The sequence below is a fragment of the uncultured Desulfovibrio sp. genome, from assembly GCF_944324525.1.
Classification (GTDB): domain Bacteria; phylum Desulfobacterota; class Desulfovibrionia; order Desulfovibrionales; family Desulfovibrionaceae; genus Desulfovibrio.
This window is the reverse complement of record NZ_CALUWS010000002.1, coordinates 57672-114230: the sequence shown is the minus strand read 5'-3', so window position 1 is coordinate 114230 and position 56559 is coordinate 57672. Positions and strand designations below refer to the sequence as shown.

At 65.6% G+C, this 56559-nt stretch carries 48 protein-coding genes (2 of these 48 running past the window's edge); 20 read left to right on the top strand and 28 right to left on the bottom strand.

Annotated features, from left to right (window positions below):
• The 3 genes from Q0K12_RS01305 to Q0K12_RS01295 form a co-directional block, all read right to left on the bottom strand.
• On the bottom strand, positions 1–668 hold the 5' portion of the coding sequence (locus Q0K12_RS01305; protein ID WP_297259692.1) for a hypothetical protein. Its footprint begins 10 nt before the window's first position; 668 of the gene's 678 nt are visible here — the first part of the coding sequence; the start codon lies at positions 666–668; its stop codon lies beyond the left edge, outside the window.
• A 192-nt stretch (positions 669–860) separates the two neighbouring features.
• Positions 861–1160: a hypothetical protein gene (locus Q0K12_RS01300; protein WP_297259690.1), complete on the bottom strand. Its 300-nt coding sequence runs from the start codon at positions 1158–1160 to the stop codon at positions 861–863.
• Positions 1161–1207: 47 nt separating this feature from the next.
• A complete protein-coding gene (locus Q0K12_RS01295) occupies positions 1208–1576 on the bottom strand; it encodes a hypothetical protein (RefSeq protein WP_297259688.1) in 369 nt (122 codons plus the stop codon).
• 303 nt (positions 1577–1879) lie between these two features.
• On the opposite strand from Q0K12_RS01295, the gene topA reads away from it, so the two are divergent.
• From topA to Q0K12_RS01265, 6 genes are all read left to right on the top strand, one after another.
• The gene (gene topA / locus Q0K12_RS01290; RefSeq protein ID WP_297259686.1) at positions 1880–4120 is read left to right on the top strand and encodes a type I DNA topoisomerase; all 2241 of its coding nucleotides are present in this window, start codon (positions 1880–1882) and stop codon (positions 4118–4120) included.
• A complete protein-coding gene (locus Q0K12_RS01285; RefSeq protein ID WP_297259684.1) occupies positions 4113–5309 on the top strand; it encodes an XdhC/CoxI family protein in 1197 nt (398 codons plus the stop codon). The genes topA and Q0K12_RS01285 overlap by 8 nt, the downstream gene beginning before the upstream one ends.
• Before the next feature lie 62 nt (positions 5310–5371).
• Positions 5372–6004: a thioredoxin gene (locus tag Q0K12_RS01280; protein ID WP_297259682.1), complete on the top strand. Its 633-nt coding sequence runs from the start codon at positions 5372–5374 to the stop codon at positions 6002–6004.
• Positions 6005–6353: 349 nt separating this feature from the next.
• Positions 6354–7529, top strand: a complete 1176-nt coding sequence (locus tag Q0K12_RS01275; protein ID WP_297259681.1) for an efflux RND transporter periplasmic adaptor subunit — start codon at positions 6354–6356, stop codon at positions 7527–7529.
• Between the two features lie 11 nt (positions 7530–7540).
• The gene (locus Q0K12_RS01270; protein WP_297259679.1) at positions 7541–10738 is read left to right on the top strand and encodes a multidrug efflux RND transporter permease subunit; all 3198 of its coding nucleotides are present in this window, start codon (positions 7541–7543) and stop codon (positions 10736–10738) included.
• Complete coding sequence (locus Q0K12_RS01265) at positions 10735–12267, top strand: efflux transporter outer membrane subunit (protein ID WP_297259677.1); 1533 nt, start codon at positions 10735–10737, stop codon at positions 12265–12267. Before Q0K12_RS01270 ends, Q0K12_RS01265 begins: the two co-directional genes overlap by 4 nt.
• Before the next feature lie 141 nt (positions 12268–12408).
• Here the strand turns inward: Q0K12_RS01265 and Q0K12_RS01260 are convergent, their stop codons facing one another.
• From Q0K12_RS01260 to Q0K12_RS01200, 13 genes are all read right to left on the bottom strand, one after another.
• Positions 12409–14472, bottom strand: coding sequence for a hypothetical protein (locus Q0K12_RS01260; RefSeq protein ID WP_297259675.1), 2064 nt, complete (start codon positions 14470–14472; stop codon positions 12409–12411).
• 9 nt (positions 14473–14481) lie between these two features.
• A complete protein-coding gene (locus Q0K12_RS01255) occupies positions 14482–18063 on the bottom strand; it encodes an FAD-binding and (Fe-S)-binding domain-containing protein (protein WP_297259673.1) in 3582 nt (1193 codons plus the stop codon).
• 273 nt (positions 18064–18336) lie between these two features.
• Complete coding sequence (locus Q0K12_RS01250; RefSeq protein WP_297259671.1) at positions 18337–19887, bottom strand: Na+/H+ antiporter NhaC family protein; 1551 nt, start codon at positions 19885–19887, stop codon at positions 18337–18339.
• A gap of 26 nt (positions 19888–19913) precedes the next feature.
• Positions 19914–20336: a hypothetical protein gene (locus Q0K12_RS01245; RefSeq protein ID WP_297227868.1), complete on the bottom strand. Its 423-nt coding sequence runs from the start codon at positions 20334–20336 to the stop codon at positions 19914–19916.
• Positions 20333–20665, bottom strand: a complete 333-nt coding sequence (locus Q0K12_RS01240) for a hypothetical protein (RefSeq protein ID WP_297259669.1) — start codon at positions 20663–20665, stop codon at positions 20333–20335. Before Q0K12_RS01240 ends, Q0K12_RS01245 begins: the two co-directional genes overlap by 4 nt.
• Positions 20666–20947: 282 nt before the next feature.
• Positions 20948–21604 (bottom strand): flagellar basal body-associated FliL family protein, encoded by a 657-nt coding sequence (locus Q0K12_RS01235; protein ID WP_297259667.1) that lies wholly within the window; start codon positions 21602–21604, stop codon positions 20948–20950.
• Positions 21605–21736: 132 nt separating this feature from the next.
• Complete coding sequence (locus Q0K12_RS01230; RefSeq protein ID WP_297227862.1) at positions 21737–22117, bottom strand: chemotaxis response regulator CheY; 381 nt, start codon at positions 22115–22117, stop codon at positions 21737–21739.
• Positions 22118–22192: 75 nt separating this feature from the next.
• Entirely contained in the window at positions 22193–22975 is a 783-nt protein-coding gene (locus Q0K12_RS01225; protein ID WP_297259666.1) for a FliA/WhiG family RNA polymerase sigma factor, read from the bottom strand.
• A gap of 51 nt (positions 22976–23026) precedes the next feature.
• Positions 23027–23839, bottom strand: a complete 813-nt coding sequence (locus Q0K12_RS01220) for a MinD/ParA family protein (RefSeq protein ID WP_297259664.1) — start codon at positions 23837–23839, stop codon at positions 23027–23029.
• 2 nt (positions 23840–23841) lie between these two features.
• Positions 23842–24936 carry a flagellar biosynthesis protein FlhF gene (locus Q0K12_RS01215; protein ID WP_297259662.1) on the bottom strand — a complete coding sequence of 365 codons (1095 nt, stop codon included), beginning with the start codon at positions 24934–24936 and terminating at the stop codon, positions 23842–23844.
• Between the two features lie 427 nt (positions 24937–25363).
• Entirely contained in the window at positions 25364–27472 is a 2109-nt protein-coding gene (flhA, locus tag Q0K12_RS01210) for a flagellar biosynthesis protein FlhA (RefSeq protein WP_297259660.1), read from the bottom strand.
• Between the two features lie 72 nt (positions 27473–27544).
• Positions 27545–28618, bottom strand: a complete 1074-nt coding sequence (gene flhB / locus Q0K12_RS01205; RefSeq protein WP_297259659.1) for a flagellar biosynthesis protein FlhB — start codon at positions 28616–28618, stop codon at positions 27545–27547.
• Positions 28619–28676: 58 nt separating this feature from the next.
• Positions 28677–29180, bottom strand: a complete 504-nt coding sequence (locus tag Q0K12_RS01200) for an AbrB family transcriptional regulator (protein WP_297259657.1) — start codon at positions 29178–29180, stop codon at positions 28677–28679.
• A gap of 460 nt (positions 29181–29640) precedes the next feature.
• On the opposite strand from Q0K12_RS01200, the gene Q0K12_RS01195 reads away from it, so the two are divergent.
• The gene (locus Q0K12_RS01195; RefSeq protein ID WP_297259655.1) at positions 29641–30924 is read left to right on the top strand and encodes a sensor domain-containing diguanylate cyclase; all 1284 of its coding nucleotides are present in this window, start codon (positions 29641–29643) and stop codon (positions 30922–30924) included.
• 298 nt (positions 30925–31222) lie between these two features.
• On the opposite strand, the gene Q0K12_RS01190 is transcribed toward Q0K12_RS01195, so the two are convergent.
• The 6 genes from Q0K12_RS01190 to Q0K12_RS01165 all read right to left on the bottom strand — a co-directional run bounded on the left by Q0K12_RS01190 (position 31223) and on the right by Q0K12_RS01165 (position 36762).
• On the bottom strand, positions 31223–32113 hold the full coding sequence (locus Q0K12_RS01190; protein ID WP_297259653.1) for a prephenate dehydrogenase: 891 nt from the start codon (positions 32111–32113) through the stop codon (positions 31223–31225).
• Entirely contained in the window at positions 32110–33498 is a 1389-nt protein-coding gene (locus tag Q0K12_RS01185; protein WP_297259651.1) for a 3-phosphoshikimate 1-carboxyvinyltransferase, read from the bottom strand. Before Q0K12_RS01185 ends, Q0K12_RS01190 begins: the two co-directional genes overlap by 4 nt.
• On the bottom strand, positions 33491–34675 hold the full coding sequence (gene pheA, locus Q0K12_RS01180; RefSeq protein WP_297259648.1) for a prephenate dehydratase: 1185 nt from the start codon (positions 34673–34675) through the stop codon (positions 33491–33493). Before pheA ends, Q0K12_RS01185 begins: the two co-directional genes overlap by 8 nt.
• A gap of 1 nt (position 34676) precedes the next feature.
• Positions 34677–35660 (bottom strand): 3-dehydroquinate synthase II family protein, encoded by a 984-nt coding sequence (locus tag Q0K12_RS01175; RefSeq protein ID WP_297259646.1) that lies wholly within the window; start codon positions 35658–35660, stop codon positions 34677–34679.
• Between the two features lies 1 nt (position 35661).
• Complete coding sequence (locus Q0K12_RS01170; protein WP_297259644.1) at positions 35662–36459, bottom strand: 2-amino-3,7-dideoxy-D-threo-hept-6-ulosonate synthase; 798 nt, start codon at positions 36457–36459, stop codon at positions 35662–35664.
• 102 nt (positions 36460–36561) lie between these two features.
• Positions 36562–36762, bottom strand: a complete 201-nt coding sequence (locus Q0K12_RS01165) for a hypothetical protein (RefSeq protein ID WP_297259643.1) — start codon at positions 36760–36762, stop codon at positions 36562–36564.
• A 202-nt stretch (positions 36763–36964) separates the two neighbouring features.
• Here Q0K12_RS01165 and Q0K12_RS01160 point away from each other — a divergent pair, with 202 nt between their 5' ends.
• Complete coding sequence (locus Q0K12_RS01160) at positions 36965–37627, top strand: hypothetical protein (RefSeq protein WP_297259641.1); 663 nt, start codon at positions 36965–36967, stop codon at positions 37625–37627.
• Positions 37628–37788: 161 nt separating this feature from the next.
• Here the strand turns inward: Q0K12_RS01160 and queA are convergent, their stop codons facing one another.
• Positions 37789–38919 carry a tRNA preQ1(34) S-adenosylmethionine ribosyltransferase-isomerase QueA gene (queA, locus tag Q0K12_RS01155; protein ID WP_297259638.1) on the bottom strand — a complete coding sequence of 377 codons (1131 nt, stop codon included), beginning with the start codon at positions 38917–38919 and terminating at the stop codon, positions 37789–37791.
• Positions 38920–39041: 122 nt separating this feature from the next.
• Here queA and Q0K12_RS01150 point away from each other — a divergent pair, with 122 nt between their 5' ends.
• From Q0K12_RS01150 to Q0K12_RS01125, 6 genes are all read left to right on the top strand, one after another.
• Entirely contained in the window at positions 39042–39608 is a 567-nt protein-coding gene (locus tag Q0K12_RS01150) for a hypothetical protein (RefSeq protein WP_297259637.1), read from the top strand.
• A 2-nt stretch (positions 39609–39610) separates the two neighbouring features.
• Positions 39611–40840, top strand: a complete 1230-nt coding sequence (gene coaBC / locus Q0K12_RS01145; protein WP_297259749.1) for a bifunctional phosphopantothenoylcysteine decarboxylase/phosphopantothenate--cysteine ligase CoaBC — start codon at positions 39611–39613, stop codon at positions 40838–40840.
• Complete coding sequence (locus tag Q0K12_RS01140; RefSeq protein ID WP_297259635.1) at positions 40822–41658, top strand: hypothetical protein; 837 nt, start codon at positions 40822–40824, stop codon at positions 41656–41658. The genes coaBC and Q0K12_RS01140 overlap by 19 nt, the downstream gene beginning before the upstream one ends.
• A 2-nt stretch (positions 41659–41660) precedes the next feature.
• Positions 41661–42077, top strand: a complete 417-nt coding sequence (locus Q0K12_RS01135; protein ID WP_297259633.1) for a hypothetical protein — start codon at positions 41661–41663, stop codon at positions 42075–42077.
• The gene (locus Q0K12_RS01130; protein ID WP_297259631.1) at positions 42067–42666 is read left to right on the top strand and encodes a lysine exporter LysO family protein; all 600 of its coding nucleotides are present in this window, start codon (positions 42067–42069) and stop codon (positions 42664–42666) included. Before Q0K12_RS01135 ends, Q0K12_RS01130 begins: the two co-directional genes overlap by 11 nt.
• Positions 42667–42727: 61 nt before the next feature.
• Positions 42728–43414: a DVU0298 family protein gene (locus Q0K12_RS01125; protein WP_297259629.1), complete on the top strand. Its 687-nt coding sequence runs from the start codon at positions 42728–42730 to the stop codon at positions 43412–43414.
• A gap of 138 nt (positions 43415–43552) precedes the next feature.
• Here Q0K12_RS01125 and serS read toward each other — a convergent pair whose 3' ends face one another.
• Complete coding sequence (serS, locus tag Q0K12_RS01120; RefSeq protein WP_297259628.1) at positions 43553–44827, bottom strand: serine--tRNA ligase; 1275 nt, start codon at positions 44825–44827, stop codon at positions 43553–43555.
• Between the two features lie 302 nt (positions 44828–45129).
• Between serS and Q0K12_RS01115 the strand changes: the two genes are divergently transcribed.
• Genes Q0K12_RS01115 through Q0K12_RS01105 form a run of 3 tightly spaced genes read left to right on the top strand, consistent with a single transcriptional unit; the run spans position 45130 to position 48086 of the window.
• The gene (locus tag Q0K12_RS01115; RefSeq protein WP_297259626.1) at positions 45130–45717 is read left to right on the top strand and encodes a hypothetical protein; all 588 of its coding nucleotides are present in this window, start codon (positions 45130–45132) and stop codon (positions 45715–45717) included.
• 6 nt (positions 45718–45723) lie between these two features.
• Positions 45724–47742, top strand: coding sequence for a hypothetical protein (locus tag Q0K12_RS01110; protein WP_297259625.1), 2019 nt, complete (start codon positions 45724–45726; stop codon positions 47740–47742).
• Entirely contained in the window at positions 47742–48086 is a 345-nt protein-coding gene (locus tag Q0K12_RS01105) for a hypothetical protein (protein ID WP_297259623.1), read from the top strand. Before Q0K12_RS01110 ends, Q0K12_RS01105 begins: the two co-directional genes overlap by 1 nt.
• Before the next feature lie 271 nt (positions 48087–48357).
• On the opposite strand, the gene Q0K12_RS01100 is transcribed toward Q0K12_RS01105, so the two are convergent.
• Positions 48358–48801, bottom strand: a complete 444-nt coding sequence (locus Q0K12_RS01100) for a hypothetical protein (RefSeq protein ID WP_297259622.1) — start codon at positions 48799–48801, stop codon at positions 48358–48360.
• Between Q0K12_RS01100 and mutL the strand changes: the two genes are divergently transcribed.
• A complete protein-coding gene (gene mutL / locus Q0K12_RS01095) occupies positions 48781–50838 on the top strand; it encodes a DNA mismatch repair endonuclease MutL (protein ID WP_297259620.1) in 2058 nt (685 codons plus the stop codon). The two genes, Q0K12_RS01100 and mutL, sit on opposite strands and share 21 nt — an antisense overlap.
• Positions 50839–50981: 143 nt before the next feature.
• Here mutL and purE read toward each other — a convergent pair whose 3' ends face one another.
• From purE to Q0K12_RS01080, 3 genes are all read right to left on the bottom strand, one after another.
• Complete coding sequence (gene purE / locus Q0K12_RS01090; protein WP_297259619.1) at positions 50982–51482, bottom strand: 5-(carboxyamino)imidazole ribonucleotide mutase; 501 nt, start codon at positions 51480–51482, stop codon at positions 50982–50984.
• A 57-nt stretch (positions 51483–51539) separates the two neighbouring features.
• Positions 51540–52835 carry a phosphoribosylamine--glycine ligase gene (gene purD / locus Q0K12_RS01085; RefSeq protein WP_297259618.1) on the bottom strand — a complete coding sequence of 432 codons (1296 nt, stop codon included), beginning with the start codon at positions 52833–52835 and terminating at the stop codon, positions 51540–51542.
• A 143-nt stretch (positions 52836–52978) separates the two neighbouring features.
• A complete protein-coding gene (locus Q0K12_RS01080; RefSeq protein WP_297259616.1) occupies positions 52979–54637 on the bottom strand; it encodes a VCBS repeat-containing protein in 1659 nt (552 codons plus the stop codon).
• Between the two features lie 162 nt (positions 54638–54799).
• Between Q0K12_RS01080 and Q0K12_RS01075 the strand changes: the two genes are divergently transcribed.
• Positions 54800–56131: an RsmB/NOP family class I SAM-dependent RNA methyltransferase gene (locus Q0K12_RS01075; RefSeq protein ID WP_297259614.1), complete on the top strand. Its 1332-nt coding sequence runs from the start codon at positions 54800–54802 to the stop codon at positions 56129–56131.
• A 218-nt stretch (positions 56132–56349) separates the two neighbouring features.
• Positions 56350–56559: the 5' portion of a hypothetical protein gene (locus Q0K12_RS01070; RefSeq protein WP_297259613.1), read on the top strand. 48 nt of this gene lie beyond the right edge of the window; only the first 210 of its 258 coding nucleotides appear in the window; its start codon is at positions 56350–56352; its stop codon lies off the right edge, out of view.

Below are 56559 nucleotides of genomic sequence, written 5' to 3'. Positions count from 1 at the left end.
TGCGGCAGGGTGGTGATGGCCTTGCTGATGCGCCGCGCCAATTCGTGTTCAAGCATGCCTGTGGCTTCTTCGCGGGAGCTGGCGCCGCCGTTGCCGGTGCTGACGACGATCTCCTCCAGACTGTCCGGCGTCCCGTGCCAGGCCATGCCCACCCCGGCCCGTATGGCCCAGACGTCCTTTGACCAGCTGTTCGCGCTGATGCCGATCCCCGCCCCCAGGCCCAGGAGCGTGCCGGCCGCCACGGGGAAGACGATCCCCAGATCGGTGCTGCCCGCCACGATGAACACGCCGGCCGCCAGGATGCCGATAAGCAAGGTGGCGGCGGTCGTCTTCAGCCCGTCAAGCAGGCCGACGCCCGCCGGACCGAAAAGGAAGATCTCCTCCACATTCACGCGTACGGTCAGCGTGCCGGGGCCGGGGCTGTCGGCCTCCCGCAGATCCCCTGACCGGCTGATCTCCTTTCTGATGGCGGCGGCAAGGCCCTCGGTCGGGATGCCCTGCCCCGTCACTTCCAGATAGCAAGGCGTGCCCCTGCCCGCCGCCACCGACGGGAGCCTGCCGCTGTCCGGCAATTTGGCTCCGCAGCCCGGCAGGAACAGGCAGAGGCACAGGACAAACAGCGTGGCGAACGGACGCTGACCGGCATATTCCCGCAGAAGGACAAGCATACCCACTCCCTGTTTTCCGGACAGTGCACCGACGTGCGTCCGTCCCTCTGCCCCCCTGGGGCCTGTCGATAGGTATTTTACAAAATGTTTCAAATGGATAAATACTGTAACTCGCCTGTTCTTCGCTGGCTTTTGCCGCACGTTCGCCCCATGCCTCTCCCCCAAACAGTCAACGGATAGTGTTGCCTGCCTCTAAGGGGAAGCGGGCGTGCTCATAAGGGCCTCACGGATACGCTGCGCCAGGGCCTTTTCCAGGGCGGGAACGGCGTCCGTACGGGAGGAGACGCCGTCAGCGCCGGTGCTCACGACGACTTCTTCCAGCGTATCCGGTCTGCCGTGCCAGGCCATGCCCACCCCGGCCCGCATGGCCCATATCTCTTTTGCTTCCCTGCTGTCCTCGCTCATGACATAGCCCAGGGTCGCGCCTGTGGCGGCGCCCAGGACTCCCCCCGCAATGGCGCTCGGGGCGATGCAGAAACAAGCGGAGTTCATCAGGCCGTGGGCGGCCCCCACCACAGTCCCCAGTACGGCGCCCACCGTCAGGGCAACAGCCGTGGCCCCACGGTCGTCAAATAATTTTTGCGTGTCATTCCCGCGAGATAGATGTCACGCACATCCACGCGTACCGCCAGCGTGCCGGGGCCGGGGCCGTTTGCGGCCTCCACCCCGCCGGCGGTTCGGAACTGCTCCTTGATGGCGGCGGTCAGGCCGTCGACGCGCATCCCCTTTTTCTGGACTTCCTCCGTCGAGATTTCCAGAGTGAAGGGCGTATCCTTTGCGACCGTCACTGAGGGGATCGTGCCGCTGTCCGGAAGTTTGGCTCCGCAGCCCGACAGGAACAGGCTGCATGCCGTCAGCAGGACGATAAGATGGCGCAGACCGGCATATTTTCGTACTCGGACAGGCATGGGGAGTCCTTTGGGCGCTTTTGTGACTAATTAAATAAAAAACTGGTTTTTATGCATTGGCGTAAACGTTTTGTCCATCCGCCCCGGCGGCGCGGCCTGCCTGTTGCGCCATGCGGCAGAAAGAAGTAACCACAAATAGAAGTGGGGCAGACAGGAGCAGGATGGGGGAGCCGGTCGTACCGGCGTCAGTCTCCGAAAACGCGGCGGAAGCGTTCTCCAGCGCCGGCGGCATAAGCGCCGGACTCTTGACGCGGACGCATTTTGCCGTATTCTCGCCTGCGAAACTGGAGAGGGAGCATAGGGATGGGCAAAGAGCTGATCATCGTGGAATCGCCTGCCAAGGTGAAGACCATCAAGAAATTTCTGGGGCCGCAGTATATGGTGCTGGCCAGCGTGGGCCATGTGCGCGACCTGCCTTCCAGCTCGCTGGGTGTGGACGAGGCCAATGATTTCGCCCCCCAGTATCAGGTCATCGACAACAAGAAAAACGTGGTCAGCGAGTTGCGCACCGCCGCGGGCAAGGCCGACACCGTGTATCTTGCGCCCGACCCCGACCGGGAAGGCGAGGCCATCGCCTGGCATGTGGCCGAGCTCATCGGAGACAAGGCCAAGGACATCAAACGCATCCAGTTCAACGAGATCACGGCGCGGGCGGTCAAGGACGCGCTGGCGCATCCGCGCGCCCTCAACCGGGATCTTTTCGAGGCCCAGCAGGCGCGGCGGGTGCTTGACCGTCTGGTGGGCTACAAGATCTCGCCCCTGCTCTGGAAGACCATCAAGCGCGGTATCTCCGCCGGCCGGGTGCAGTCCGTGGCGCTCCGGCTCATCGTGGAGCGGGAGGACGAGCGCGACGCCTTCGTGCCGGAAGAATACTGGCAGTTCCGCGCCCATCTGCGCGGCGAGACCCCGCCGCCGTTCCGGGTGGACCTGCACAAGCTCAACGGCAAGAAGGCCGTCATCCCCCATGCCGAGGCCGCTCAGGCCCTGGAAGAGGCCCTGCGCGGGCAGCCCTGGCGGGTGGAGAGCGTGGAGCAGAAGGAGCGCGAGCGCGCCCCCCAGCCGCCCTTCATCACGTCCACCCTGCAGCAGGCGGCCAACCAGCGGCTCTCCTACACGGCCAAGCGCACCATGAACATCGCGCAGCGCCTGTACGAAGGCGTGGAGATGGAAGACGGCAGCATCACGGCCCTCATCACCTATATGCGTACGGACTCCACGCGCATCGCGGATGAGGCCCGTACGGCGGCGCACGACTTCATCGCCGCCACCTGGGGCAAGGACTATCTGCCGGCCAAGAGCCGCGTCTACAAAGCCAAGAGCGGCGCGCAGGATGCGCACGAAGCCATCCGCCCCGTGGACGTGAACATCACGCCGGACAGCCTCAAGGGGCATTTGCCGCCGGACCAGTACAATCTTTACCGGCTCATCTGGTCGCGTTTCGTGGCCTCGCAGATGGCCGGGGCGCGCTTCCACGACACCACGGCCCTCATCGCCTGCGGGCCGAGCCAGTGGCGCGCCAAGGGCGAGCGGCTGCTCTTCCCGGGTTTTCTGGCGGTCATGCCTCAGGGCAAGGACGAGGCGGACGGCGAGCTGCCCGCGCTGACGCCGGGGCAGGAACTGGCGCTGGACAAGCTGGAAAAGGAACAGAAGTTCACCCAGCCCCCGGCCCGCTACAGCGAAGCCAGCCTTGTGCGCGAACTGGAAGAGCGCGGCATCGGGCGGCCCTCCACTTACGCCAGCATCATTTCCACGCTGCAGGATCGTGAGTACGTCAGCCTGCAGGAGAGGCACTTCATCCCCACGGATCTGGGACGCATCGTCTGCAAGCAGCTCGTGGAGCACTTCGGACGGCTCATGGACGTGGGGTTCACGGCCAGCATGGAAGAAGGCCTCGACAAGGTGGCGGAAGGCAAGGAACAGTGGGTGGACCTGCTGCACCATTTCGCCGACGACTTCAATCCCACGCTGGCGGCGGCGGCCAAGAACATGCAGTCCGTCAAGGGCGGCATCCCCACGGATCTGACCTGTCCGGACTGCGGCAAGCCGCTGGTGATCAAGTTCGGCAAGGCCGGCCAGTTCCTGGCCTGCTCCGGCTATCCCGAGTGCCGGTACACCAGCAATTTCCAGCGCAACGCGGACGGCGGGCTGGAGATCGTCGCCCCGCAGAAACCCCAGCTGGAAAAGGTGGGCGAATGCCCGCGCTGCGGCAAGGATCTGGTGATCAAGCGCTCGCGCACGGGCAGTCGCTTCATCGCCTGCACGGGCTATCCCGACTGCGACTACGCCGCGCCCTTCTCCACGGGCGTGCTCTGCCCCCGCTGCGGCGAGGGGCGGCTCGTGGAAAAGAGCAGCAAGCGCGGCAAGATCTTTTATTCCTGCGATCAGTATCCCAAGTGCGATTTCGCCCTTTGGGACAGGCCCATACCCGAGGCCTGCCCCCGCTGCGGTTCTCCCTACCTTGTGGAAAAGAAGTCGCGCGACGGCGTGAAGATCATCTGCCCCGTCAAGGGATGCGGCTATGTGAAGGAGGATGACCATGCCTAAAAAGCAAAAGCCCGAAGACAGCAAGCGCCGTGACGGCAAGCGCGCCCCCGCGGCCGCTGGTGTTGTGACGCCGCCCCCGCCGCCTCGCATCACGCCGTTGAGCAGCCCGCTGGGGCTGGAGCAGCGCATTGCCGATCTGCTGGAGGCCGGGCAGCAGGCCGTCCTCATGACCGTAATCAACCGGGAAGGCTCCGCGCCGCGCGGCGCGGGGACGCGGGCGCTGCTGACCTCGCAGGGGCTGCTGGGCACAGTGGGCGGCGGCGCTCTGGAGGCCGCCGCGCTGGAGATGGCCCGCCAGTGTCTTGCCAGCGGCCTTTCCGCCTGCCACCAGTGCAGCATGGACGGCAGCGCCGACACGGACATGATCTGCGGCGGCAGCATGGAAGTGCTCTGCGAAAGTCTCTCCGCCTCACAGGCGCCGCTGTTCCGGCAGGCTCAGCGGGCGCTGGATCAGGGCATCGACGGCATCTGGTCGGTGGACGTCACGCGCGAAAACCTGCCGCGGCGCGTCCTCTATCTGGAGCGGCAGCCCGAGGCCCTGCCCGACGGCAGGTCGGAGAGCGTGCAGGTCATCCCCGCGGAGACGCCCAACATCATCATCGGTCTGGATCCGGCCCGGGCCCTGCTGGACAAGCGCAAGGGCAAGGCCGGGATGGTGGACGCCACGGTGGCCCGGATCTACATGGAGCCGCTGGATACGCCGCCCGTCCTCCTGCTGTGCGGCGGCGGGCACGTGTCGCTCGAGGTGGCCACGCTGGCGCATGCCTGCGGTTTCGTGGTGGACGTGGTGGACGACCGGGCGGAGTTCGCTTCGCCGGAGCGTTTCCCCATGGCGCGGCACTGCTTCGTCCTGCAGGCCTTTGCCAATCTTGTGCGTGCCTGCGGCATCGGCAGGCGGCATTATGTCGCCATCATGACGCGCGGACACAGCTTCGACCGCGAAGTGCTGGTGCAGGCGCTGGAAAGCCATGCCTTCTATATCGGCATGATCGGCAGCCGCTCCAAGAAGGACGGCGTGTACGCCGCCCTGCGCAAGGAAGGCGTGCCCGATGCGGAACTGGCCTGCGTGCGCTGTCCCATCGGCCTGCCCGTCGGGGCGGATTCGCCGCAGCAGATCGCCGTATCCGTGGTGGCCGAGCTGCTTGCCGCGCGCGCCGGGACGCTGCAGCGCCTGCGCATTGATGACTGACAGATGCCCGGCCGCAGGCCCCTACCGGGCGGCCCTCCCGTTTTTTTGCGAAGGAGTTTCCCGTGGTCCAACTCTTCATTGTTCTGCTCCTCTTGAGTGCCGTTGCCCTTATCTATATGGAAGCCCGGCGTCGTCTGCTGCTGCAGCGGCGGCTCATCGCCGCCATCAAGGCGGAGATCGCCGACGACACCCGCATGACGGCCCAGGTCGGCGTCTACTCCGGCGCGGATCAGAGCACGGTGGTCATCGGCGTTTCCGAGGAGATGGGCGGCTTCTACTACCGCGTCGTGCGCCAGCATGCCGAAGCCGGGCGCGGCAAGATCAACCTGTGTAACGTGACTTCCGTGGACATGATCATCGACGGCCAGATCCAGGACATCCACGAAGGCGGCTCCGACATGCCCACCAGCACCGCCAAGGCCACGGACCTTTCCTCCCGGCTGCTGAGCCAGTATCCGCCGGACAAGGTCAATGAGATGCAGCGCATCGAACTGCGCGTCGCCTATCTGAGCGAGAGCGGCGGCGAGCATTCGCTGGAGCTGAGCGCCCTGCGCCCCAGCATGACGCCCCGGCGTCGCAACCGTACCCAGATCCTCAAGAATGCGCTCTGGTGGTGCATCTTTATCCGCCTTGCCGCGCAGCATACCCGGCTTGCCGCCTCGGGTCTGTATGCCGGCGATGAGCATGACGGATAGGCCGAAAAATATTATCCAATAAAAACAAGTGGTTACGAGAAAAGCATACGCCTTTTCAACATATTGAAATAATTCACCTTTTTAGGGGTAAAAAAGATGCGACGGAAACGTCGCCTTTCTTGACACAAACGCCGAAAGTATGTTTTTCGACAGTTTGTTCTCCCTCATGCAGGCATGCCCTCTGCGTTTGCGGCGTCTGCCGCCGGGGAAAACCGGGCTGCGCGCGGCGGAAGATGACTGGCCATGTACGGGCCTTTCCGGCGTTCCGGCAGCCGCGTTTTCTGATTTTCGTGTCCGCCGTATGGCGGCAACCATTGCGAAGAGCGGGAATCCGCTTATGGAGTTTTGAATGCGTACGCGTAATATGTTTTCGGTGGCGCTTGCCCTTCTCGTGCTTGTTCAGCTTGCCGCCTGCCAGGGCGAAGAGGAGCAGGCGCGCCAGGGCGGCAAGGGGCCGCTTGTAAGCGTTTTTCATGTGGAGGCCAAGGATCGCCCCTGGCCCGCCCAGTATCAGGCGCAGGCTTCCGGTTCGCGCTCCGTGGAAGTGCGCGCCCGCGTGCAGGGCATCATCGAAAAGCGTCTCTATGATGAAGGGGCTTTCGTGAAGGAAGGGCAGCTGCTTTTCCAGATCGAGCGTGACCAGTATGAGGCGCAGGTGCAGCAGGCCCAGGCCCAGTACGACAGCGCGGCCCGCGAATGGCAGCGCATCCGTCCGCTGTACGAGAAGAACGCCGTCTCCCAGAAGGACCGCGACAACGCCCGCGCCGCCTATGACAGCGCCCGTGCCGCCCTGCGTGAAGCCAAGATCAATCTGGATTACTGTCAGGTGGTGTCGCCGGTCTCCGGCTACAGCTCCAAGGAGAATTACACCCCCGGCAACCTCGTGAGCAACAACTCCCTGCTCACCTATGTCGAGCAGACCGATCCCATGTACATCGACTTTTCCATCGCCGCGCCGGAGCGCATGCGCCGGCAGCAGCTGGCGGCGGAAGGCCGTTTGCGCTTCCCGGAAAAAAACATCTATAAGGCCCGTCTGCGTCTGCTGGACGGCAGCATGAGTCCGGTGGAAGGGGTCATCAACTTCATCGACAGCCGGGTGCAGCCCACTACCGGCGTCATCAAGGCGCGCGCCACCTTCGACAATTCCACGGGCTCCATCATGCCCGGGCAGTATGTGCGCATCTTCATGGAAGGCGATATCCTGGTCGATGCCGTGCTCATCCCGCAGAAGTCCCTGCTTATCACGCAGAAGGGGTCCTTCGTGCTTGCCGTGGGAGAAAACAATATCGTGAAGTCCGTGCCCGTGACGGTCAGCGAGACCATCGGGGACATGTACCTTGTGGACTCCGGTCTCAAGGGCGGCGAGGTCATCATCAGCGAGGGCCTCATCAAGGCCCGTCCCGGCCAGCCCGTCACCCCGCAGGAACAGGGCGCGCAGGGGCAGAAGGCCGGCGAGCAGAAAACCGCCGCCGGCGACGGCAAGGAGGCCGGCAAGGGCGACAACGCGGAAAAGGCCGCCCAGTAAGGTGATGCGCTATGGCTGCCTCCGCTAAACCCAATCTCTTTTTGCGCCGGCCGATCCTTTCGTCGGTCATCTCCATCGTCATCACGCTTGTGGGCGCGCTGGCCATGAAGGCGCTGCCCATCGCCCAGTATCCCGACCTTGTGCCCCCTACGGTCAACGTGTCCGTGTACTATCCCGGCGCGTCGGCGGAAACCATCGCCGCCACCGTGCTGGCTCCGCTGGAAGTGAACATCAACGGCGTGGAAAACATGCTCTACATGACGTCCACGGCGGCTTCCGGCTCCGGCTCCGGTTCGGTCGACGTCTACTTTTCGTTGGGCACCAATTCGGACATGGCGCTGGTCAACGTCAACAACAAGGTGAACCTTGCCCAGACGACCCTTCCGGAAAGCGTGCGTCTGCAAGGCGTGACCGTGACCAAGAGTTCGCCGGCCATGTTGCAGGTCATCGCCATGTATTCGCCCGACGGACGCTATGACGAAGTCTACCTGCATAACTATATGCAGGTGAACGTGGCTGACGAACTCAAGCGCGTGCCCGGCGTGGGCGACGTGTCCGTGTTCGGCCAGATGGACTATTCCATGCGCATCTGGATCCAGCCGGACAAGCTGGCCAAGTACAAGCTTACCGTCAGCGACGTGGCCGCCGCCATCCAGGAGCAGAACTCGCAGTTCTCCCCCGGTCGTCTCGGGGACCCGCCGCTGCCGCAGAATGCCGAACTTTCCTGGCAGATCGACACCAAGGGCCGTTTCAGCTCGCCCGAAGAATTCGGTGAGATCATCGTCCGCACCGGCGAGGACAGCGCCCTGCTGCGCCTCAAGGACGTGGCCCGCATCGAGATGGGCGGCAAGGACTACAGCGTCAGCATGGAAATGAACGGCATGAAGGCCCGCGGCATGGGCGTGTACCTACTGCCGGGCGCCAACGCCATCGCCACCGGCGACGCCGTGACGGCCCGCCTCAAGGAACTGGAAAAGGACTTCCCCGACGGCATCGCGTACAAGGTCATCGTGGACAATAACGACTTCGTGATGGAATCCATCAATGAGGTCATCCATACTCTGGTGGAAGCCATGATCCTCGTGTTCATCGTGGTGTTCGTCTTCCTCCAGAGCTGGCGGGCGACGCTCATCCCCTGCATCGCCGTGCCGGTCTCCATCATCGGTACCTTTGCGGGCATGTACGCCCTGGGCTACACCATCAACACCCTGACTCTGTTCGGCATGGTGCTGGCCATCGGTATCGTGGTGGACGACGCCATCGTCGTGCTGGAAAACGTGGAACGCATCATGTCCACGGAACATCTGCCGCCCAAGGAAGCCACGGCCAAGGCCATGAGCGAAGTGACGGCCCCGGTCATCGCCATCGTGCTGGTGCTCTGCGCGGTGTTCATCCCCGTGTCCTTCATGGGCGGTCTGGCCGGTCAGATGTACAAGCAGTTCGCCATCACCATCTCGGTGTCCGTGGTGCTCTCCGGCATCGTGGCGCTGACGCTGACCCCGGCGCTCTGCTCGCTGCTGCTCAAGCCTCATGCCCATGACCATCAGCCCGCCAAGCCCTTTGTGGTCTTCAACTATCTGTTCACCAAGACCACGCACAAGTATGTACGCATCGTGCGCTTCATCAAGGATTCCACGCTGCGGGCCTTCGTGCTCTTTGCGATCATGATCGCGGCCACGGTCTGGTTGTTCAAGGTCGTGCCGGGCGGCCTCGTGCCCAATGAGGACCAGGGCTACATCCTCGGCATGGCCATCCTCGACGACGGCGCGGTGCAGTCGCGTACGTCGGATGTGACGCGCCTCATTGCCGACAATCTGCTCAAGAATCCGGCGGTGGAGACCGTCATGTCCATCAACGGCCTGGACATCACCTCCATGTCCCCCAAGAGCAACTACGGCACGTTCTTTGCCACGCTCAAACCCTGGAGCCAGCGCCAGACGCCGGAAAGCAGCGCCGAGGCCATCAGCGCCAGCGTCATGGCCGTGACCATGATGCAGCCCGAGGCCGTGACCATCGGCTTCACGCCGCCGCCCATCAGCGGCATGTCCACTACGGGCGGTTTTGAATGCTATATCCAGATGCGCGGCGACGGCACGAGCCAGGATCTGGAAGCCATGGCCAACAAGTTCGTCACCGCGGCCATGGCCACGGACGAGAACGGCAACCGCCGCTATCCGGCCATCGGTTCGCTGCGCAGCCTCTTCTCCACCGGCGCGCCGCAGCTCTACGCCAATCTGGATCGCGACCGCTGCAAGGACATGGGCATCAGCATCAGCGATGTCTTCACGGCCATGAACGCCTCCTTCGGCGCCATGTACATCAACGACTTCAACTACCTCGGCCGTACCTTCCAGGTGCGCATGCAGGCCGAGGCCGATTACCGCCTCTTGCCCGAATCCCTGCATGACGTCTTCGTGCGGACGAGCAAGGGCGAGATGGTGCCGCTCTCGGCCGTCATGACATTGGAACGTCGTACCGCGCCCCAGACCATGGAGCGTTACAACGTGTTCCCGGCGGCCCACCTCATGGGGGATCCCGCCCCGGGCTATTCCTCCGGTCAGGCCCTGGCGGCCATGGATCAGGTGGCGGCCGAAGTGCTGGACAGCAACTACGCCCTGGGCTGGGTGGGTTCCGCCCTGCAGGAAATGCTGGCCAGCGCGGACACCACCATCATCTTCGTGCTGGCGCTGGTCATGGTCTTCCTGATCCTTGCCGCCCAGTACGAAAGCTGGTCGCTGCCGCTGGCCGTGCTCACCGCCGTTCCCTTCGGCGTGTTCGGCGCGCTGGTGGCGACCTGGCTGCGCGATCTGTCCAATGACGTGTACTTCCAGGTGGCGCTGGTCACCCTTGTGGGTCTGGCGGCCAAGAACGCCATCCTCATCGTGGAATTCGCCGTCGAGGCCTGGCGCGACGGGCGCAGTCTGGACGTTGCGGCCATGCACGCCGCCCGTCTGCGCTTCCGCCCCATCGTCATGACCTCGCTGGCCTTCATCCTTGGCTGCGTGCCGCTGGCCATCAGTTCCGGCGCGGGCGCCAACAGCCGTCATGCCATCGGCACCGCCGTGGTGGGCGGCATGCTGGCGGCCACCTGCCTTGCCACCCTGTTTATTCCGTTCTTCTTCCGGTTCATCATGTCCGTTTCCCTGCGCCTGCAGGGCAAGCGCGACCCCAATGAAGGGAAGGGACGCTTCGAGGAGGACGACATATGACCGTGTTTCCCCGTCTTCGGGCGCTGACCGCCTGCCTGGCGGCGCTGCTCGTGCTGGGGGGCTGCTCGCTGGCCCCCAAATACGAGCGTGAGACCTTCGACATGCCGAGCCAGTGGCGCAAGGTGAATCTGACGACCCAGCCGCTGTACACGGACTGGTGGAAGCGTTTCAACGATCCGGTGCTGACGGCTCTGGTGGAAGAAGCCCTGAAGAACAACCTTGACCTGGCCGAGGGCATGGCGCGCATCGAGTCCGCCGCGGCGCAGGCCGGGGTGGCGACTTCCGCCCTCTTCCCGCTGGTGACGGGCGATGCCGGCGCGGGCGCGCAGAGCAACTCCGAGCGCAGCCCCAACTACAGCAAACTGGCCGACCGGTCCTACACCACCTATCAGGGTTCGCTCAGCGCCGCCTGGGAGCTGGATTTCTGGGGGAAGTACCGCAATCAGCGCACCATGCTGACGGACGTGCTCATGAATACCTTGCTCAGCCACGAGGCCCTGCGTCTGTCCATCGCCGGACAGACGGCCCAGAGCTACTTTGCGCTGCTGGCGCTGGACATGCAGCTGGCTACGGCCAACCGTACGCTCAAGAGCCGCGAGGAATCCTTCGGCATCTACACGAGCCGTTACCAGCAGGGCGACATCACCGAACTGGACTGGCAGCGTGCCCGGGCGGAAGTGGAAACGGCCCGCTCGCAGCTGCACAGCGCCATGGTGGCCGTGGACTCGGCGGAAGCCAGTCTTGCCGTGCTGCTGGGCCGCTCCCCCCGCGAGATCATGGACGGCAGCATCCAGCGCGGCCGTACCATCGAGCATATGCCCTCGCCGCCGGTGCTGCCCGAGGGGCTGCCTTCCGAGCTGCTCATGCGGCGTCCCGACGTACGGGCCGCAGAGTTCCTGGTCATGGCCTATAACGCCAATATCGGCGTGGCGCGTGCCCAGTTCTTCCCGTCCATCTCCATCACCGGCGCTCTCGGCACGTTGAGCGCCTCCTTCGGCCACCTGTTCACCAACCCCGCAGGCACCTGGAATTACGGGGCCACGGCCAGCGTGCCGTTGCTGGACTTCGGGGCGAACTGGTATAACCTCAAGGATGCCGAGGCCCAGAAGAAGGCGGCCATCGCGACCTACCGCAAGACGGTGGGCGAGGCCTTCTCCGACATTCGCTCCGCCTATGTGGCCCAGCGTGAGGCCAACGCCATCGTGGAGAGCTATCAGACGCAGGTGAAGAGCTTGCGCCGCGCGGTGGACATCGCCCGCCTGCAGTACGACAACGGCTATTCCGACTATCTGACCGTGCTGGATGCCGAGCGTCAGCTGTTCAATGCCGAACTTTCGCTGGCCAATGCCCTGCGTGACCGCCTCTATGCGGTGGTGAGCATGTGCATGGCCCTGGGCGGCGGCTGGCAGGACCCCGGCGTGACGCCCGGGCCCGTGCTGGTGGACAGCGACAAGTTGGTGGAAGCCCAGCGTACCGCCGGGCAGAAGACGCCGGAAGCCGTGCCTGCGGCGGCGCGTCCGGCTTCTTAGGCGCTGACAGAAAAATGCACCTTGGAAGCGGGTCCTGCTCTGGCAGGGCCCGCTTTTTTCGTATCTGTGCAGGCGGGAGACGGATATGTCTTTTTAGAGCATTTCCAGTTTGAAACGCTTCGCGTTTCACATGGAAAATGCTCAGGGATAGATCAGGGCCGCCGGATCGCCGGGCAGGGCATACGTCTGTCCGTCAAGCGAGATGATGACGCCCGGCAGTCTGTCCATGTGCTGTGGGGCCATACCGAGGGGGACCGCATAGACGACGCGGCCTGTATCCCCGTCCAGCAGGGCGCGCACCAGCGGCATGCGGCTGGCGGCCAGGCGCAGCCATAGCCCTTGTTTCGTGCGTTGTTGCGGCTCTTGTGCGAGCAGTTCCCGCGCCAGTACGATCTGTGTCGGAATGGGCAGCATGCGCCGGGCGTCCACCGGGTTGAGTCGCCAGATCTCCAGCGAGAAGGCGACTTCCGACGGCAGGGGGGTGGCGCTGTCCAGCACCAGCCAGACCTGCGAGAAGGTGGCATTGGGATCCGCCGGACTGGCGGCCAGCCAGGCGTTGTCCAGCCCCCTGCGGCGCAGGGCGTCGGGCACGCGCAGGACGAGCGGCGACCCCGCCCGCACCGCCGCGATCTCCCCGCGGGAGAAGCGCCGCAGCGGTTCCGTCCATTCCTCCTGCCAGTGCGCATAGGCCATGCGGACGCTGCCCAGACCAAAGAACCAGGCCACCCAGGGGTTGGGCCAGTGCTGCGGGGAATGGCGCAGGCTTTCGCCGGCCAGGACGGGCGCGGCCGTTTCCGACAGGGCGCGCACGGCGACCTGCGGCAGATGGGGATCCGTCGTCAGGCGCGGGCTGCCGGGATAGTTGTACAGTCCGGCGAGGCCCAGACGCATGGGCGCGTCCAGCGGCGTATACGCCCTCCCCAGATCCCAGAGCCAGTTATAGCGATCCTGGATATTGTCGCCGCTGATGACCCAGTCCCCGGCGGCGGCGTGTTCGGCGGCGGCGCGCCAGTTGGGGGTCAGACACAGGGAAAGGAGCACGGCCGTCAGCAGCAGGCCCAGACGGCCGCCGTGCTGCAGCAGGCGCACATTCCAGCGTCCCAGCCACGGATAGAGGGCAAGCGTCAGGGTGGCGGCCCCGTAGATGGCCAGGACGGCGGACAGGCTTTCATTCGTCAGACTGAAGGCGTCGCCCGCCGCGTGCAGGGCCGTCATGCTCAGGGAGACGAGCAGAAAGCCCGTCAGGGAAAGGACGGTCAGCCAGCCGGGCCGCAGGGGCGGGATGTCCGGCGGCAGCGGCTGCCCGCCGATGCGGCCCTCGCCCTGCGCGTGGGGCAGGAGCAGCGCCAGCGTCAACACCGGCACGGCCCAGAAGGGGAAGCGAAGGCCCGCAAGGCTGCGCCACCAGTCCCGCTGGAAGTCCGGCCAGACTTCCGGCAGGGGATGGGCGGCCTGCGTGGCCCAGCGGCCTGGAGAGGCGAAAACGATGATGGTGCACGCCAGCGCGGCCAGCAGCACGCGGCCCAGCTCACGCCGTACGGGATGGCGGTGCAGCGCGGCCAGCAGCCAGGCCCCCAGCGACAGGGCGAGGACCGCATGCGCGGACATCTCCCCGAGGCCGACGGTGAGCGCGGCCAGCAGCATGGCCTGCCGGCAGCGCCGCTTGCGTGCGAAGGCGTCCGCCAGCCAGAGGCGGCAGATGGTCAGCAGGAAGCAGAGCCAGAGACCGCCCGGCAGGACAAGGGAAAGGTTCTGGGTCAGGCTGAAGAACTGATGCGCCTGCGGGTGGCAGGCGCACAATCCCAGCATGGCCAGCAGGCCGCAGAACAACCCCAGCCTGTGCGGGATGGCCGGCGCGGCCAGCCGGGCCAGTCCGTAGACGGCCAGCCCGTAGCTGCCCAGCGAGAGCAGACAGATGGCCCCGTTGAGCAGCAGGGACTCCGGGGCCCGTCCCAGAAAGGTCTGCAGGAAGTGCAGCCCGTAGCGCCCGCCGGCGTACAGCCACTGCCTGCCCATCTCGTAGAGCCCGCCGGGCAGGTCCAGGAAGCACATGGCGCGGCTCATGTGCTCGAAGTCCTCTCCCTGCGGGAAGACGAAGGCAAAGCCCCAGAAAAAGGGCAGCATGACCACCAGCGCCAGGAGGCAGCACAGGCGCGAGGGCCTGTACAGTTCCTCCGGGCGCAAGAGCACCGCCGGGCCTCGCATGGACGCTGCCTAACCTTTCACGACGCGCACATCGCCCCGGGTCTCGTTGACGCGACGCCGGAAGCTCTGCCGCCTGTCCTCGCCGTCGATCATGCCGGCCACCCATTCGGCCACATGCAGCACGGGGCGCTTGTCATGCAGGTTGATGAGGCAGCGGCCGATGCCGATCTTGCAGGACGGGCAACCCACCAGCACGGGCGGCAGGACGCCGTTTTTGCCGGCACGCGCTTCGGGGCTGTCGATCTCGTCAAAGGTACGCTGCAGGCTGATCTGCTTGCGCGAGCGCAGCAGATTGTAGATCTGCGGCGAGGTCAGGGCCCCCATGCCGGATTCGCCGCAGCAGCCGCCATTGAGCAGCACCTTGGCCCCGGAGAAGTTGGACAGGGCGGCCACGATCTGTTTCTGCCCCTTGGCGGCCGGGATGCCCGCCCATTCGCTGTGGCAGGAGGCATGGTAGACGAGGCTCGTGCCGGGCGGCAGGGGATGCTCCAGCTGTTCTTTCTTGAGCAGGGGCAGGACGAGCTGCAGCACGTCCCGCTGCCCCAGCCCCGTGAACTGCTCGGTGAGGCCGATACGCTCCAGACCGTCCAGACAGGTGCCGCAGGAGGTGACCAGATGGGCGACCTCGAAGCCCTGCTTGCCCAGATTGCGGATCATGGCGGACAGATACTGACGGTTGTGGGAGAGGTTGTCCTCGAAGGCCGTGTCCATGCCCGCGGCCAGCAGCGGGTAGCCGCAGCAGAGGTGACGCGGCGGCACCGCCACGGCGAAACCGGCCCGCAGCAGCAGCATGATGCTCGAAAGGCCGATGCGGTCATAGAAGAGACCGGCTCCGCAGCCCGGGAAGTAGATGACGCACGGCGTACCCTGCGCCACGTCCGTGGGCGAGAAGACGGAGCCTCGGTGCAGCCGCAGCGCCTCGTACAGGTTGGTGTAGCCGACCTTGGGCCCGCGGCCGGAAAAGAGCGGGCTCTGCATGCGCCGCTTCCAGACGCCGGGGACGAAGCCCAGCAGGCGGTTCTGCATCTTCTGGCCCAGGGAGGCCATCTTGGCGGCCTTGGGCACCCGGTTCTCCACGTCCTGCACGAGCCATTCCAGCGCCTTTTTCTTGAGAGGATGGCCGCCGGCGTTCTCATGCTCCAGCAGGGCCCGCAGCGACAGGGCCACGTCCCCGGACGGGATCTTGACCGGGCAGTTGGCGCGGCAGCGGCCGCAGGCGGTGCAGTGCTCCACGAGATCCCGCAGCCAGCGCAGCAGTTCGTCGTCGATGCTGCCCTTGTTGACCTGCGAGTAGTAGACCGCCTCGATGAGCATGCCCAGCACCATGTTTTTGTTGCGCGGATGGTACTGCATGCTCCGTTCGGGATAGTTCATGGGGCAGACGTGCTTGCACTTGCCGCAGCGCGTGCACACCTGCACGGCGGCCAGCAGGTCGGTCAGCTTTTCCTTGTCCGGCAGGCCGCTGTCGTTGATGTCGCGGATGAGGTGGTTGAAGGAGAAGGTGAAGGGCCGCACGGGCAGCTCGCGGTGCACGAGCTTGGCCGGGTTCATGATGTCGCGCGGATCGACCCGTTCCTTGAAGGCGCGCAGGGCCTCCATCTTCTCCTTGCCGAAAAAGGCGATCTTGGTGATGCCTATGCCGTGTTCGCCGGAGACCTCGCCGCCCATTTCCTGACATTCGGCCATGACGCGGGCGGCCGTCTCTTCGGCTTCTTCCAGCATGTGCGGGTCATTGGAGTTGACCGGGATGTTGACGTGGCAGTTGCCGTCCCCGGCGTGCATGTGGCTGGCCACCACGATGCGCCCGGCATCCATGTAGTCCCGGATCTTGTTGAGCTTGCGACCAAGGTGGGGGTACTTTTCCAGCAGGCTGTCCATATAGGCCTGGGCCCGCTGCCAAAGCTCGGTATCCGAGAGCTCCGCGGCGTTGACGTCGCCGGTCGCCACCTTGGAGGCAAAGGAGAATTCGCGGTTGAACTCCTTTTCTTCCATGGGGAAGCCGGGCAGGCGGCCCACCTCCTGCAGCGCGTAGCGATAGGCCTGCGCGGTGCATTCCAGGTTGAGCTGCTCCAGGAAGAGGGCGAAGTCCGGGATGCGGTCCATGGGGATGACCACGTCCTCATTGAGCTTGAAGCCGGAGGTGCGCTTGGCGATGGCGGACAGGCGGTGGCGGTCCTCCCAGAAGCGTTCGGCTTCCTTGTCGTCCTGCGCCACGATGATGTCCACGTTTTCCTGTTCTTCCACCACGGACACGATGTCGCCCACGCACTTGTCCAGCAGGTAGGGGTCGTCGCCGTCCACCTGGAGGATGATGACGGAAATGGGGAGATCGTTGAATTTGCGGGACTTGCGCTTGTATTCGATGGCCTGCACGTATTTGGCGTTGAACTCTTCCAGCGCGGACAGATGGGCGTAGTCGCCCTCCTCGCGGATGCGGTTGCGCAGGCTCACCAGCTCGCGCACCACCACGGCCGCCGGATGCATGGAACGTCCGAAGAATTCAAGCACCATGACGCGCTTGTAGCGCGGCTTGGGATGGAGGATGAAACAGGCCTCGGTGATGATGCCGTCCACCCCTTCCTTCTGCATGCCGGGCAGACCGCCGAGGGCCTTGTTGGTCACGTCCTTCCCGAGGCCGGGCAGGCGGATCTCGTCCCCGCGCAGATGCACCACGTTGCGCACGCCGCCGCTGACGTCCTTGACCACGAAGACGGCCGTCTCCTCAGGCAGGATCTTGTGCCGGGGGTGGTTCTCCCGCTCCACGGTGATGATCTCTCCCGTGGGCGTGACCATGCGCCACCAGAGCAGGTTGTCCAGGGTGGTGCCGTATTCGAAGGCCATGGGCCCGCCGGCATTCTCCGAAATGTTGCCGCCGATGGAGGACGCCTGCTTGGAGGCCGGGTCCACCGAAAAGAGCGCGCCCTTTTCGTCCATGGCCGTGATGACGGCCTGCGTATTGGCCCCGGCCTGACAGGTGACGGTCATGGCTTCAAGATCCACGGGGCCGATATGCGTCAGTCGGGCCAGGCTGACGATGACCGTGCGCCGCCGGGCCGGCACGGCCCCGCCCGTCATGCCCGAACCGCCGCCGCGGGGGATGAGGGCGAATTTCATGTCGTTGGCCAGCTTGACCAGAGCGGCCACCTGTTCGGTGGTGTCCGGCTCCACCACCAGCAGGGGCAGCTCCATGCGCAGGTCGGTGGCGTCGGTGGCGGTCTCCACCAGCGCGGCCGGCTGGGTCAGCACGCATTCGGCGGGCAGCATGCCGCGCAGGGTCTCCGCCAGGCGCTGCCGGAAATCCGCCTCGGCCTCGTAGGCGGACCAGAACATGGTGATGCCTTCGCTGATGGCCGTGGCATAGTAATGCGCCAGCGCCAGCGCCTCGCGCTCGAAGCGCTCACGGACGCTGGCCCGCACCGTATCGGCATCGATGAAGGGGTTGTAGGCCACGAGGAAGAGCTCTTCGGCAATGGCGATGGCCAGATGGCGCACGGATTCCGGCCACTCTTCAAAGTCGCTGATATTGATGCGCAAAATACGGTTGACGACGTAATCGGGCGATATGGAGATATGCGGTCCCTTGTGGGCCATGACCTGTACCTACCTTGCGGGGATGCGGTTGCCGGCGGCCTGCCGGGCCACGCGGGCGGATGAAGCCTGGACAACCATACGTGAAGCCGGAAAACTCTTTTTTATCCGCATCAATCCCGCTTGGCAAGTTGCTGCCGGGGCCCTCCGGGGCATGCCTCCGGCGTGCGGCCTCGTGGGGAGGGGCTGCCGGCGGGCGGCAGGGCGGATAGCTGAAAAAACATCCCGTCCGCACGGTGGCGCGGACGGGATGCTGTCATGCCTTGTCAGGAGGCGTCATCGGGCGGCCGCTCTGTCGGAGCGGCTCCGCAGCACAAGCATGGCGGCGATCATGACGACGAGGGCCGTGCCGAGGCTGGCGGGCAGCGACCCCCCGGTAAAGCCCGCCACCACATAGCCCACAAGGCTGCTGGCCGCCACCACGCAGGCATAGGGCATCTGCGTGGAGACGTGCTCGATGTGGGTGCAGGCCGCGCCGGCGCTGGAAAGGATGGTGGTGTCGGAAATGGGGGAGCAGTGGTCCCCGAACACGCTGCCCGCCAGAGTCGCGGAAAGGCAGACGAGGACGAGGCTGGGGTCCACCTGCTGCGCTACGGGCACGACGATGGGGATGAGGATGCCGAAGGTCCCCCAGGCCGTCCCCGTGGAGAAGCTGAGGAAACAGGCCAGCACGAAGATGATGGCCGGCAGCAGGCCGCCGGTCATGCCGCCGTCGGCCTCCACCAGGGTACGCACATAGGCGGGCGTCTGCAGCAGGTTCTGACAGACGCCGGAGATGGTCCAGGCCAGCACCAGGATGATGTTGGCGGGCATCATGGCCTTCATGCCCTGCGTGGCGCCGTCCATGAAGGTCTTGAGCGACATGCGTCCCAGCGCCACGAACTGGATGAAGGCCACCACCATGGCGCCGAAGGAGGCCAGCACGAGCGCCTTGGCCGCCGTGCAGTTGCCGAAGGCGGCGGCCAGGGTGTGGTACTGCGGATCGTCTCCCCAGTAGCCCCCGTTATAGAGCAGGGCCAGCACCGCAAAGACGATGAGGCTGCCGATGGGGACGAGCATGTCGGCCAGATGACCCTTGCCGGTCACTTCGGGCTGGCGGCGGGCTTCTTCGTTCTCTTCCCCGCTGGCGCCCACATCGCCCTTGATGGCCTTTTCCTCGGCCTTGCGCATGGGGCCGATGTCAAAGCGGCCCATGCAGACCATGACGACCATGACAAGAGACAGCAGAGCGTAGAAGTTATAGGGGATGGTGGAGACGAAGGCCGCGAAGTCGCTTTCAAAAGCGCCGGTGGCCTTGAGATTGCTGCCGACGGCCGCCGCCCAGCTGGAAATGGGGGCGATGATGCAGATGGGCGCGGCGGTGGCGTCGATGATGTAGGCCAGCTTGGCGCGAGAGATGCGGAAGCTGTCCGTCACGGGGCGCATGACCGTGCCCACGGTGAGGCAGTTGAAATAGTCGTCGATGAAGATGAAGACGCCCAGGCCGGAGGTGGAAAGCATGGCCGAGCGGCGGCTCTTGATGCGGCGTGTGGCCCACTTGCCGTAGGCCCGGGTGCCGCCGGCCATGGCGATGACGTAGACCAGCGCGCCGAGCAGGGTGCAGAAAAGGATGATGTTGAAATCCAGCTTGCTGACCATGACGGCGAAGGCCGTTTCCACGGGCTTGACCAAAAGGGTGCCGGTGCCGGTGCCGATGGTGTGGATGACGGTCCCGCTGAGGATGCCGAGGAAGAGGGAGGAGATGACTTCCTTGGTCAGCAGGGCCAGGGTAATGGCGATGATGGGCGGCAGCAGCGACAACCAGCCCGCGGCTTCAAACGGCTCCATGACGACTCCGAGAAGGGTTTATGTGATCAGGAATTCTGGCTCATGATCAACTCGACCTCGTCCACGCTGAGGCCGGCATTACGGGCGATCTGCTTGGCGGAGAGCCCCTTGCGCTGTCCGTTGAGGATCAGCTCGCGCAGGAACTGCGGCGAACGCGTGATGCCTTCGGCCTGATCGAGCAGACGGCGCAGATCCTGGGCCCGCTGCTCGAGTTTTTCGTCAAGGCTGCGCAGCTCGGCCTGGCGCTGGGCGAAGGTCGCCACGATCTCCTTTTCCAGACGGGCGTTCATCTCGATGCGGGCCAGCAGGGCTTCCTGATTGCCTTGCAGCGTGTTGAGCAGCCGTTCCGAATTCCGGAGCCGCAGATAGAAAAAGAGGACGCCGCTCAGGATGAGCAGCTCCATGATGGAAAAGAGAATGATCAGTCCAAGTTGAAGATAGTCGTTCATACGCGTACGTTCAGGAGGTTTCCCACCAGCGGCGAGCCGGAGGGGCGGGGTTCTTCTTCCTCTTGCGGCACAAGTGGCGGCCTGCGCCGTCTTCGGCTGCCGAACTGTGCGCCCTGCTGTCCCTGATCGCGGGCATCTGTATTGATGGCGCTGCCCTCGGTCTTGGGTTCACTCTTTTCGACGTGCTGCATCTGCTGCTTGGCCATTTCGGTGGCAAGCGCCTGCGACATGGCCAGAGCGGCCTGCGGCGCGTTGGTCGTTGCCGATACCAACGGCGCGGCAAGCCCGGTCTGGGCGTACAGCACGGCCATGGTGGATTGGATGCTCACCGGTTCCCCTCCCGGACAGGCTTCCGTCCCTTTCTTTTGGAATAAACAATGATGCGTCCGACCGCCCGGCTGTCCGTGCAAGCGTCCGTTTCACGCCTGTTCCCGTTCGTGCGGCAGGGATTGGCTGCGTTCGCCGATGGCGAACCCCTGCCGTCGGGGCCAGGCGGAGTGACGGCCGCTTGTCGATAGTACGGTTCATGCGCGCAGGCGGTCTTCAGGCGCTCTCTCCATTCATCCCTCGTGTCAAGGTTTCATACGCGTGGCTGCCGGCAATGTCCCGGCCTAATGCCCCAGGTAACTTTCCATCAGAACGTCCTCGATCTGGCCGAGCGTCAGATAGCTGTTCACAACGGACGTGAGGTCCTTCTTGATGGTTTCTCTGTTGGCGGCGGCCAGCAGAAAATCCAGCGACTTGTTGCGCAGATAATAGTACATGGCGTCGCGCACCGTCATGAGCTGCTTTTCAATTTCCTTGTTGAGCATCTCCGACTTGGAAATGGTGGAAAAGCGGCAGACGAGGAAATTGGTGTTGCCCTTGTCGTCCTTGACGGGCACCCAGAAGGGCTCCAGCTCGAAAATGAAGTCCTGCTCCACAGGGGCGGCCTCCGGCGGCTTGACCACGATGACCTCGGGCTTGGGCGGCTCCACCACTGGCGGCGGCACGCGGAAGAAAAACCACCAGACTGCCGTTGCCGCCAGTATGACGAACAGGCCGATGCCGCTGATGATGAGCTTTTTCTTGCTCTTGGGGGCTTCCTTCACCACCGGAGCGGGGGCTGATGACCGCCGTTCCACGGGGGGGAGAGGCTTTTCCTCCGGCTCACGCAGGAAAGGCGCATCATCGAGGTCCAGCTCGACCTTGCCGCCGGCTGACGCTGACGCCGGCGACGCAACTTCGACCTGGATATCGCTTTTTTCCTTTACCTTGTCGTCCGCCACGACTTCCTCCGGACACCAGTACGGACCATGCAGCTGCCTCCCTCATGCAGAGGGAGACGTGCGGCAAAAAAAGGGCAACGACAGGACAGGGCCCGCCGCTGCCACCAAAACATGCAGGCCAGAGCGATGCGCCTACTGAAAGATCTTGTCGATCTTCTGCTTCATGGTATCGGCGGTGAACGGCTTGACGATGTAGTTGGACACCTTGGCCTGCACCGCTTCGATGATGTTTTCCTGCTGGGCTTCGGCAGTGACCATCAGGAACGGGATGTCGGCGAACTGCTCGCTGGAACGCACCTTGCGCAGCAGGTCGATGCCGGTCATCTGGGGCATGTTCCAGTCGGAAACGATGAAGTCGATTTTTTCGCGGTTGAGCACATCCCACGCCGTGGTGCCGTCATCGGCTTCCACGACGTTGTTGAAGCCGATCTGGCGCAGGATATTGCGAACGATGCGGCGCATGGTGGAAAAGTCGTCCACGATGAGAACGCGCATATTGGTATCATACGACATGAGCACTCCTCCCTTGATTCCGCCGGTGGCGGCAAACTAAACAATGACCGAGCAATCACACGCCCCGGCGCCGCGCTACGGCAAAGGGCTGTCCCCATACTGATTGAGAAATTCCTTGCGCAGCCGGTTCAGGGCCTGAGAATGCAACTGCGAGACCCGTCCTTCGGTGATGCCCATGACTTCGGCCGTTTCCCGCATGTTGAGTTCATCCGTGTAATAAAGCGACAATACCAGCTTTTCCCTAGGTGTCAAACGGTCAATGAGGGGGGCTATGCGCTCGATCATTTCCTGATGCGCCGTGGAGGAAAAGGGCTGTCCGCCATTTTCCCCCCCCTCGCCGGAGACCGTATCCTGGATGGCGTCCAGGGAGAGCCAGAGCTGATTCTGCAGCGCTTCGAGGCCCTGCCGCACATCGCGCATCTCAAGGCCCGTCATCTCGTGCAGCTCTTCTTCCGTCGCCTGCCGTCCTTCTTCGAACTCCACCTTCCGCATGGCCTCGTCCAGCACGCGGATGCGTTGCCGGAGCGAGCGGGGGAACCAGTCGAGCCGGCGCAGTTCGTCCAGCATGGCCCCCCGTATGCGGGTCTCGGCATAGGTCTCAAAGCGTATGCCGAGCTGCGGGCGGAATTTCCCCAGGGCTTCCATGAGCCCCAGCGTGCCGGAACTGATCATCTCGTTCAGTTCCACGCTCCGCGGCAATTTGACCTTGAGGCGCAACGCCAGAAAGCGGATCTTGGGCGCATAATGCCGCACGACGGCTTCCTGCTCCGCCGGGGAGAAGTCCTCCCAGGCGGTGGCGCCGGTCTCAAGAGCCTCCCAGGGGGCGGACTCGTCAGTTCGTGCCGTTACGGTATGCATGCCCATCCTCTGCGTCCGACGCTTCAACTCAAGCCTGTTCTGTCTTCCCTCTCAGCAGAACAGCAGTTTTTTCCAGAAAAACTTGATGTTGCCGTCAAGCTGCCGGGCCACGTCCCACTGACTGATGGTCGTGGCGAGCTGATCGATGGCCTTGGCGGCGGGGCTTTCCGGCTGAGTCTCGCACAGGGGTTTCTGCGCCAGCACGGACTTGCGCATGGCCGGATCCCGCGGGATGAAGCCGGCAAAGTCCAGAGAGACGCCGCTCAGGAAGGTGTCGCAGGCCTGATGCAGGCGGGCGAAGATCTCCTTGGCCATCTTCATGTCCGGGACCATGTTGACGCAGACCTTGAAGTGCTCCACCCCGTGCGTCAGCTTGAGCACCTTGATCAGGGCGTAAGCATCCGTCAGGGAAGTGGGTTCGGGCGTCAACAGCACCAGACGTTCCTGGACGGCCAGATTGAAATAGAGCACGTTGTCGTTGATGCCGGCGCCGGTATCGACGATGAGGTAGTCCACCTGATCCTCGAGCTCGTCCACCGCTTCGAGCAGTTCGAGCTTCTGGCCGCTGGAGAGGGTGAGCATGTCGCTCACGCCCGAGGAGGCCGGCAGGATGGAAAAGCCGTACGGTGTGGGGAAGAGGATCTCCTTGAGGCTCGCCCCTTCATGGAAAAGATGGAAGAGGTTCTTGGCCGGCGTCAGGCCCAGCAGCACGTCCACGTTGGCCAGACCGAGGTCAGCATCGATGAGGACGACTTTTTTGTTCTTCCGCGCAAGGCTCAGGGCCAGGTTGACGGAGAGGTTGGTTTTTCCGACTCCGCCCTTGCCGGATGTTACGGAAAATACGAGAGGGAAATCGCCGCTCATGCTTATGCTCCAGGCTGGGGGGTAGAAGTTGCGTTCCCGGCGGGTTCGCCGGGGAGTTGCCGTTTGAAGATCAGCCGCCAGATCAGCGGCTCGGTCGCGGGCGCAAGGCTTTCCTTGAGCTCGGAACCGTAGGAAAGGCCGGAAACGGGCAGGCCTGTGGCGCGGGCCACATTGACGAGGCTCCCGTAGCTGGCGGCTTCGTCAAGGTGGGTCCAGATGATGCTGGCTGCGCCTTCGGTGCGGTAGCGCTCCAGAAAGTGGTCCATCTGCAGCCCGGAGAGCAGGGGCGTCAGCACCAGATGCGTGGCGCACTTCAGCTTGGTGAGACCCATGCCGGCCCGCCATTCGCTCAGGGTGCCGTGGCGTCCCAGGCCCGGCGAATCGATGAAGACCAGGGCCGCTTCACGGCTGGCGCGCAGGGCCTTCTCCATGCTGGCGGGGTCCGACGCTTCCAGGTAGAGGAAATCCGAGAGTTCGGCCCAGTGCCGGAGCACCAGACGGCCGTTGCCGCGCAGGCAGTCGGCATTGATGAAGGCGATGCGCGCTTCCGGTTCCCGCTGCCGCCATTGCAGGGCATAGCGCAGGGCCGTGGTGGTCTTGCCGTTGCCGTAGGGGCCGGCCATGATGTGCCAGCGCTGCGGCCAGTTGCCCGTGCCCCAGCCCTGTACCGGGACCATGCCGCACAGGCATTCCAGAACCGAGATGCCGGGCTGGGCCAGCAGATGCTTGTAAAGATCCACCGCCACCGCATCGGAGATGCCTTCCCGCTGCAGGTATTCCAGCGCCACCCGCTGCCGCGGCGTCAAGCGGTCCATCTGGATGGCGGGCTTCATCAGGGCAAAGATCTGCTCCTTGATCTGCAGCCAGTCCTTGTGCCAGTCGCTCCAGCCGCTGGGCATGCCGTCGCCCGGCATCGTTCCCACGGGCTGCTGCGCGCTTACCGGATTACGATCGATCCCCGCCGTGATCTCGTGGCATATCTCCCCGTTTTTCTTGAAGGTGCGATTGCCGATGATGACAGCTTCAGGCCCCATTTCCGCCTTGATGCGGGCCAGAATTTCCTGTGAGCTGGCACCCGTGAATGTTCTTACTTGCATGCACGCATCCTTAGAAGCATCTTGCCCGCAACGGGCTTCGCATAAAACCCCTACCCCTAACGCCTCCATGAGGTGCTTCGACCGCCGACAGGCGCGAAAACCGCCATCTTCCCCCAGTGGCGATGCCTGCCCCGCCGTCTCCCTTCCGTTACTCGGACGATGCCCTGCCGGCGGCGGGAACGCCGGGGCCGGCAGGCGACGGCACGGCTCTTCCGTCAGCCGGCGTGATGCCGGACATGCCCGGAAGTGGTCGAAGGCACAACCAGAAAGACATAGAGTCTTGTGCCTGAAATGTCTAGACCCTTATGTCGTCCCCCCGCCGTCAGACTCCTGACGCGGGAGGCTTCCGCTTTCTTGCGGAACCGGCTGCCGGGGCCTTCCCGCGCATGGCGCGAATTCCGACGACAGCCCGGCGTGAAAGACCGGTTTACTCCGCCCCGACGGTGCCCACGCTCTGCAGGCGGATATCCGGCGGGATCTCCGCCTGGGAGATGACCGGCACCGCGGGCAGGAAGCGCGTGACCAGCTGAGCGAGGTGCGGCCGCACGGGCGGGCTGGTGAGCACGACGGGCTGCCCGTCGGTATTGACGGCGTTCTCCACCGCCGCGTTGATATGCTGGATGAGCCGCTGCGCCGTGGCCGGATTGAGCGAAAGGAAGGTCGCGCCATTGTCCGCCTGCCGGATGGCCTCCTGCAGCATGCGCTCGGTCTGGCCGGTAAGCGTGAGGACGGGCAGCGTCCCCTGGCTGTCCAGATAGGAGCGCACGATGGAGCGGGAAAGCCGTTCGCGCACATATTCGGCCAGCACGTCGGGATTCTTCACGCCGCCGCCGTAGTCGCCCAGGGTTTCCACGATGGTGAGCATGTCGCGGATGCTGACGTTTTCGCGCACGAGGCTCTGCAGCACCTTCTGCACCGTACCCAGCGGCAGGGTGCCCGGCACCAGATCTTCCACGGCCTTGGGCGCCGTCTTGCCCACGGTATCCAGCAGGCCCTGTACGGCCTGACGGTCCAGGAACTCGGCCAGATGCCGCTTGAAGACTTCCGTAAGGTGGGTGGCGATGACCGTGGCCGGATCGACCACCGTATAGCCCGCCATCATGGCTTCTTCGCGCTGGCTGTCGGGGATCCAGAGGGCCGGCAGGTTGAAAGCCGGTTCGCGCGTTTCGATGCCGCGGATCTGCGTATTCACGTTGCCCGGATCCATGGCCAGGAAGTGATCCACCAGGATCTCCGCCGAAGCCACCTGATTGCCCTTGATGAGCAGAGCGTACTGGCCGGGCTTGAGCTGCAGGTTGTCACGCAGATGCAGGGAGGGGATGACCACGCCCATGTCCAGCGCGAACTGGCGGCGGATGGAGCGGATGCGGGAGAGCAGGTTGCCGCTCTGTTCCTCGTCCACCAGCGGGATGAGGCCGTAGCCCACTTCCAGTTCCAGGGTATCCAGCGGCAGCAGGGCCTGCACTTCTTCCGGCGTATCGGCCGTGGGGCTCTTGCCCTTGCTCTTGCCCTTGCCCTTGGCCCCGCCTTCGGCTTCCTTGGCCTCTTCTTCGTTCCGGGCCGTGACGCGGGCGGCGACGTACACGAGGCCCGCAAGGATGAGGAAGGGCAGGGTGGGCAGGCCGGGCACCAGCGCGAAGACCACCAGCACGCAGGAGACCAGCTTGAGGGCGCGGCTGTTGAAGGTGAGCTGGGCAAGGAACTCTTCGCCCATCTTGGCTTCGGAGGCCGCGCGGGAAACCAGCAGACCCGTGCCGGTGGAGACGACGATGGAAGGGATGGTGGAGACCAGACCGTCACCGATGGTCAGCAGCGAGTAGGTGGTGAGGGCCGTATTCCAGTCCATATCCTTCTGCACGACGCCGATGATGATGCCGCCGATGAGGTTCACCAGCGTGATGAGCATGCCGGCGTTCACGTCCCCGGACACGAATTTACAAGCACCGTCCATGGCGCCGTAGAAGTCGGCTTCCTTGCGCAGGGCGTTGCGGCGCTCCGTGGCTTCCTCTTCGCCGATGAGGCCGGCGTTGAGGTCGGCTTCGATGGCCATCTGCTTGCCGGGCATGGCGTCAAGGGTGAAGCGGGCCGCCACTTCCGCGATGCGCGTGGTACCGGAGGTGATGACGACCTTGTTCAGGATGAACAGGATCATGAAGATGACGCCGCCGACCACATAGCTGCCGCCGACCACGAATTCGCCGAAGGAACGGATCACTTCCCCGGCGGCTTCCACGCCCATGTCCCCGTTGAGCAGGATGAGACGGGTGGACGCCACGTTGAGCGCCAGCCGCAGCAGAGTGGTCACCAGCAACAGCGAAGGGAAGATGGTGAACTCCAGCGGGGAGGTCATGAACATGGTGGTTATGAGGATGAGCAGAGAGACGGAGATGCTCACGCAGAGCATGATGTCCAGAAAGAACGTCGGCAGCGGCACCAGCATGACAAAGAGGATGACCACCACGCCCAGGCCGAGCATGATGTCGCCCTGTTTGGCAAAGCGACTATAATCAAGTTTGGGAAGATTGACTGACGCCATTTTTCTGACACCTCAATTCCGCCCCGTTGCCCCGGCTGCCGCACGGGGGATGACAGCCAAAAATGCCCGTCATCAGCGGTTTCTGGGCTTCAGCCGCCAGATGCTTGCCAGCACGGCGGCCACTGCCTTGTACAAATCTTCGGGGATCATCTCCCCCACCTCCACGGACTTATACAAAGCCCGTGCCAAAGGGACGTTTTCCCGGATGGGGACGCGATTTTCCCGGGCGACTTCCTTGATCTTCTCGGCCAGGCGATTCACGCCCTTGGCCAGCACCACCGGCGCGGGAGCCTGCGAAGGATTGTAGCTCAGGGCCACGGCGATGTGGGTCGGGTTGGTCACCACCACGTCGGCCTTGGGCACGTCGGCCAGCATGCGCCGGGCCATGACTTCCATCATCTTCTGCTTCTGCTTGTTCTTGATGACGGGGTCGCCTTCGGACTGCTTGCGTTCGTCCTTCACCTCGTCCTTGGTCATCTTGAGGCTTTCGTTGTAGGCGTAGCGGGACTGCCAGACGTCAAAGATGGCGATGGCGATGAGCGGGAGCATGGAGTATTTGACGACCTTGAGAGCCGTTTCCAGCATGTAGGCGGCCACGCCCTCGGGCGTGGCGTAGTACATGGGCAGGAAGTTGAGATACTCCGTCCAGAGGATGAAGCCGGGGATGCAGCCCAGGATGAGGGCGAAGACCAGGCTTTTCAGGGCCCGCAATATGGTCTGCGGCGAAAAGAAGCATTGCTTGAGCCCGCGCAGGATGTTGAACCGCTCCAGTTTGAACTTGAAGACCTTGAACGTCCAGAGCTTGCCCACCTGCAGCCGCTGGGCCAGAAAGCTCAGCACCGCCAGGAAGAGCAGGATGGGCATGAGCAGATAGGCGATGTCGATGCTGAGCGCGAAAAAGAGCGCGTAGACGCTCTCCTCGGTGACGTTGAAGGTGGGAGCGTTCTGCAGGAACTGCCGGAAGATGAGCTTGATCTTGTCCGACATGGGGCCGATCCAGAGATTGAGGATGATGAGGCCCCCCACGATGCTTACCACCTTGCCAAGTTCCTGCGACTTGGGGACGTTGCCCTCCTGCCGCTGCTTGCGCTTGCGCTTGGGGGTGGCTTCTTCCGTTCTGCTGGGGTCGGATTGCTTGCCGAACATGGGATCGTTCCTGCGATAAGAGCTGTTGTCGTCGGGGGGAGGCCGCCTTGCCGCGACCTCAGCGTGAGAGGAAATGGTGCAGCAGCCAGCTGAGCAGCGGGGCGAGGATGATGACCGTGTACAGACGTACGATATGGAAGGCCATGACCGCCGGGGCGTTGTCGCCCATATCCACGGCCATGCCCACCACGGCCTGCAGGCCGCCGGGGCTGGTGGCCAGCACGGAGCTGGCCGCGTCCATGCCCGTCTGCCGGGAGACGATCCACGCGCCCAGGCAGCCGGCCAGCACGAGCAGCAGGGTGGAACCCACCATGAGGCCCGCCATCTTGCGGATCTCCAGCAGGCCGTCCCGGGTGAGCATGTTCCCCACAAAGATGCCGATGGCGATCTGCGCCGCCAGCTGGAAGGACAGGGGCGTCGCGGTCATGACCTGCCCGAGCAGCTTGACGGCCAGCACGGCCAGCACGGCCCCGAACATGGGCCCGCCCGGCACATGCAGCCAGTGGAACAACAGGCCGCCTGCCGTCCCGGCAAGGGCGATGAGCGGAAAAGCGTAGGTCATGCGAGCCTCCTGCAACCGGAAAGTGCAATATGATACGCCTGTTCCGCGGCAATCTCAAGCCGCATTACGCCTCCCCGGCCGGGGCCGTTTGGGGATGGGGGCTCTACCCGCGGGCGGCCGGCGGAGTATGGTCTCTTGTCTTTTCCCCGCCGCGCATGTTAGAGTGGTGCTATCGCCATCATGCGATGGTGGATCGCGGCATGCCGGCACGGGGCCGTATGTCTGTTGTGCTGGAGAGGCGTGAAAATGTCCATGTGCATGTGTGGCCTCGCAAATGGAGTGAAATTCCAGCGCAAGGGAATTCCCATGATTTCGCGCAACTCTCTCTCTCTCTCTCTCTCTCTCTCTCTCTCTCTAACTCGCGCGCGTGCGTCACGCATACGCGAATTAGGTCGCGGACTTGCCGCATCAGGCGAATTGCGATGGATTCCCGCGTGCGCGGAGTAATTCAGAGGTCGTAATGTCTGTGCAGATAGTCGAAAGCATCAAGCAGCAATTGACCCCCTTTTCGCCAGGGTTCTGGTTCTTTGACGGCCATTCGGTTAAGATGGACGAGCAGGCGCGAACGCTTCTTCAACTTGACTCCCCTGAAGTGGCGCTGGAAGATTTCCTGAAAATCATTGACGAGCGCTCGGCTGGTTTTTTGCGGAAGTTTTTTTCTTCCTTGCATGCGGACACCCTGGTGCTCAAGTTCACCATGAAGCATTCCCCCGAAAAGTGGATACTCATCCAGGGAGGCGTTCTGAACAGGGATTCCTCGGGAAGGGTGGCATGCTGCTCCGGCTATTGCGTTGAACTGCGAACGAAATTTTCTTTCCCGCGGCTTTTCCAGGCCAATGAGATGGGCATATGGGAGTGGGACGGCATAACCGGAGAGTGCCGGTTTTGCGAAAGCTACCGCGCTATGCTGGGTTACGATGCGAGGGAGCATTTTCCCGCGACTTTCGAGGAATGGGCGACCATCGTCCATCCCGACGACCTTGATGCTGTGGATTTTCAGCGAGAGCTGGCCATTCATCCCGAATTCGGCGACAGCTTTGAATGTTCGATCAGGCTCAGGCACAAGAATGGGCATTATGTCTGGACCATCGGATCGGGCTTCGTCACGCAGCGCAACTACCTCGGGCACGCCCTCGCCCTTCGCGGAACGAACCAGAGCGTGGAGATAATCCGGCAAAAGTATGAGACCTCTCTGCGGGATGCCAAGCGTGATCCGATGACGCGCATGTACAACAGGGATTTTTTCAAAAAGGAGTGGCTCGAAATCCTGCAGAGCAACGTGTTCCCCATAAGCTTTTTGTACATTGATATCTGCGGCCTGAAAATGGTCAACGACACCCTCGGCCATGCGCAGGGTGACAGGATGATCCTCACAGCGGCCGAGCTTGTTGACAAGGTCATCCAGATGCCCAAATTCTCCATCAGGATGGGTGGGGACGAGTTCCTTATCATCCTGCCGAACTGCACGGCCGCGCTTGCCGCCGAGTGCGCGAAAAATCTGAAAAAGGCGCAATTGCTGCGCGGTGACCAGGAAGTTCCCGTGCTGTTCGCCGCCGGAACGTCATCGATGATCATAAAAGCGGAATTGCGGGAATTCATTTCGGCCGCTGAACGGGAGATGCAGCGCAACAAGGAACATTCCCGCCGTGAAGATCGGGCTTTCCTGCTTGATTATATTGAACGCTTCCGAGGAGAGCGGGTCTCGTACACTGATGATCGTATCAATGGCGGAGCCGGAAGCTGAAGTGGCCGTCCCGTGACCGCCGCGGACTGTTCGTTTCGCTTTCACATGGGCTGCTCTGTCGCCGCCGTTCCGGCCAGGGCCTGTGGACGCCATTCGCTGCCTGTTTTGTGGGAAGGGCCCCCTCCGCCGGCGCGGGAGCGGGGTTTCCTCCCCCCAAGCCCCTCCCGCCCCGGCGGCGACCGAAAGGCGGCCCGAAGGGCCGTGCCCGTTAGGCGACACAGGAGCCTTACGGGCATCGACAGCAGAGCGAGGGGTTCCCCTTCCCCCCAAACAGGCAGCGAATAGCGCTAACCGGCTCTCATGGAGAAGGGGAAACGTTCTTCATCAGGCAAACGGGATCAGCCTTGCCGCGCGCATCCTCGCCGTCCGCCGTCCCTTCCTCCTCGCGCCACCACCAGCGGGCCCGGCGGCAGAGCAGGTCGATGTCGCCTCCCGCGGCCACGTTGAGCATCTGCCGGTACTGGCGGACGGCCTCATGGCTGTAGGGATTGGCTTCAAAGAGGGCGCAGAACATGGCCCCGTCCTCGGTGAGCATCTTGCGGGCCGCCGCCTGCCGTCGCCGGAAGGACGGCGTGATGTATGGCAGCAGCTCTTCGTCCCCGGCCAGCAGGGCGAAGTAGGCCAGGGTAGTGATGAAGTTCATGTTCTGCACGCGGGCCATGGCCCGGTCGTGCGCCTGCGCCGTGGTGCGGAAGCAGCGGCAGCCCAGCGCGGTGAAGAAGTCCTCCACCTTGCGGACGGCCTCGTCCGGGACATCGGCGGCCGGGGTGACGGCCACGGGCAGTTCCTCGCCCTCGGCGGGGCGGGGGCCGAAGAGCGGATGCGTGCCCACCACGGCATGGGGCCAGACGTCGCACATCTGGCGCATGGGCTGCTCCTTGACGCTGACGATGTCCGACAGCACGGCCGAGGGCGGCAGGTGGGGGCGGAGCAGCGCCGCCGTCTCTTTCAGGGCGGCCGCCGGCACGCAGAGCAGGACAAGCCCGGCCCCCCGGCAGGCGGCGGCCACGGCCTCGGGGGCAAAGAGCGCCGCCCCCCTGCCGGAGACCGCCACGCCGAAGGCCTCCGCGGCGGGCCGCTCGTCGCTGATGTCCAGCGGGGCCACGTCCAAACCGGCCGCTTGGGCGCGCCGCAGCAGCATGCCGCCCATGCGGCCGCGGCTGCCCACCAGAACGATCTTGTCCGTCATCGGATCTGCTCCCAGCATTGCCAGAAATCGGGGAAGGACTTGTCCACCACGGCGGGATTGTCCAGCCGTTCCCGCATGTTGATGGTGGTGTCCCGCAGGGACAGCAGGGCAAGGGACATGGCCATGCGGTGGTCGTTGTGGGTGCAGAGCGCCACCTCGTCCGGCAGCACCGGGGCCTTGAGCCCGAAGCTGCGCCCGGCCAGCCCGTGGATGAGCAGCCCGTCGGAGAGTTCGTCCACCATGACGCCGGTCTTGCGCAGCTCTTCGGCCGGGGCCCGCAGGCGGTCGGACTCCTTGAGGCGCAGATGGGCCACGTTGCCGATGCGGGTCGAGCCCTGGGCGAAACCCGCCAGCACGGCCACCGTGGGCACGAGGTCGGGGCAGTCGCCCATGTCGAGCTGTACGCCGTGCAGGGCGGAGGGATAGACCGTCACGCCGTTCTCGTCCGCTTCCACACGAGCGCCCATGCGGCGCAGGATGTCCAGCATGGCGCGATCCCCTTGCAGGGAGTCGCGGCGCAGGCCTTCCACGCGGACGGGGTGACGTCCCACGGCCCCGGCGGCCAGCAGGTAGGACGCCCCGGACCAGTCGCCCTCGATGACATGGCGGCCGGGCCGGTAAGCCCCGGGCTGTACCGTGATGCGCAGGCAGCCCGGCGTGGCCTGACGCAGTTCCCGCCAGGCCTGCCCGGGCAGGGCCTGCCATGTCCCGTCGGGGGCGGGGCGCGTCTCCACCGTGAAACGCTGGCCGAAGTCTTCCAGACATTGCAGTGTCAGGCCCACATAGGGCCAGGAGACCGCCTTGCTCCCGCCCAGCGTGATGGTCAGCGGCGAGGGGCAGAGCGGAGCCGCCAGCAGCAGGCCGGAAAAGTACTGGCTGGAGGCGTCCATGCCCAGGGTGATGTCCCCCTGTACCCGGTCGGGATGCAGGCCGGCGGCGTGCAGCAGCAGCGGGGGGCAGTCCGGCCGGCCCTCATGGCGGATCTCCGCGCCGAGCCGGGAGAGGGCTTCCGTCAGCTCGCCGATGGGCCGCTCGTGCATGCGTTCGGCCCCGTGGATGCGGAACCAGCCCTGTCCGGCGGCAAGCACGGCCGTAAGCAGGCGGCAGGTGGTGCCGGATTCGTGCACGTCGCAGGACAGGGCGTGGGCGGCGTTGCCGCCGCCCTGCGGACGCCGCATGCCCGTGACCAGCCATTGCGCCGAGGCATGGCCGCTGTGGCCCACCACTTCAAAGCGTGCGCCCGCGCTCATGAGGATGGCGCGCGTCTGCTGCAGGTCGCGGCTTTCCAGCACATGTTCCAGCGAGGATTCGCCGCAGGCCAGGGCGGCCGCGATGCAGTAACGGTGGGAGAGGGACTTGGAGGCCGGCGCCGTGACGTTACGCATGGTCGTCATCCTTGTTGTTTTCCGGCCGGTCCAGCTGGGGGCCGGTGGGGTAGCAGCCGAGGATGCGGAAGCTCGTGCAGGTCTCGTGCAGTTTTTGGAGCAGTTCCGCGTACTGCGGCGCTTCCAGATCGCTTTCCACATCCGCAAAGAAGACATATTTCCAGCACTGGCCGCGCAGGGGCCGGGACTCCAGCTTGCGCATGTTGATCTGATGGCGGGCCAGCAGATCCAGCACGGCGGAGAGCGTGCCGGATTTGTCCGGCAGGGTGAAGAGCAGGGAGGTCTTGTCCGCGCCGGTATGGCCCGGCACCGGGGAGCGCATGGCCCCGCCCAGCTGGGCGCGGGCGGCCTGCGGCCCGATGATGACGAAGCGCGTCCAGTTGCCCGCCTGATCCTCGATGCGGCGCGCCAGGATGGCCAGCCCGGCCAGATCGGCCAGCCTGCCGTTGCCGATGGCCGCCGCGCCGGCCTCGCCCTGCGCCCGCCGGGCGGCGGCCGCCGTGGATTCCACGGGCACCAGGGCGGCATTGGGCAGATGCGCCCGCAGCCAGCCGCCGCACTGGGCCAGCGGCTGCGGATGGGAGTAGACGGTGCGGACCTCGGCCAGCGAACCGGCATTGCTCAGCAGGCAGTGGGAGATGCGCGAGAAGAGCTCGGCTTGTATATGCACGTCATGGCTCAGGAAAAGGTCGAAACTCACGCCCACGGTACCCTGGAGGGAGTTCTCCAGCGGCACGACCCCCAGCTCGCACTGGCCCTCGGCCACTTCCTCAAAGACCTGCGCCAGATCGTTGCAGGGATGGAAGATGGCCGAATGCCCCAGATATTCCACGCCCGCGAAATAGGAAAACGTCCCTTCCGGGCCGAGGTAGGCCACATGCTGCGGACGCTGCAGCGCCCGCGAGGAGGAGAGGATCTCGCTCCAGATGGCGCGCAGATGCGTATCCGGCAGGGGGCCCGTGTTCTGGCGGGCCAGATTGTCCAGCACTTCGCGCTCGCGCAGGGGTTTGAAGATGATGCCGGGATCGTGCGCCTTGATCCGTCCCACTTCGAGGCTGAGGGCGGCCCGCTCGTTGAGCAGGGGCAGCAGGCGGCTGTCCACCTCCTCGATGCGGGCGCGGATCTCGGCCAGGCGGCCTGCGGACGCGCCGGCGGTCGGCGTAGAGGAATCGGACATGCTAGACCTCCCTGATCTCTTCCTGGATGCGCATGCCGAAATGGCGTCCGGCCTCGTCGGTACGGCAGAGGACGACATCCCCCGGCTTCAGGCTCACCACGCTGAGCGGCGTGCCGTCCGGGGCCGTGAGGCGGATGGTCTCGGCATTCTGCAGGAAGACCGCGCCGCGCTGCGTGCCCTGCGGGCCGCGCACTTCGGCTTCGATGAGCAGCATGGGCCGCACCTCGATCTTGACCCGGCCCAGGGTGGCCACGGTGGTCTGTCCGTCAGCGCCCACGATGAGCACTTCCTGTCCGGCCGTCAGCTCGCCCAGATAGCAGGTCTTGTCATGGGGCAGGCGGGCATAGGCGTGCACCGCTCCGGCATTGACCCGGAAGGGCCGCGCCGCCACATATTCATTATGTTCCGTCTCCGCATGGACGAGGAAGGTGAAGGCGCTGGAATTGCCCACCAGCATGCCCTGACCGCGCTTGAGCAGGGAGAGGGTGTCCGCGCAGACGCGGTGCCCCAGCCCCACGGGCTCCACACGGGTGATGACGGCCTCCTGCAGGTCTTCGCGTCCCTGCGAGAGCTTGCACTGCGTCACGATGGCCTTGAGTTCGCCCACGGCCTCCGGCAGCACCACGATGCCTTCCACCCCGCGTTCGAGGATGCCCGCCGCCAGACGGGCCTCCTCCAGACTGCCCGCCTCGGCCAGCACGCTGTCGCTTTGGGCCAGCAGGTTTTCCACGGGGATGACCTCCCAGCCGCGGGCCAGCGTCACCCGTTCCCCGGCGCGCAGGCGTTCCAGCACGGCTTCCTCGTCGGCCTTGACCGTCAGGGCCACGGCGGGCGTCTCTTCCGCCGCCCAGACCGGGCAGCGGGAGAGCCCCGCGACAGCCTCCACATGTTCGCGGGGCACGATGACCCCGTCCACCCCCGACTCCAGCGCCAGCGTCACCGCGCCCTTGTCGAAAGGATCGCAACGAAAGTAGACCCGGGCCATGCTATTCTCCCACGATGGCCAGCGCGTGATCCACGTCGGCATTGTCGTGCACGATGGCGCGCATGGCGCGGACGAGCTCGATGCGGCGGGGATGCTGGAAGACGTTGCGACCGATGGAGACGCCCGCGCCGCCGGCCTTCACGGAGTCATGCACCATCTGCAGGAGCTGGCGGGTGGAGTCCATGAGCTCGCCGCCGGCGATGACCACGGGCACGCAGCAGGAGCCGACCACATCGGCAAAGCTTTCGATGTCGCCGGTGTAGGGCACCTTGACGATGTCCGCGCCCAGTTCCACGCCCACGCGGGCGCAATGGGCCACCACCTTCGGGTCGTAGCTGTTGGGGACCTGCGGGCCGCGGGCGTAGACCATGGCCAGCAGCGGCATATGCCAGTTGTCGCAGGCTTCGGCCACCTTGCCGAGGTCGGCCAGCATGAGGCGCTCATTGGGATCGCCGAGGTTCACATGCACGGAGACGCAGTCCGCGCCGTGCTTGATGCCTTCTTCCACCGTGCCCACGAGGGTCTTGGTGTTGCCCATGGGGGACAGGGCGGTGGAGGCGGAAAGATGGACGATGAGGCCGATGTCCTTGCCCGCGCTGCGGTGGGAGCAACGCACGAGCCCCTTGTGCATGAGCACGGCGTCCGCGCCGCCGATGGCCATGTCGTTGACGGTCTCGCGCATGTCCACAAGGCCGTCCACGGCGCCGATGGTCACGCCATGATCCATGGGGACGATGATGGTGCGGCCATTGTCACGATTGATGATGCGTTCCAGACGAACTTTCTTGCCAAGGTACATGGTGGTTCTCCTTTGCGGATGCGGTTCCGGGCCGTGGCGGCATAAAAAAAGGGCCGCCGGCGGTTTGCCTGCGGCCCTGATGGTTCGGTTGACGGATGGATGTCAGCAACGACCCCGGCCACAGGCTTCGGTAAAGTACGCAAAAAAGTACCAGCCATAAAAGCCGGCGGCGTAGTTGGAAGCGGTGGCGAAGGTGTTGCGGAACATGAGAAACTCCATCGTTTCGACCTTGGTACGCCTCTCCTCACGGCTTGTCAAGCCCTCGAAAGCTCTTTGCCGCGATTCGGGAACAGGAAGCGCCATCCCGCCTGCCAGAGAGCCGTCCTTTCCGCTACGGCGTCAGGGACTCCCCGGCCTTGCGGCAGGCTGGTACGGCGGCGTCCGTTTTTTCACGTCCTGCGGGAAGCGTCCGCCTTCCACGCGCGCCTGTTCCGCCTGACGCCGCTGCGCGGGCAGGGCGGCGCGGCCTCTTTACAGGGCGGCAGGCTTGCGTGTACCCTGCAGCATGCGCGTCCGTATACTTGCTCTTGCCCTGAATCTGCTGCTCCTTGCGCCGCCGTTCGGCAGCGTAGGGCTCATGGGCGGCGCGGGCTCCACGGGAACGCGGACGCTCTTCCTGTCCGCCGGGGAGGCGCATGCGGCGCAGACGCGCCGGCAGCGCCCGCAGAAGCGCCGCAAGGCAAAGGAGAAGGCCCCGCTGCACGGCGAGTCCTGGGCGTTCGGGCGGTCCGCCTCCCGGGAGGACGCGCTCTGGAAGAAGGGCGTGGAAGGGAAGACGCTGCACCATCGCGCCACCAGCAGCAAACAAAACGCCCCGGCCATCGGCAATACCGCCAGCATCGAGGCCTCGCTCCGGCGGGAGGCCGACCGTCAGAAAAAGGACGAGGACCGCCGCCGCAGGGGCGGGCTCGGCATGAGTCTGGACACGGATGATTCCGTCTGGCGGCCGCAGACGCCGACCGCTCCCAGCAAGCCGGACGAGACCCTTTCCATCGGCAACTCACGGCATACCCTGCGCGCCTTCGGCGGCGTGCACAGCGATGATCTCAGTATTTCCGTCGGCCCGGAGATCACCCTCAAGGACAAGGAAAACGGCAACCATTTTGCCCATAGCGAGGAACCGGATTCCGCCGTGGGCATGGGCATGCGTTTTTCGCTGGATTTCTGACCGGCTTCAGGAGACGTTCGCCCGCCTCCCGCCATCACTGCCGGGAAGGTGTCGCTGCCGTCAGGCGGCGTCGCGCCATGCCGGTACGGCCTTGTCCCCCTTTCCCCTTGCCCGGCGAAAAACGCCGCTCCTCGCCGGCGGCATGCGCATCTGGCCGACCTTTACGCGCCGGGCCGGATGAACATGGCGTCCCCGTAGGAGAAGAAGCGGTAGCCCCGGCGGACGGCCTCCGCATAGGCGGCAAGCATGCGTTCGCGCCCGGCAAAGGCGGAGACGAGCAGCAGCAACGAGGATTCCGGCAGGTGGAAATTGGTCACCATGCCGTCCACCACCCGGAAGCGGCGGCCGGGGTACAGGAAGATGTCCGTCCAGCCGGTAAAGGGCTGGAGCCCGCCGCAGACTTCCGCCGCGCCTTCCAGCGCCCGGACGCTCGTGGTGCCTACGGCGATGACGGGCCGTTTCTCGGCCTGCGCCTTGCGGATGGCCTCCACGGTGCGCTCCGGCACTTCGACGTATTCCCGGTGCATGCGGTGGTGGCGTACGTCCTCGCAGCGTATGGGGCTGAAGGTGCCGTAGCCCACATAGAGCGTCACCTCGGCCCAGCCGAAGCCCCGTTCGGCCAGGCGCTGCCGCAGCTCTTCCGTAAAGTGCAGGCCCGCCGTGGGGGCCGCCACGGAACCGAGCTTGTCCTCCCGCGCGTAGACCGTCTGGTAGCGGCTCAGGTCCTCCCTGTCGTCGCTGCGCTTGATGTAGGGCGGCAGGGGGATGTGCCCCGTGGCCGCGAAGGCCGCCGCAAGGTCGCCTTCCCAGTCCAGCCGCACCCGGCGTTGCCCGAAGGGGCCGGATTCCAGCACGGTCACCGTGATCCCCGCGCCGAAAGTGACGCTTTCCCCGTCCCGGATGCTGCCGCCGCAGCGCACGAGACCGCTGACCTCGGCGCTCCAGCCGTCATCGACATCCTTGCGGCGATGGGCATTTTCCATCACCAGCGGCAGGGGGGTAAGCAGCAGGAACTCCACCTTGCCGCCCGTGCCGCGCGTGCCCAGCAGGCGGGCCTGCAGCACGCGGGAATTGTTGGCCACCAGCAGGGCCCCCTCGGGCAGCAGGTCGGGCAGATCCGTAAAGGCATGATCCTCAAGCGTCAGTTCTCCCCGACGCGGCATGACGAGCAGGCGCGAAGCGCCGCGCGTCTCCGGCGGGAACTGGGCGATCTGCTCCGGGGGGAGGTCGAAGCGGTAGGATTCGAGCTGGAAGTCGTTGTCGGTCACGGGCGGGAAAACGGGCTGGGACATGGGCGATCTCCGAGGAAGTCGAGCGGGCCGCCGGCGCTGCGGTCTTGTCAGCGCGGACGGGAGAGGCTATCGTTTTCAGCCGTTCCCCGGAGGGAACGAGCACCATCCGCAGGAGTATAGCCATGCCGCGTCTTTTTGTCACCTTGAGCCTTTGCGCCCTTTTTGCCCTGAGTGCGGGCTGCGCCTCGCTGGGCATCGACAATCCTTTCGGCCCCGGTGAGAATACCCGGCAAAGCCAGCTGCTGGGGGTCGCCTTCCCGGCGGGCATGACGCTCTCCGGCGAGCACTCGCGGGTCAACGGCAGCGAGGGCGTGGAAGTGGCTTTCGGGCAGGTGACGTCCTCGGCCGTGGCGCAAAACCTCTTCAACAGCCTGCAGGGGGCGGGCTGGCAGTTGCGCCTGCAGCAGAGCCGCGCCAACAAGGGCATCTACGTTTACGAAAACGGCGAACGCATGGCCGTCGTGGTGGTGGAATCGCAGGCGGTGCAGACGGTGATGACCGTCTGCGCGGGCAATCGTCTGCCGGACGGCAGCATGCTCAGTCTGTCGGGCGGCGGGAGTGCCTCCGGCGGCGACGGCGGCGTCAGCGACGGCGGTTTCGCCGCGCCCGCGGCGGATGCGCCGCCGGTGGGCACGTCCGAGAGCTGGGGCGCGCCGTCTTCCGGCGGCCTGCAGGAGCGCGAACTGTGAGCCTGGACTGCCTTTTCAGCCGGAGCCGCCAGTTTGCCGGCAAGCGCCTGCATCTGGGCATCTGCGGCTCGGTGGCCTGCTATCGCCTGACCGATGTGCTGCGGGCGCTGCGGCAGCTGGATGTGCACGTTTCCGTGACGCTGACGTCCGGCGCGCGGCAGTTCGTGACCCCGCTGCTCTTCGAGGCGCTGGGGGCCATGCCGGTCTACGGGGAGATGTTCGCTCCCGGCGAAGAACCTTTTGCCCATCTGGAGCCGGGCCAGCACGCCCAGGCCATGCTGGTGGCCCCGGCCAGCGCGGACGCCCTGTCCCGTCTGGCGCAGGGCGCGGCCTCGGACATGCTGTCGGCGCAGGCGCTGGCCTTCGAGGGGCCGCTGCTGCTGGCGCCGGCCATGAATCCGCGCATGTGGCGTCATCCGGCCACTCAGGCCAACGTGGCCACGCTGCGGGAGCGCGGCGCGCGGCTGATCCTGCCGGACTGCGGCCGTGCGGCCTGCGGCGACGAGGGACAGGGCCGCCTTGCGCCGGTGGAACAGCTTTTCTGGCATGCGCTGCGGGCCCTGTCGCCGCAGGACATGGCCGGGCGGCGGGTGCTGGTGACGCTCGGTCCCACCCGCGAGCCGTGGGACGGCGTACGCTACTGGAGCAATCCCTCCAGCGGCCATATGGGCGGGGCGCTGGCCCTTGCGGCCTGGCTGCGCGGCGCGGAGGTGACCGCCGTCTGCGGGCCTGGCTGCCCCGGGTTGCCGCCGGAGATACGGCGTGTGGACGTGCTGACGGCGCGCGACATGTTCACGGCGGCGGCGGACGTCTGGCCGGACATGGATATGGGCTGCTTCACGGCGGCGGTGGCCGATTTCTCGCCCGAACCGTTCGGGCCGGAAAAATTCAAGAAAGAAGGCGCGCAGGACGGTTTCAGCATCCGATTCCAGGCCAATCCCGACATTTTCGCCACCCTCGCCGCCCGGCGGCGGCCCGGGCAGAAGACGCTCGGTTTCGCGGCCGAGACCGCGCCGGACATGGACGCGCTCATGGCGCTGGCCCGCGCCAAGCGCGCCCGCAAGGATGCCGACCTGCTGGCGGGCAACCGCATCAACGGTCAGGGCAGCGGTTTCGGCAGCCCGACCAACAGCATGGCCGTCACGGACAGGAACGGCCGTGAGGAGATCTGGCCGCAACAGGCCAAGGCCGACGTGGCCTGGGAGCTGCTGTCATGGCTTTTGCGTCTGTAAGTCCGCTGGCGGCCCCGTGGCAGCGGCTCGGCCTGCGCTATCTGCTCTCTCCCGCCGACCTGCCGCCGGAGTTGTCCCTCACGGCGGAACAGAGCGCGGGGGCGGCCTCCGCCCGGCCTGCCCGTTTCGGCCAACCCGCCAGTCCCGCCGGACAGCGGCCCCCCGTCTCGGGGCGGGCTGATGCCGGCGTGCCGTCCCGCGAGCCGCACCGTCCCGCCGTCGGCCCCGCGAACGGCCCGTCCGCTCGTCCCACGGCCCGTCCTTCCGCCCGGCCGTCCGGGCCGCAGCATGCCGACGAACAGCCGCGGGAAGCCGCCCGCGCGGAAGCGGAGTGGCGCCCGCTGGCGCCCGCCCTCTGGCCCGCCCCCTGGCAGGAGCGCCTTGCTCGCACGCGGCCCGGGCTGGTGGCCTGGACCTACTGGAACCTGGGCAGCGACCTTTGCGACGGCGGGCAGCCCGGCAAGGCCGAGCGCGGCCTGTTTTTCCGGCGTCTCTTGCAGGACCTCGGCCATCCGCAGGGCACGCATACCTTCTGGCCCGTCTGCCTGCCTGATGCCGGGCAGGCCCTGCAGGCCGACGCCCAGATCTTCTGGTCGGGGCTCCTGGCGCTCAAGGCGCGGGGCGTCATCATCATGGGGTCCGCCGCGGCCCGGGCCGCCGCCCTGCCCGGAAAGCTCGAACCGCTGAGCCACCGGGTCTTTCGCGGGCGTCGCGTCTGGATCCTGCGGGATGTGGACCTGATGCTCGACGACGCTTTCCGTTATGACCAGATGCTGGCTTTCCTGCAAAACGCCCTGCAATCCTTTCTTCCGAGGTAGTCATGTTCATTCCCATTAGTCTCATGCTGGCGGGCATGGCGCTCGGCCTGTGCCTGCGCAACGTCGCCTGGCTGGCGCAGGTGCCGCGCGCCATCACGCCCACCATCCTGCTCCTGCTCTTCGTGCTTGGCGTGGCGGTAGGGGGGGATTCCACCCTCATGGGCAATCTGCCCCTGCTGGGCGGCCGGGCCCTGGCGCTCACGCTGGCGGGCGTGGGGGGGAGCATGGTCGCCGTCCTCCTTGTCCGGCGCTTCTTCCCCGGTGCGCAGGCGGGCCGCCATGCGCACGCCGCCATGCCCGGCGAGCCCGCCGGCAGCCCCGCGGATGCCTCGGGCATGGCCACCGCTTTTGAGGACGCTCCCGTCCCGCCGGAGGCGTCCGCCCGTTCCGGAGAGGAGGTACGTCCGCATGGGCGGTAGTCTCGGCATCATCTGCTGTTTCATCCTGGGCGCGCTCTGCGCCTGGCTGGGCTGGGTCCCGGACTATCTGCTGGGGCATGAGGCCACGGTATATGTCCTCTATGTGCTCATGCTGCTGGTGGGCTTTTCCATCGGCTATGACCGGCGTCTGGGCGAGATCCTGCGCACCCTGCGGCCGCGTGTGCTGCTGCTGCCGCTGGCGACCGCCGTGGGGACCTTCGCGGGGTCGGCCCTGGTGAGCCTGTTCATGGTCTACAGCATGAGCGAATGCCTTGCCGTGGGCGCGGGCTTTGCCTACTATTCGCTTTCCTCGGTCTTCATCACCCAGTACAAGGGGGCGGAGCTGGGGACGGTGGCGCTCATGGCCAACATCATGCGCGAACTCATCACGCTGCTGTTCGCGCCCTTGCTCGTCCGCTGGATCAGCCCGCTGGCGCCCATATCCTGCGGCGGGGCCTCCACCATGGACACCACATTGCCCATCATCACCCGCTATGCCGGGCAGCAATGGGTCTTCGTCTCCATCGTTCACGCCATGATCCTTGATTTCAGCGTGCCGTTCTGGGTGACGTTCTTCTGCAAGCTTTAGGGCATTTCCCATTTGAAACACAACGCGTTCCAAACGGAGAATGCTCCAAGGAGGAAAAACCATGTCCCGCATGCGTAACGCCAAGACTCGTTTCCGGCAGCTGCTCGAAGCGCCGGACTGGCGCGCCCACCTGCCCGAAGTCGCTGGAGAAGGCCTTTCCGCCGTGGGGCCGCTGCTTTCCTTCCTGCTGCTGTCGCCCTGTCTGCGTCACCGGGCCGCCGTGGCGCTGGGGGCCGTCGTCGCCGGGCTGGAGCGCGAGCAGCCCGAGGCCGTGCGCAACATCATGCGCCGCCTCATGTGGCACATGAACGAAGAGTCCGGCAATATCGGCTGGGGCATCCCCGAAGCCTTCGCCGAAGCCTGCTGCGCGTCGGACCTGGCGGCGAAGGATTTCCATCGCGTCCTCATCTCCTACGTCATCGAGTTGGAAAAGGACGACAACTTTTGCGACCATGACGTTTTGCGCCGTTCCTGTTTCTGGGGGATCGGCAGGCTGGCGCAGGCCCGCCCGGCGCTGGCGGAATGGGCCCGCCCGTGGCTGCGCCGGGGGCTGGAAGACCCGGACGTCATCTGCCGGGGCATGGCCGCATGGGCCTTGCGGCAACTGCCGCCGGACATGATGGACGCCCCGCTGCTGCGCCGTCTGGCCGAACAGGGGCCGGATGCCGCTTGCGAGATCTTCGACGGCGAGGACATGCGCTCCACCTCGGTGAAGGAACTGGCCGCCGGCGGGAAGGAGCGTTCTTGAGGGGGCGCGGCCGCTGACGGACTGGCGGAGAAAAAGATACGGCCCAACGTGAGCGGGAAGACCGTGTTTTTCCCGCTCACGTTGGGCCGGGCGGCGCTGTGCCGCCTCACGTTTCCCCTTTTTCAAAGATAAAACGCTCTAACGCGGTTCGATGACCTCCACGCCGTCCATGTAGGGCACGAGCACCTTGGGCAGCACGATGCTGCCGTCCTTCTGCTGGCCGTTCTCCAGGATGGCGGCCATAGCGCGGCCCGTGGGCAGGCCGGAGCCGTTGAGCGTATGCAGATAGGCGCTCTTGCCGCCCTTGGGCTTGAAGCGGATGTCCGCCCGGCGCGCCTGGAAGTCCACGCAGTTGGAACAGGAGGAGATCTCCCGATACGTCTTCTGCCCGGGCAACCAGACCTCAAGGTCGAAGGTCTTGGCGGAACCAAAGCCGAGGTCGCCGGTGCACAACGAGATGACGCGGTAGGGGAGTTCCATTTTTTCCAGCAGGTTACGGGCATGGCCCACCATCACGTCCAGCTGGTGGAAGCTGTCGTCGGGATGGGCGAAACGCACCATCTCCACCTTGGTGAACTGGTGCAGACGGATGAGCCCGCGCGTGTCCTTGCCCGCGGAACCGGCTTCGGAGCGGAAGCAGGGGGTGGCGGCGCAGTAGCCGCGCGGCAGGTCGGCTTCGTCCAGCACTTCGCCGGCATGGATGTTGGTCAGCGGCACTTCGGCCGTGGGGATGAGGTAATAGCCCCAGTCCGGCATCTTGAAGAGGTCTTCCTCGAACTTGGGCAGCTGGCCCGTGCCGGTCATGGTCGCCCGGTTGACCATGTACGGCGGGCAGACTTCGATATAGCCCTCGTTCCGCACATGCTCATCCAGGAAAAAGTTGATCAGCGCGCGGTCGAGGCGGGCGGCCCAGCCCAGCGAGAGCGCGAAGCGGCTGCCCGCCAGCCGGGTGGCCCGTTCAAAGTCCAGGCCGCCCAGCGCGGTGCCCAGCTCCCAGTGTTCCTTGACGGGGAGATCGAAATCAGGCGGGGTCCCCCAGCGCAGCACTTCGGGGTTCTCGGTCTCGTCCTTGCCCACGGGGGTGGTGGCGTCGGGGATGTTGGGCACGCCCATGAGCCACTCTTCCACGGCGGCCTTGGCTTCGGCGGTCTGCGCGTCCAGCGCCTTGATGCGGTCGGAGAGCGCGCTGAGCTCTTCCATCATGTGGGAGGCGTCCTTGCCTTCGCGCTTGAGCGCGGCCACCTGCCCGGACGCCGTGTTACGCTGATTTTTCAGAGCCTCCACTTCGGCCAGCAGGGCACGGCGGCGGCCATCCAAAGCCAGAAAGTCCTCCACGCGCAGGCTGGACTGGCGGTCGGCCAAAGCCTTGGCAAGCACTTCGGGATTTTTCTGTACCAGTTTAAGATCAATCATGGGAACTCCTGCTTGGAAATTTTGTGAGCAAAAGCTACCACGGCCCATAATGCCTTGCAAGACGCGCCCTTTCCCTATATTCTCGAACCGCCGTCATACCCGGGGCGGGGATCCCCGCCCCGGGACGTCCTTCCGGCAGGCAAGGGCTTCGCAGCCCCGTACATCGCCGGGACGGCTTACGCTAACGTGATCGCCTGTCCGTCCACGCGGACGCGGCAGGCATGCGCTTCCAGGCCATTTTTGCCGCCGTCCGCCCTGTGCTCCCGGCACGGACGGGCCGGCGTACCCATGACGAGGAATCCATGAAATTCGCCAGACTTCCCTTGTTGCTGACCCTGCTGTTCGCCACCCTGCTGCTGACCGCCTGCGGTCCCAGCAATACCGTGCCGCTGGTGGCTCCCACCGTGCCCAACAACGTGCTGCCCGCGCCCAATGCCCCGCGTGTGAGCGTGGTGGTCTTCGAGGACAAGCGCGACAGCCAGGATCTCGGCGTGCGCCGTGACGGGACGGCCTTCGTGGGCAGTCAGGACGCCAGCCAGTGGGTCAGTCAGGCCCTGGCCGACGAACTGCGCCGTTGCGGTATGCAGGTCTCCTACGCCCTCACGCCCGATCAGGCCCGCAGCGGCAACCCCGACTTCATCGTGACCGGCACGCTGGACAAGGCCTGGCTGCGTGAAGTGTCGGCCACCGAACTCGTTTGCAATATGAGCGCCTCCTACCGGGTCGCCAGCCGCAGCGGCAAGCTCTCCAACCGGGAAACGCTCAATGCCGGGCAGACCCGCAACGATCTGCCGTCCGGCGATATGGCCAAGGATCTCATGACCTCCTGCCTGCGCGATCTTGTCCAGCCCATGGCCAGCAAGATCCAGACGATCATCGGCCAGAAGTAGGATAACGTGCGGCGCAAGCTGCCCAGATGCTTTCTCCTGCCGGCGGCACTGTTCGTGTTCTGCCGGCTGCTGCTGACGGACCCCGGCCCTGTGGCCGGGGCCGTCGTTTTCACGCCCCGGATAAGCAGTCTGCCCACCATCGGGCCCTCTCCACGCATCCGGGCGCAGCTGGACGTGCCGCCCGATCCCTCCCTTTCCGCTGAAGCCCGCGAGGCCGACATTCTGCGCCGCCGCGCCCGCCTCTGGCTCATGGGCCTGCAGGCCGGCGCGGATAGTCTTGCCCACAACAGGGTGGCGGCGCGCTATTTCATCGGCGCCGAGCCGCGGCGCATCCTTGCCGCCATGCTCTACGGGGCCACCGGACCCGAAGAGGACGAGAGCGGGCATATCGACTTCATCCTTGAGCCGGCGCCCTTCGGTCAGGTGCTGGAGCGCGCCCTGCGGCCCGGGCCGCTTTACGGGGCATGGCAGAGCCTGCTGGCCGAACTGCAGACCGTGCTTTCCCGGACGCCGGAGCCGGACAGCCCGGAAGAGGCCCGGCAGGCCGCCTGGCTGCGGGCATTGCTCGGGCCGGCGCGGCGGGCGTTGGCCGCGGCGGGGGACGGCTGGCTGGCCACGGCCGACCAGGCGCTGGCCCTGGAACATGCGGCAGTGCAGGTGGAAGAAAGTCCGCTCCTCTGGCTGCTGCTGGCCGAAGCCACCTTGCAGCGCGACCAGCCGCAGCGTAGCGTCGGGGCCTGCGGGCGCGCCCTCGCGCTGGACCCGCGTCTGGCCCGGGCCCGCTATATCCGGGCGCTGGGCTACTGGCGTCTGCATCAGCTGGCCCTGGCGGAAAACGATCTTTCCATCATCCTGCACGATGCGCCGCACGCGTCCATGACGCCGTGGCTGCGGGCCCGCGGGGCCATCCGCAAGCTGCGCGGCAACACCACGGGCATGTGCGAGGATTTCATCGCCGCCTGCGTGCGGGGTGGAGACTGCGACGGGCTGGAAATGGCCCGGCGGCAGGATCTTTGTCTCGAAGAACGGCCGTCCGTGGCCGTGGATACGCCGTCCGCCACCTCTCCCGAAATGGAGGAGACGACGCGGGAGAGCCGCCGCCAGGCCGAATATCTGGGCTCGCTGGCCCAGGCCTTCCAGAGTGCGCCGGCAGCGCCCGCGCCGCTGGACAAGGACACCGCCACGGAGCTGGGCTTCCTGCCGCCCGATTCCACGCAGACGCCGGTCTGCCCGCGCTCTCCGTCGCGCGCTCTGGGCCTGCTTGCCGCCCGGACGCTGCCGGAAGGCAGTCTGCTGGACGGGCACGATCTGCCCCTTGTGGACGAAGAGCCGCACTTGCTGGACGCCCGCCGTCGCGGGACGGACTGGGCCGAGGAGATGTTGTTCCTGCTGGGGGTGGATCCGCGCCTTTCCCGTCTGCCGGAAGAGGAACTGCGGGACAGGGCCGAAGAACGCGTGCTGCATGAGCTGGGCCTGTCTCCCCTGCCGGCCCGGACGGAGCAGTGTCCGCGCCGTCTCTGGAAAGTCCCCGCGCAATGGGAAGTCGACGCGCCCCTGTCCGCCGCCCGGCTGGACAGGCTCTGGGCCGTCATCGACGCCGTACGGGCCGGGGCCGCCCGTTCTGCGGCCCTGCGGGAGCCCGTCGTGGAGACGCCCGCGCGGCAGGCGGCCGCCGTCCCTGCGCCGCCGGCGGTGGCGGACGAACTGTGCGGCATGACGCCCCGCCGCAGGGACTGCCCGCTCCCCCGGCATGCCGGGAGCGGCGCGGCGGCGTGGGCCCGCATCTGGGACGACGCCTGGGCCGTCCGCATCAAGACGCTGGCCTATGCCCTGCGGGAAAAGGATATGCTCGCCGCCGAAGAGCAGGCGACAGGCGCACGGCTGGTCGGACCGCCTCCGCCGCCGGCTCTGGAGGAAGGCCGCTGGGGCTATCCCGCCCGCTGGAACTGGATACTCTGGCCCGGGCAGGAGCAAACGCGGGGCACGCCGCCCGCCAACTACCGTTCACTCATCAGGAGGCGCTGATGCCGCAAAGCCCGCTGTGCAAGGTCTATGGCCATGTCTACCCCTGTGACGCCGGCCTGTACCGTGCGCTGGAACAGGCCGTTGCCGGCGCTATGGGACAGGAAGAGGACGAGCCGGTGCTCGTGCGTGAGGGCGACATGGCCCGCATCAGCTTTGAAGGGGTGTATTTCCCGGAAGAGGATGTCGTGCAGGCCCTGCGGGAGGGCCTGACCCCCGCCATGCGGGGCAAGCTGGATTGTCTGGATCTGGAGAACTGGCGGCTTACCCGCTACCGGCTGGAAGAAGGCGAGGTGCGTCCCTCCTCGGCCCCGCTGAACAATGTGCTGGCTTTTTCGGGGCATTGAGGCATCAGCAGCAGGGCGCGACCGAAAGACGGCCCGGAAGGCCGTGCTTGCCAGGGGATGGCAACACAAGTTTTGAAAATAATTTCAATAGAGCAATTCCACATTGAAAATATGGATTGCTCTGGCAGTCGCGAGATCGATTATCCGCAAACGAACACACGGAAAAACCACGCGTTTTCCGTAGAGTGAGGGCAGCGCCAGCATGGAAATGGGACTCGATTTCAATGCGGATCCGCTCGAGGAGCACGGAGAGAGGTGACAGTCCCGACGATCAGGCGTGGCCCACCAGCGGCGGGAGCTGGCCTTCCTTGACGTTGCTGACCCGGTAGATCTGCACCGTATATTGTCCTGCGGGGCGGCAGAAGGGGCAGCCGTCCGTCATGAGCAGGCAGGAGCTGTCCAGTTCCAGCGGATCCACGCCCGCCTGCGCCAGCAGGCGCGTGGCCCGGCCGGGATCCCAGAGCACCGGCGCGCCGCAGCGGCTGCACTCCACGAACAGCAGTTCCGGATCCATCGGCTGCCGCCGCAGGGGCGCGGGCACTTCAAACCAGCGGCGGGTATCCTTCGGCCGCCGGGCGGGACGGGGAAAACGGCGCAACGGCGCGAAGCGTTTGCCCAGTTCCCGCCGTCCTTCCACGCGGCTGCCGCCGCAGCGCCGCTTGCCTTGCGCCGTCCTGCCGGATACACTCGCGCCATGTCTGATCTTTCTGGTCATATTCGTCTTTTACCGCCTGAATTGCGCAATCAGATCGCCGCCGGCGAAGTGGTGGAACGCCCTGCCAGCGTGGTCAAGGAACTCGTGGAAAACAGCCTGGACGCCGGGGCGACGCATATCGACGTCTGCCTTGAGAACGGCGGCCAGAGCCTTGTCCGCGTCCAGGACGACGGCAAGGGCATCGCGGCCGATGAGCTGGAGCTTGCGGTCACCCGCCATGCCACCAGCAAGATCGCCAGCATGGACGATCTGGCGCATGTCCTTTCCTACGGCTTCCGGGGGGAGGCCCTGCCGAGCATCGCCTCGGTCTCGCGTTTCAGCATGACCTCGGCCCATGCCGCCGCCGGGGATGCTCCCGCCTGCCGTGTGGAGGTGGAACACGGACGCCTTGTCTCCACCGGGCCCGCGGCCCTGCATCGGGGAACGCTGGTCGAGGTGCGCGACCTCTTCGTCAACGTGCCCGCTCGTCTGAAATTCCTCAAAAGTCCCGCCACGGAGCTCAAGCGCGCGCAGGACTGGCTGACCCGGCTGGCGCTGGCCCGCACGGACGTGGGCTTTCGGCTGCGCGCCGGGGAACGCGCCGTGCTGGACTTCCTGCCGGGGGAAACGCTCATGCAGCGTCTGGCCAAACTCTGGCCCGCCCTCATCGTGGAGGCGCTGCGTCCCTTTGACGGCGAGCGGCACGGCATCCGCGCCCACGGGGTGGCCGCCGCTCCCGGCGTCAGCCAGCCGCGCGGCGACCGCATCCTGCTCTATGTCAATCAGCGCTCCGTCACGGACAAGCGCCTGCTGGCGGCCGTGCGCGAGGCCTACAAGGGCCGTCTGACCAGCCGCGATTATCCGCAGGTCGTGCTCTTCGTGGAGATCGACCCCACCGAGGTGGACGTCAATGTGCATCCGGCCAAGAGCGAAGTGCGTTTCCGGGATGAGTCCGCCGTCTTTTCCGCCGTGCTGCACGCCGTGCAGAGCGCATTGACCGATGAACTGGAGCAGGTGCTCGACGCGGCCGAGGCCCGCCTTTCCGGGCAACGGCAGGCAACATACACTGTTGCCGCGGCGCAGGCAACCGCTCCGCGCCCTCAGGGCTTCTGGGGGACGCTGGACACGCCGCCGCTGCTGCGTCGTCGTCCTGAGGAGCCGGACGTCCTGCCCGAGGCGGGCAGTCAGTGGCAGGTGACGCCCGCGCCGGTGCGCGGCGGCCTGAGCGAGGATGCCGCCCCGACGGCGTCCGTGTTCCCGCCGTCTCCGTCGTCCCCGTCGTCCCGGTACGGGGAGGCCATGCCGCATGCCCAGCGCGGCGCGCCCGCGCCGGACGTCGCCGCAGCCGCCGTGCCGTCAGAACCGGCGGCGCTTTTCCCGGACATGCCGGCCCCCGCGTTCCCGGGGGATGCGCCGTGGGAGGAAACTGCCGGAGAAACGGCAGCGGAGGACGGCCTCCCCGAGGCGATGGCGGCGGAAGAGGCCGCGAACCGGCGGGAGCCGCTGCGCGTGGGCGATCTGGCCTATCTCGGCCAGGTGGCCGACACCTATCTTTTGTTGCGGGATGCCGAAGGGGCCCTGCTGCTGCTCGATCAGCACGCGGCGCATGAGCGCGTGCTCTATGCCCGTCTGGAACAGGGCGCGTTCAGCGGGGCCGGGCAATGTCTGGCCCTGCCGCTGGAGCTGCCCCTGCAGGCGGTGGAGGAGGAACGTCTCTTTGCCCTGCGGCCGCGCCTGCAGCGCATGGGCTTCACGCTGGAGACAAGCCCCGGACGGCTGACGGCGCGGGGCATCCCGCCGCATCTGAGCCGGGCCGAGGCCCGCGATTTCCTGCGCGAGGCTCTGGCCGGACGCAAGGACGACACCACGGCCATGTTCGTCTCCCTGTCCTGCAAGAGCGCCATCAAGGCCGGACAGCGCCTGACCGACGATGAGGCCGTGGGGCTGGTGCGCCAGTGGTTGCAGACGCCGCAGCGCGAATACTGCCCGCATGGCCGCCCGGCCGTGCTGCGCTGGGATGCCGGCGCGCTGGAACGCCTGTTCAAGCGCAAACAGTAGGGGGGCGGGACGTCGTGCCCGGCGAGGAAGAGAAAGAAAAAGAGGGCAGCCCCGCAAGGGCTGCCCGTTTTACGCTATGCCTTTGAGGCAAAGTCACGTCGTACCCTGCCCCCCAAACAAGTAATAGCTTGTGCCGACAGGCCCTAGTTGCCGTAGCGCGCTTCGATGTCCGCGGCGGCTTTTTCCACGCCTTTCTGCATGTCGGCGCGGGCGGCCAGGATGCGCGCGTGCAGGGCGCTGTCTTCCACGGCCAGGATCTGGGCGGCCAGCCAGGCGGCATTGCGCGCCCCGGCCTTGTCCATGGCCACCGTGGCCACGGGGAAGCCGGGAGGCATCTGCACCGTGGCCAGCAGGGCGTCCATGCCGCCCATGACCCCGCCGGAGACCGGGATGCCGATGACCGGGCGGGCGGTGCGGGCCGCCACGGCCCCGGCCAGATGGGCGGCCATGCCCGCGGCGCAGATGAAGACCCGGGCCCCGGCGGCCTCCTGCTCGCGTACGAGCTGTTCCGTCCGCTCCGGCGTGCGGTGGGCGGAACTGACGGTGAAATGGTAGGAAATGCCCAGCGAGCGGAGCACTTCCACGCAGGGGCTGACCTTTTCCTCGTCCGAGGCGGAGCCCATCATGATGACGACCTGAGCCATGTTTTCTCCTTGTGTTCCTTCCTGTGCGCCAGCGGCGCGGTCAGGGCGTGCCGGGCCTTATGCCCCGGCCTTGCCCGCCAGCCGGTCGATGCCCTTCTGACCGATGTCGCTGCGGTACTGGCTGTCCGGCATGGCGATCTTTTTCAGGGCCGCGTAGGCGGCGTCGCGGGCCTCGGCCAGCGTGTCCCCGAGCGCGGTGACGCAGAGCACGCGGCCGCCGTTGGAGACGATCTTTCCGTCCTTGAGACTGGTGCCGCTGTGGAAGACCTTGACGCCGGGCAGGGCATCCGCTTCGTCCAGTCCGGCAATGGGCATGCCCTTGGGATAGGAGCCGGGATAGCCCTTGGCGGCCACCACCACCCCCAGCGCCGTGCGCGGGGTGTAGGAAAGGCTCGCGGGATCGAGCCGGCCTTCCACGCAGGCCAGCATGACCGAGGGCAGATCGCCTTCCAGGCGCATGAGCAGCGGCTGACATTCGGGATCGCCGAAACGGGTGTTGTATTCCAGCACGCGCGGCCCGTCGGCGGTCATCATGAGGCCGGCATAGAGGATGCCCACGAAGGGATGTCCGTCAGCGGCCAGTTCGCGCAGGATGGGCCGGGCCACCAGATCGGCCATGCGCTGGGCTTCGGCGTCGGGCAGCACCGGGGCCGGGCTGTACGCGCCCATGCCGCCGGTATTGGGGCCCTTGTCGCCGTCAAAGACGGCCTTGTGATCCTGCGCGGACGGCAGGGGGATGGCCGTCTTGCCGTCGCAGAAGCAGAGGAAGGAGGCCTCTTCCCCTATGAGGCATTCCTCGATGACCACCTGATCCCCGGCAGCGCCGAAGGCTCGGCGGCGCATGATGTCTTCCACGGCTTCGAGGGCTTCCTCGGTGGTGCGGGCCACCACCACGCCCTTGCCCGCCGCCAGCCCGTCGGCCTTGATGACCAGAGGCGCGCCCTTGGCTTCCACATAGGCGCGGGCCTTGTCCGCATCGGTAAAGATCTCGCAGGCGGCGGTGGGCACGCCCGCGCGGCGCATGATGTCCTTGGCGAAGGCCTTGCTGCCTTCCAGCCGGGCGCAGTAGGCGTCCGGGCCGAAACAGGGGATGCCCGCCTCCCGCATGCGGTCCACGATGCCGAGCGTCAGCGGCAGTTCCGGCCCCGGCACCACAAGGTCCACTTTTTCGCGACGGGCCAGCTCCACCAGGCCGTCCATGTCGTCGGCCGCCACGGGCACGTTGCGCGCCCCCTCGGCCGCCGTGCCGCCATTGCCCGGAGCGACGAGGATCTCCGTGACCGACGGGCTCTGCCCGAGTTTCCAGACAAGCGCATGTTCCCTGCCGCCGGAACCAATGACCAGTATACGCACGATGCCTCCCGCAGTTTGACCGGAATGTCTTCCGGCATCTTGAGTGCAAAAAAGGTGTTGTCCGCCGTCATGGGCGGGCTTCCGGGGAAGCCGCCCCAATGAAAAAAGCCGCCCGGAAAGCTGCTCCCGGGCGGCGGAAAGGCTTAGTTGTTGGGGTTGATCTCAAAGTCGCTCATGTCCGCCGGGGTATTGGGGTCCATCTTGGTGACGTCCAGCGGATAGGCCGTGATGATGCACTGGCGGCCGCCCACGCCCAGCGAGGGCGAGGAGTTGAGGCCCACCACAAGGTCGATGATGCCGTCGTTGTTCACGTCGGCCAGGTCGGCCTGCGCCACGGAACCGCGGATGCGGCGGGTCTTCCACTTGAGGGCGAGGCCCACGCCGTCCCAGAACAGGGCATGGATCTCGCCCTGGGGGAAGAAGCGGTAGCGGTCGAAGAACTGCGAAGCCGTGGAGATGGGCTTGTTGATGATCAGGCAGTTCTCGCCGGTATTGCCGATATCGGCCACGATGAGGCGCATGGGCGCATAGTAGCGGCTGGGGAGCTGATAGGTCTTGTCCACGCCGAGGCCGGGCATGCCCTTGTAATGATCCATCCCCGCCGCGGAACCGGAGAAGCGTTCCATGGTGGTGTGGATGAGCGTATTGCCGTTGCCCTGGAAGACCTTGATGCGTTCTTCCGGCGTCAGCATGATGAGCTGATCGCTCTTGTTGCCGCGGCCGCCCGGGATCCAGGCGCAGTTGAAGACGTTGGCGCCTTCGGGCAGATTGATGCGCTGACCGGGGCTGTAGCTGTCGCCGCTCTTCTGCAGAGCATAGACGCCGCGGCCAAAGAGATTGACCGAATCCCAGCCCTGACCCACCAGGGTGGGGGCGAAGTTGGGCGGAAGCTTCATCACGCTGGCAAAGTAGGGGATGCGCTTGCTGCATTCCTTGAGGCGGTTGCCCTTGAAGGAATAGAAGTAGGAGTAGGGGCGATTGTCGTTTTCGTCGTAGGTGGCGATGACCAGGTCCTGCGCGCCGTCCCGGTTGAGATCCATGGCCCGCATGGAGAAGTTGGCATTGGTGCGGTTGATGGTGATCTCCTGCAGGGGGTTGAGCTTGCCGTCACGCCCCCACTTGAACATCATGAGCTTGTGGTCGGTCAGGATGGCGACCTCGTTCTGACCGTCGCCGTTGAAGTCGGCCACGGCCATGTCCACCATGGCTTCGGGGATGCGCTGCGAGCGCAGGCGCGAGCCGTCGCTTGCGCCGGCTCCCTGATAGCGGAACTGCGGATTGAGATAGGCCTGATTCTGGCCGGTCTCGTTGACGATGATGTCGCTGCTGCGGCCGCCGGACGCCGCACGCCCGCCGGCCGCGCCGCCCATGCCCAGGACTTCCGAGGCAAGGGCATTGGCCAGCTGCTGCGCGGTGCTGTTGAGGCCGCTCACCGGGCCGGAGCTGGTCTTGCTCCACTGCTTGCCCGCCTTGTCCACGCTGTGCAGGGTGATGGTGCCGTCATTGCCGACGATGTTCACCTCGCCCCAGATGGCGTAATCCGCACCGCCGAGGGCTTTTTTGGCCTGAGCGGCCGAGGTGGCCTTGGCCGAACCCACGCTCCCCTGCGCCACGCCGGGGCGGTTGAGCTTGCCCAGCAGGGAGGACGGCAGGGCCTTGGACAGGTAGCTGTAGCTCTGCGGCGCGTTGACCGTGAAGGGCAACAGCACGAAGGACTTCTGAGCGGCCTGGGCCGCCGTCGCCTGAAGGCCGGCAAACAGCATCAGGCAGGCCATCAAGGCCAGTCGCATGGCGAATTTCATTCATTGTCTCCTTGAAAAGAAACGATGCCGCGTCTCGCGGCGCCGGATTGCCGGCCAGAGCGGCCGGACGCCAAACTATAGCCGTACTTTGACCGGGGCGCAACATGGCCGTGGCGGCGCAAAAGACTTGCCCCCCGGCGGTGGAGAGGCTATGCACACGGCATGAAGACTTCGGAAACCCCTGCCCCCACGACGGCCGGGCGCTCCTTTCGCCTGCTGTGCTCCCCGGAGGAGACGCCGCGCGTGGAGGCCCTGCTGCAGGCCCAGGGCTACCGCTTCGAGCCGGAGCCCTTTTCCCCCTTTTGCCGCCGCCTGCTGGATGAACCGCGCCCGCTGGGCGCGTCGCTGGCCGCCTTTTTCGGCTACATCTACATCCAGGACCGTTCGTCCATGCTGCCGCCGCTGGCCCTTGCCCCCGAGGAGGGGAGCAGCGTGCTGGACGTCTGCGCCAGCCCCGGCAGCAAGACGGGCTTTCTGGCCCAGCTGGTGGGCAAAAACGGTTTCGTGCTGGGCAATGAGCCTTCCCGCGCCCGCCTTGCCACGCTGCGGGCCAACATGCACGCCTGCAATCTGCTGTCCGTGAGCACCTGCACCTATGAGGGGCAGGCCCTGCCGCTCCGTCCCGGCAGCTGGGAGGCCATCCAGCTTGACCCGCCCTGTTCCGGCTGGGGCACGGTGGAAAAGCATCCCCGCGTCATGGAGCTCTGGCAGGGCGAAAAAGTCCAGCCCCTCGTCGGTCTGCAACGTCTTCTGCTGCGGCAGGCATCCGCCCTGCTGGCTCCGGGCGGGAAGCTGGTCTATTCCACCTGCACCACCAACGTGGCGGAAAACGAGGAGCAGGTACGCTTTGCCGAAGAGGAGCTTGGCCTTGAACGTCTGGCGTTGACGCCCTTTCCGGGCTTTGTCTGGGAGGAGCTGCCGGGCGGCGAGGGCACGTTGCGCGTGGACGGACAGCGTTCCGCCGCGCAGGGTTTCTATGTGGCCCTGTTCCGCAAGCCGTACGGCGTCGTGGAGAGCGTGCCGGCGCCGCTTCCGGAGCCGTCCGACGCCCGTTCCTCCCGCCGGGGCGGCAAGAACCCCGCAAAACGGGAACAGCCCGGACAGGAACTGCCCCGCGAGGCCCTGGCCGGGCCGTGCTGCGATCCCGCCCTGCTGCCGCCGGGCCGGGTCATGCTCTACGGGGATCAGGTGCGTTTCCTGCCGGAGGATGCCGCCCGCCTGCTGCCGCCGGACATGATCTGGCAGGGGGCGCTGCTGGGCAAGTTCGCGGGCGGGCGTCTGCATCCCGCGCCACGCCTGCGGGCCCTGCTGCCGCGCCGCCCCGACGCCGGGACGGCCCTCGTGCTGGACAGCCCCGACGATCTGACGGCCCTTTTGAGCGGCCAGAGCCGCCGGACCGAGCTGGAAGGCCGGGAGGCCGCGCTCTGGTGGCAAGACCTGCCGCTGGGCCGGGTCTCCCTCAAGCAGGGCCGGGTAGTGGCGACGTTTTCTTAGCGCATTATCCGTTTGAAACGCTTCGCGTTCCAAACCATACGGCCTGGCGTTTCGCGGAAAAATCGCTAAAGGCGCTACCTGGACAGGCTCCCCATGTGGTTATTGTGAACATGGATAAAATAGCCTGAAATTTTTTTCACTCTGAACCAAACCACTTCACATGATGTTGTAAGTAATTTTTTATAGACCCGTGCCATGTATAGCACTGATAAGAAAACATGCAGGCAGTCACGATTGATGCACTGGCAATAATGTATATCAGCCTGCGGAAAAAAATATTTGAATTGGTTAGTTTTTGTACGGAAATTGCAGAGCATGCCACAGCTAATATGATGTATATGAACAGCCAGGAGAATGCCTCAAGCACTATTTCTCCTTCTGTGGGGATCGGAAGGATTGAACGAGTGCATATCATGAAAAATGTAAAT

What these genes read in the sequence shown, in the direction of transcription:
- Q0K12_RS01160 (WP_297259641.1), top strand. Translation starts at nt 36,965, where the DNA reads ATGCGCGTCCGTATACTTGCTCTTGCCCTGAATCTGCTGCTCCTTGCG.
- topA (WP_297259686.1), top strand. Translation starts at nt 1,880, where the DNA reads ATGGGCAAAGAGCTGATCATCGTGGAATCGCCTGCCAAGGTGAAGACC.
- Q0K12_RS01300 (WP_297259690.1), bottom strand. Translation starts at nt 1,160, where the DNA reads ATGAACTCCGCTTGTTTCTGCATCGCCCCGAGCGCCATTGCGGGGGGA.
- Q0K12_RS01125 (WP_297259629.1), top strand. Translation starts at nt 42,728, where the DNA reads ATGTCCCGCATGCGTAACGCCAAGACTCGTTTCCGGCAGCTGCTCGAA.
- Q0K12_RS01215 (WP_297259662.1), bottom strand. Translation starts at nt 24,936, where the DNA reads ATGCAAGTAAGAACATTCACGGGTGCCAGCTCACAGGAAATTCTGGCC.
- Q0K12_RS01245 (WP_297227868.1), bottom strand. Translation starts at nt 20,336, where the DNA reads ATGAACGACTATCTTCAACTTGGACTGATCATTCTCTTTTCCATCATG.
- Q0K12_RS01270 (WP_297259679.1), top strand. Translation starts at nt 7,541, where the DNA reads ATGGCTGCCTCCGCTAAACCCAATCTCTTTTTGCGCCGGCCGATCCTT.
- Q0K12_RS01285 (WP_297259684.1), top strand. Translation starts at nt 4,113, where the DNA reads ATGCCTAAAAAGCAAAAGCCCGAAGACAGCAAGCGCCGTGACGGCAAG.
- Q0K12_RS01275 (WP_297259681.1), top strand. Translation starts at nt 6,354, where the DNA reads ATGCGTACGCGTAATATGTTTTCGGTGGCGCTTGCCCTTCTCGTGCTT.
- Q0K12_RS01135 (WP_297259633.1), top strand. Translation starts at nt 41,661, where the DNA reads ATGTTCATTCCCATTAGTCTCATGCTGGCGGGCATGGCGCTCGGCCTG.
- Q0K12_RS01260 (WP_297259675.1), bottom strand. Translation starts at nt 14,472, where the DNA reads ATGCGAGGCCCGGCGGTGCTCTTGCGCCCGGAGGAACTGTACAGGCCC.
- flhA (WP_297259660.1), bottom strand. Translation starts at nt 27,472, where the DNA reads ATGGCGTCAGTCAATCTTCCCAAACTTGATTATAGTCGCTTTGCCAAA.
- Q0K12_RS01170 (WP_297259644.1), bottom strand. Translation starts at nt 36,459, where the DNA reads ATGTACCTTGGCAAGAAAGTTCGTCTGGAACGCATCATCAATCGTGAC.
- Q0K12_RS01190 (WP_297259653.1), bottom strand. Translation starts at nt 32,113, where the DNA reads ATGACGGACAAGATCGTTCTGGTGGGCAGCCGCGGCCGCATGGGCGGC.
- Q0K12_RS01165 (WP_297259643.1), bottom strand. Translation starts at nt 36,762, where the DNA reads ATGGCGCTTCCTGTTCCCGAATCGCGGCAAAGAGCTTTCGAGGGCTTG.
- Q0K12_RS01115 (WP_297259626.1), top strand. Translation starts at nt 45,130, where the DNA reads ATGAAATTCGCCAGACTTCCCTTGTTGCTGACCCTGCTGTTCGCCACC.
- purE (WP_297259619.1), bottom strand. Translation starts at nt 51,482, where the DNA reads ATGGCTCAGGTCGTCATCATGATGGGCTCCGCCTCGGACGAGGAAAAG.
- Q0K12_RS01220 (WP_297259664.1), bottom strand. Translation starts at nt 23,839, where the DNA reads ATGAGCGGCGATTTCCCTCTCGTATTTTCCGTAACATCCGGCAAGGGC.
- Q0K12_RS01140 (WP_297259635.1), top strand. Translation starts at nt 40,822, where the DNA reads ATGGCTTTTGCGTCTGTAAGTCCGCTGGCGGCCCCGTGGCAGCGGCTC.
- Q0K12_RS01250 (WP_297259671.1), bottom strand. Translation starts at nt 19,887, where the DNA reads ATGGAGCCGTTTGAAGCCGCGGGCTGGTTGTCGCTGCTGCCGCCCATC.
- Q0K12_RS01195 (WP_297259655.1), top strand. Translation starts at nt 29,641, where the DNA reads ATGTCTGTGCAGATAGTCGAAAGCATCAAGCAGCAATTGACCCCCTTT.
- Q0K12_RS01200 (WP_297259657.1), bottom strand. Translation starts at nt 29,180, where the DNA reads ATGACCTACGCTTTTCCGCTCATCGCCCTTGCCGGGACGGCAGGCGGC.
- Q0K12_RS01080 (WP_297259616.1), bottom strand. Translation starts at nt 54,637, where the DNA reads ATGAAATTCGCCATGCGACTGGCCTTGATGGCCTGCCTGATGCTGTTT.
- mutL (WP_297259620.1), top strand. Translation starts at nt 48,781, where the DNA reads ATGTCTGATCTTTCTGGTCATATTCGTCTTTTACCGCCTGAATTGCGC.
- Q0K12_RS01295 (WP_297259688.1), bottom strand. Translation starts at nt 1,576, where the DNA reads ATGCCTGTCCGAGTACGAAAATATGCCGGTCTGCGCCATCTTATCGTC.
- Q0K12_RS01100 (WP_297259622.1), bottom strand. Translation starts at nt 48,801, where the DNA reads ATGACCAGAAAGATCAGACATGGCGCGAGTGTATCCGGCAGGACGGCG.
- Q0K12_RS01185 (WP_297259651.1), bottom strand. Translation starts at nt 33,498, where the DNA reads ATGCGTAACGTCACGGCGCCGGCCTCCAAGTCCCTCTCCCACCGTTAC.
- Q0K12_RS01255 (WP_297259673.1), bottom strand. Translation starts at nt 18,063, where the DNA reads ATGGCCCACAAGGGACCGCATATCTCCATATCGCCCGATTACGTCGTC.
- Q0K12_RS01230 (WP_297227862.1), bottom strand. Translation starts at nt 22,117, where the DNA reads ATGTCGTATGATACCAATATGCGCGTTCTCATCGTGGACGACTTTTCC.
- Q0K12_RS01105 (WP_297259623.1), top strand. Translation starts at nt 47,742, where the DNA reads ATGCCGCAAAGCCCGCTGTGCAAGGTCTATGGCCATGTCTACCCCTGT.
- pheA (WP_297259648.1), bottom strand. Translation starts at nt 34,675, where the DNA reads ATGTCCGATTCCTCTACGCCGACCGCCGGCGCGTCCGCAGGCCGCCTG.
- flhB (WP_297259659.1), bottom strand. Translation starts at nt 28,618, where the DNA reads ATGTTCGGCAAGCAATCCGACCCCAGCAGAACGGAAGAAGCCACCCCC.
- queA (WP_297259638.1), bottom strand. Translation starts at nt 38,919, where the DNA reads ATGTCCCAGCCCGTTTTCCCGCCCGTGACCGACAACGACTTCCAGCTC.
- Q0K12_RS01075 (WP_297259614.1), top strand. Translation starts at nt 54,800, where the DNA reads ATGAAGACTTCGGAAACCCCTGCCCCCACGACGGCCGGGCGCTCCTTT.
- Q0K12_RS01225 (WP_297259666.1), bottom strand. Translation starts at nt 22,975, where the DNA reads ATGCATACCGTAACGGCACGAACTGACGAGTCCGCCCCCTGGGAGGCT.
- Q0K12_RS01150 (WP_297259637.1), top strand. Translation starts at nt 39,042, where the DNA reads ATGCCGCGTCTTTTTGTCACCTTGAGCCTTTGCGCCCTTTTTGCCCTG.
- Q0K12_RS01130 (WP_297259631.1), top strand. Translation starts at nt 42,067, where the DNA reads ATGGGCGGTAGTCTCGGCATCATCTGCTGTTTCATCCTGGGCGCGCTC.
- serS (WP_297259628.1), bottom strand. Translation starts at nt 44,827, where the DNA reads ATGATTGATCTTAAACTGGTACAGAAAAATCCCGAAGTGCTTGCCAAG.
- Q0K12_RS01265 (WP_297259677.1), top strand. Translation starts at nt 10,735, where the DNA reads ATGACCGTGTTTCCCCGTCTTCGGGCGCTGACCGCCTGCCTGGCGGCG.
- Q0K12_RS01175 (WP_297259646.1), bottom strand. Translation starts at nt 35,660, where the DNA reads ATGGCCCGGGTCTACTTTCGTTGCGATCCTTTCGACAAGGGCGCGGTG.